The organism is Pseudomonas sp. Van50 (genome assembly GCF_055390755.1).
Window position 1 is genome coordinate 1,263,116 of the sequence record NZ_AP024343.1, and the last position, 56,468, is coordinate 1,319,583.

Here is a 56,468-nt window from a genome sequence, read left to right on the forward strand (position 1 = left end):
ATCAAGGTCAACGAGCAGGGCATCATCGAAGATGCCAAGTTCAAGACCTACGGCTGCGGTTCGGCCATCGCGTCCAGCTCCCTGGCCACCGAGTGGATGAAGGGCAAGACCCTTGATGAAGCCGAAACCATCAAGAACACCCAGCTGGCCGAAGAACTGGCCCTGCCGCCAGTGAAGATCCACTGCTCGGTACTCGCCGAAGACGCCATCAAGGCCGCCGTTCGCGATTACAAGCAGAAGAAAGGCTTGATCTGATCCGCGTACGGTAAGGAGTTTTCCATGGCTATCCAGATGACAGAAGCGGCAGCTAACCATATCCAGCGCTCACTTGCGGGGCGTGGCAAGGGTGAGGGTATCCGCCTGGGTGTACGCACCACGGGCTGTTCTGGTCTCGCCTATGTACTGGAATTCGTCGACGAAGTGGGCGAAGACGATCAGGTATTCGAAAGTCATGGTCAGAAAGTGATCATCGACCCGAAAAGCCTGACGTACCTGGACGGCACCGAACTGGATTTCGTCAAGGAAGGGTTGAACGAAGGCTTCAAGTTCAACAACCCCAACGTGCGCGGTGAATGTGGCTGCGGCGAAAGCTTCAACATCTGAGGCGGCTTGTGGGTACTCCTTGTCATTTTGCGTTGTTCCAGATGCAGCCTGCGTTCCAGCTGGATCTCGAGCAGTTGTCCGTGCGTTATCTTGAATTGGCCCGTGGCGTCCATCCCGACCGCTTTGCCGATGCCTCCGAGGCGGAGCAGCGGCGGGCGCTCGAGCAGTCGGCGAACCTCAACGAGGCTTACCAGACGCTCAAGCACCCGGCCAAGCGCGCGCGTTACCTGCTCGCCATCAGCGGCCATGAGTTGCCGCTGGAGGTCACGGTCCACGATCCCGAGTTTCTTTTGCAGCAGATGCAGTGGCGCGAAGAACTCGAGGACCTGCAGGACAGCGCCGACCTGGCCGGTGTCGCGGTATTCAAGCGGCGCTTGAAAGACGCCCAGCAAACACTGAACGAAAGCTTCGCAGCCTGCTGGAACGATGCCGCGCAACGCGAACAGGCCGAACGCCTGATGCGGCGCATGCAGTTCCTCGACAAGCTCACCTACGAAGTGCGCCAGCTAGAAGAGCGCCTCGACGATTAACCCAGTGCCGCTCCGGTCGCACGCCTGATTACAGATAAGTCCTGATTACGATGGCCCTACTGCAGATCGCCGAACCCGGCCAAAGTCCACAACCGCACCAGCGTCGCCTGGCTGTCGGGATCGACTTGGGTACTACCAATTCCCTGGTCGCTGCCTTGCGCAGCGGTCTTTCCGAGCCGCTGGCCGATGAGCAGGGGCAGGTGATCCTGCCGTCCGCCGTGCGTTATCACGCCGACCGCGTCGAAGTGGGCGAGTCCGCCAAGCTGGCCGCCGCCACCGACCCGCTGAACACCATTGTCTCGGTCAAGCGCTTGATGGGTCGTGGTCTGTCCGACGTCAAGCAATTGGGCGACCAACTGCCGTACCGCTTCGTCGGCGGCGAATCCCACATGCCGTTCATCGAAACCGTGCAGGGCCCGAAAAGCCCGGTCGAGGTTTCCGCCGACATCCTCAAGGTCCTGCGCCAGCGTGCCGAAGCGGCGTTGGGTGGTGAACTGGTGGGCGCGGTCATTACCGTCCCGGCCTATTTCGACGATGCCCAGCGCCAAGCCACCAAGGACGCCGCCAAGCTGGCCGGCCTGAACGTGCTGCGCCTGCTCAACGAGCCGACTGCCGCTGCCGTGGCGTATGGCCTGGACCAGCATGCCGAAGGCCTGGTCGCGATCTACGACCTGGGCGGCGGTACATTCGATATTTCGATCCTGCGCCTGACCGGCGGGGTTTTCGAAGTCCTGGCCACCGGTGGCGACAGCGCCCTGGGCGGCGATGACTTCGACCACGCCATCGCCGGCTGGATCATCGAGCAAGCCGGCTTGTCCGCCGACCTCGACCCGGGTGCGCAACGCCACCTGCTGCAAACCGCCTGCGCCGCCAAGGAAGCCTTGACCGACGCCGCCACCGTTGAAGTCGCTTATGGCGACTGGAAAGCCGCGCTGACCCGCGAAGCCTTCGATGCCCTGATCGAACCCATGGTTGCCCGCAGCCTCAAGGCCTGCCGCCGTGCCGTGCGCGATTCCGGTGTCGAGCTTGAAGATGTGAAAGCCGTGGTCATGGTTGGTGGTTCGACCCGCGTGCCTCGGGTTCGCGAAGCCGTTGCCGAGGCCTTTGGCCGCCAGCCGCTGACCGAAATCGACCCGGACCAGGTGGTCGCCATCGGCGCCGCGATCCAGGCCGATACCCTGGCCGGCAACAAGCGCGACGGCGGCGAACTGCTGTTGCTCGATGTGATTCCGTTGTCCCTGGGCTGGAAACCATGGGCGGCCTGATGGAGAAGGTGATTCCACGCAACACCACCATCCCGGTTGCCCGCGCCCAGGATTTCACCACCTATAAAGACGGCCAGTCGGCCATGATGGTCCACGTGCTGCAAGGCGAGCGTGAACTGATCAGCGACTGCCGTTCCCTGGCCCGCTTCGAGTTGCGCGGCATTCCGCCGATGGTGGCCGGTGCGGCGAAGATCCGCGTGACCTTCCAGGTCGATGCCGACGGTTTGCTCAACGTCTCCGCCCGCGAACTGGCTTCGGGCGTGGAAGCGAGCATCCAGGTCAAGCCGTCCTATGGCCTGACCGACGGCGAAATCGCCAAGATGCTCAAGGATTCCTTCCAGCACGCCAGCGACGACAAGGTGGCGCGTGTGCTGCGCGAGCAACAGGTCGACGCCCAGCGCCTGATCGAAGCCGTGCAAGGTGCCTTGGAAGCTGACGGCGATCGCTTGCTCGACGCTGAAGAGCGCATGGTCATCGAGCTGCAGATGCAGGAATTGTCCGAATTGATCAAAGGCACCGATGGTTATGCCATCGAGCAGCAGACCAAGCGTCTGTCGCAAGTCACCGATGCCTTTGCTGCCCGCCGCCTGGACTCGACGGTGAAAGCCGCCCTGGCGGGGCGCAACCTGAATGAAATCGAGGAATAACTGATGCCGCAGATCATTTTTCTGCCACACGCCGAGCATTGCCCGGACGGTATGGTGGTAGAGGCCGAAACCGGCAAGTCCCTGCTTGAAGTGGCCCATGACAACCACATCGAGATCGAGAGCGCCTGCGGCGGCGTTTGTGCCTGCACCACGTGCCATTGCATCATTCGCGAGGGTTTCGACTCGCTGAATGAGGCCGATGAGCTGGAAGAGGACTATCTTGATCGGGCCTGGGGCCTGGAGCCGACGTCGCGCCTGACCTGTCAGGCCAAGGTCGGCACCGAGGACCTGGTGGTCGAAATCCCGAAATATTCGCTTAACCATGCGGCCGAAGCGCCGCACTGATGGTGACACTGTCATGAGCTATGGTTGGAATGATGTTCAACGCATCGCAGAAGAACTGGCCGAAGCCAAGCCGGACGTGGATCCGCTGGCTGTGAATTTTGTCGATTTGCAGCGCTGGATCATGGAGCTACCCGATTTCGACAATACCTCTGGCCGTTGTGGCGAGAAGGTCTTGGAAGCGGTCCAGACGCTCTGGATCGAAGAAATCGACTGATCGACCTGGCAGGTTAGGCAATACCCCTGAACCCGCGTATAATTCGCGGGTTTAATTTTTCGCAAATTACCGTTTCTGGAGTTACACCATGGCTGTTCAACGTACTTTCTCCATCATCAAGCCTGACGCCGTTGCTAAAAACGTGATCGGCAAGATCGTTACCCGCTTCGAAGACGCTGGCCTGCGCGTTGTAGCTTCGAAAATGAAGCAACTGTCCAAAGCCGAAGCCGAAGGCTTCTACGCTGAGCACAGCGAGCGCGGTTTCTTCGGTGAGCTGGTTGCCTTCATGACTTCCGGTCCGGTTGTCGTTCAGGTGCTGGAAGGCGAAAACGCCATCGCTCGCAACCGTGAGCTGATGGGCGCCACCAACCCTAAAGAAGCTGCTGCCGGCACCATCCGTGCTGACTTCGCCGAGTCCATCGACGCCAACGCCGTCCACGGTTCGGACTCCGAAGCCGCTGCCGCTCGCGAAATCGCTTACTTTTTCTCCGCTACTGAAGTAACCACTCGCTAAGCCCAGGCTTTTGAGTGAAGGTGAATCCATGACTACATCGAACGGCAAAACCAACCTGTTGGGCCTGACCCAGCCGGAAATGGAGAAATTCTTCGACTCGATCGGGGAGAAGCGTTTCCGTGCCGGCCAGGTGATGAAATGGATTCACCACTTTGGCGTCGACGACTTCGACGCCATGACGAATGTCGGCAAGGCCCTGCGTGAAAAGCTCAAGGCTGTTGCCGAGATTCGCGGCCCCGAAGTGGTCAGCCAGGACATTTCCAGCGACGGCACCCGCAAGTGGGTGGTGCGCGTGGCGTCCGGCAGCTGCGTCGAGACCGTCTACATTCCCCAGGGCAAGCGCGGCACCTTGTGCGTTTCGTCCCAGGCAGGCTGTGCCCTGGATTGCAGTTTCTGCTCCACCGGCAAGCAAGGCTTCAATAGCAACCTCACCGCCGCCGAAGTGATCGGCCAGGTGTGGATTGCCAACAAATCCTTTGGCAGCGTCCCGGCGACCGTCGACCGTGCCATCACCAACGTGGTGATGATGGGCATGGGTGAGCCGCTGCTGAACTTCGACAACGTCGTTTCCGCCATGCACCTGATGATGGACGACCTGGGCTACGGCATCTCCAAGCGCCGCGTGACCCTGTCCACCTCTGGCGTGGTGCCGATGATCGATGAGCTGGCCAAGCACATCGACGTCTCCCTGGCGTTGTCGCTGCACGCACCCAATGACGCATTGCGTAACCAATTGGTGCCGATCAACAAGAAGTATCCGCTTAAGATGCTGCTCGAGTCGTGCCAGCGCTACATGTCGTCCCTGGGCGAAAAACGCGTGCTGACCATCGAGTACACGCTGCTCAAGGATGTGAACGACAAGGTCGAGCACGCGGTCGAGATGATCGAGCTGCTCAAGAACATCCCGTGCAAGATCAACCTGATCCCGTTCAACCCGTTCCCGCATTCCGGTTACGAGCGTCCGAGCAACAACGCGATTCGTCGCTTCCAGGATCAGCTTCACCACGCTGGCTTCAACGTCACCGTGCGCACCACCCGCGGCGAAGACATCGACGCCGCCTGTGGCCAATTGGTAGGACAGGTGCTGGATCGCACCCGTCGCAGCGAACGCTACATTGCCGTGCGTGAGTTGAACGCCGCGGACGATGCAGTGCAAAACGCTGCGAACAGTCACTAAGAGAGGAACTCTATGTCCCTGCGCTTCGCGCTCGTTTTGCTGTTGGCCGGCCTTTGTTCCGGTTGTGTCCTGTCGGGTGACTACAACCCGATGAAGACCAGCAAAGGGCGTGACGAGGCACGTGTGGCCTATGTGCAACTGGGCATCGGCTACCTGCAGCAGGGCATGACCGAACGGGCCAAGGTGCCGCTCAAGAAGGCCCTGGAGCTGGACGATTCCGACCCGGATGCCAACGCGGCTCTGGCCCTGGTATTCCAGGCCGAGATGGAGTCGGAACTGGCCGACCAGCATTTTCGCAAGGCGTTGGCCGGCCGGCCCCAGGATGCACGGATCCTGAACAACTACGGCAGCTTTCTTTTCGAGCAGAAACGCTACAAGGAAGCCTACGAGCGCTTCGAGCAGGCTGCCGCCGATACCCTTTACCCTGAGCGTTCGCGGGTTTTCGAGAACCTCGGCATGACGGCCGCGCAGTTGGGCCAGCGTGACCTGGCCCGCCAGCAGCTCGAAAAGGCGCTGCGGCTCAACCGCCAGCAACCGCGGGCGCTGCTGGAAATGGCTGAGTTGTCTTACGAAGACAGGCATTATGTGCCCGCCCGTGACTACTACGAGCGTTTTAGCCTGCTGAGCGAGCAAAATGCACGTAGTCTATTGCTCGGCGTTCGGCTGGCACATGTGTTTGAAGATCGCGACAAAGCTGCGAGTTACGGCTTGCAACTCAAAAGACTCTATCCCGGTACGCCGGAATATCAGCAATACCTGTCGGAGCAATGATGAAAGCGGCGCATCCCGAAGTTGTAGCAGCGACTCGCGTAAATCCCGGTGAGACCCTGCGTCAAGCCCGCGAAAGCAATGGTTGGTCGCTGGCCGAAGTGGCCCTCAAGCTCAATCTTACCGTGGCTTCCCTCGGCAATCTGGAAGCGGGCGCGTTCGACAAGCTGCCCGGGCACACCTTCGCCCGGGGCTACATCCGCGCCTATGCCAAGTTGCTCGGCATGGACCAGACCGTGCTGGTCCAGCAATTCGATCAATACACCGGTTCCGATGCCCAGGGCAGCAACGTGCACAGCCTGGGGCGCATCGAGGAACCGGTTCGCGTTTCCCATACCATTTTGCGAATTGTCAGCCTGTTGCTGCTGATCGCGGTGATCGGTGGCGGTTTTGTCTGGTGGCAGGACCAGGCGTCCTTGCGCAACAAGGAGCCCGTCGCCATGAACCCCGAGCACGTCGAGGTCGAGGGCGCTGACGGCACCACCCAGATCCATCCGCTGGACGAGCCGGAAGACCAGGCTGTCATCGAAGGCCAGACCGAAGGCGAAACCGCCCTGGCGTTGCCACAAAGCCAGGACGACGCCGATGCCCAGGCCGGTGCCGAGCCGGCTGTTCCAGCACCGACCACGCCGACTGCACCGGCTGCCCCGAACACCGGCAGCGCACCGATTGCCACGGCCCCGGCCGCGCCGAGTACGCCAGCACCGACCGCGGCTGCGCCTGCGACCCACGCCGCGCCTACCGCTCCAGTCGCCCCGGCAGCTCCAGCGGCCCCGACCCCGGCGCCAGTCGCGGGTGAAGGCCAGGTGCAGATCCAGTTTGTCGCCGACTGCTGGACGCAGATCACCGACGGCAACGGCAAGGTGCTGTTCAGTGGCCTCAAGCGCAAGGGCGACAGCACTGCCGTCAATGGCAAGCCGCCGTTTGCCGTACGCCTGGGTTATGCCCGTGGCGCACAGGTCAGCTATAACGGCCAGCCGGTCGACATCGCTCCGTTCACCAGTGGCGAGACCGCTCGCCTGAAGTTGGGTCAATAAGTCATGCACGGCGAATCTCCAATCAAGCGTCGCGAATCCCGAAAGATCTGGGTCGGTAACGTGCCCGTGGGCGGCGATGCGCCTATCGCTGTGCAGAGCATGACCAACAGCGACACCAATGACGTGGCCGCCACGGTCGCGCAGATCAACCGCCTGGAAGCCGCCGGTGTCGACATCGTGCGCGTTTCCGTGCCGGACATGGACGCCGCCGAGGCGTTCGGCAAGATCAAGCAACTGGTCAAGGTGCCTTTGGTCGCCGACATTCACTTCGACTACCGCATCGCCCTGCGCGTGGCCGAGTTGGGCGTCGATTGCCTGCGTATCAACCCGGGCAACATCGGTCGCGAAGACCGTGTACGTGCCGTGGTGGATGCGGCCCGCGACCGGGGCATCCCGATCCGTATCGGTGTGAACGCCGGTTCCCTGGAAAAAGACCTGCAAAAGAAATACGGCGAACCGACCCCAGCGGCGCTGGTGGAATCCGCCCTGCGCCATGTCGAGCACCTTGAGCGCCTGAACTTCCAGGACTTCAAGGTCAGCGTGAAGGCGTCCGACGTGTTCATGGCCGTCGAAGCCTACCGCCTGCTGGCCAAGGAAATCGTCCAGCCGCTGCACCTGGGCATCACCGAAGCCGGTGGGTTGCGTTCGGGCACGGTGAAATCCGCCGTCGGCCTCGGTATGCTGCTCGCCGAAGGGATTGGCGATACTATCCGCATCTCGTTGGCGGCTGACCCGGTCGAGGAAGTGAAAGTCGGCTACGACATTCTCAAGTCCCTGCACCTGCGTTCCCGTGGCATCAACTTCATCGCCTGCCCGAGCTGCTCGCGGCAGAACTTCGATGTGGTCAAGACCATGAACGAACTGGAAGGGCGCCTCGAAGACCTGCTGGTGCCACTGGATGTCGCGGTGATCGGTTGCGTGGTCAACGGGCCGGGCGAAGCCAAGGAGGCCCATATCGGCCTGACTGGCGGTACACCGAACCTGATTTACATCGACGGCAAGCCGTCGCAGAAACTGACGAATGACAATCTGGTGGATGAGCTGGAACGGCTGATTCGCCAGAAAGCGGCCGAAAAGGTCGAAGCCGACGCTGCAGTGATTGCGCGTGGTTGAGTCGAACGAATTTAAGGATTACCTGTGAGCAAGTCTCTGCAAGCCATTCGTGGCATGAACGACATCCTGCCCGAGCAGACGCCCCTGTGGCGCTATTTCGAGGGCACCGTGGCGCGCCTGCTGGATAACTACGGTTACCGGCAGATCCGCATGCCGATCGTCGAGTTCACCGAGCTGTTCAAGCGCTCCATCGGTGAAGTGACCGACATCGTCGAAAAAGAGATGTACACCTTCGACGACCGCAACGGCGATTCCCTGACCCTGCGCCCCGAAGGCACTGCGGCCTGCGTACGTGCGGTGCTCGAACATGGCATCACCGGCGGCGGCCAGGTGCAGAAGCTCTGGTACGTCGGCCCGATGTTCCGTCACGAGCGTCCGCAGAAAGGCCGTTATCGCCAGTTCCACCAGATTGGCCTGGAAGTGTTCAACCTCGAAGGTCCGGACATCGATGCCGAGCTGATCGTCATGACCTGGCGCCTGTGGGGCGAGCTGGGGCTGCGTGACGCGGTCAAGCTCGAGCTCAACAGTCTGGGCACCAGTGAGTCCCGTGGCCGCTACCGTGAAGCGTTGGTGGAGTTTCTTTCCGCGCACCTGGACAAGCTCGATGAAGACAGCCAGCGCCGTCTGAAGACCAATCCACTGCGCGTGCTCGACACCAAGAATGCCGACACCCAGGCGGTCCTGGTCGACGCGCCGAAAATGGCCGACTACCTCGACGACGAATCCCGTGCGCACTTCGAAGGGCTGAAGGCGCGCCTGGACGCCGTGGGCATTCCCTACGTGATCAACCCCAAGTTGGTTCGCGGCCTGGATTACTACAGCAAGACGGTCTTCGAGTGGGTCACCGACAAACTCGGCGCCCAAGGCACCGTATGTGCCGGCGGCCGCTACGACGGGCTGGTGGAGCAGATGGGCGGCAAGCCGACCCCGGGCGTGGGCTTTGCCATGGGCATCGAGCGCCTGGTGCTGATGCTGGAAGCCTTGGACAAGGTGCCTGAAGAACTGTCCCGTCAGGTCGACGTCTACCTGTGCGCCTTTGGCGAGGCCGCCGAACTGGCCGCCTTGTCGTTGAGCGAGCGGATCCGCGACCAGTTGCCCAACCTGCGCTTGCAGATCAACGCCGGCGCCGGCAGCTTCAAGAGCCAATTCAAGAAGGCCGACAAGAGCGGTGCGCTGTATGCACTGATCCTCGGTGACGACGAACTGGCCCAACAAGTGGTAGGTTTCAAACCCCTGCGTGGCCAGGGCGAACAACAAAGCATTGCCTGGGATGCGCTTGCTGCACACCTGGCCACCTGCGTCGTGCAGGGTTGAAGCTGTCAAACAGCCGATTTAGCGATTAAGGAGTATTGGGGTGTCGAGTACCGAAGATGAACAGCTGGCGGATTTGAAGGACTGGTGGACGCGCAACGGCAAGCCGCTGGTCACTGGCGGCCTGTTGGCGCTGGTCATCGTGTTCGGCTGGCAGGCCTACCAAAAATACCAGAGCAACCAGTCGCAAGGCGCCTCGGTGCTCTACCAGCAATTGCTGGAAACCACCCTGACCCCGGACGGCAAGCCTGACGCGGCCCGCGTGGCGGACCTGGCCGGCAAGCTGGACAAGGAATTCGGCGGCACTGCCTACGCGCAGTACGGTCGCCTGTTCGTGGCCAAGGTAGCGGTGGACAGCGGCAAGTTGGACGACGCGGCCACCGAGCTCAAAGGTATCGTCGACAAACCGGCCAACCCGACCCTGGGCGAAGTGGCGCGTCAGCGCCTGGCGCAGGTGCTGGCGGCCCAGAACAAGGCCGAAGACGCCTTGAAGCTGCTCGACGGCGATGCCGACAAGGCGTTCCTGGCGACCCGCGAAGAACTCAAGGGCGACCTGCTGGTACAGCTGGGCCGTGCCGATGAGGCCCATGCGGCCTACCAAAAAGCCAAGGCTGCGCTGTCGGATGAAGCCGCAGTCGGTGGCCTGCAAATCAAGCTGGACGACCTGGCCAAAGGGGATGCGTGACGTGATCCAGTGGAAACATGCAGCATTGCTGGCCCTGGCCATTCTGGCCGCGGGTTGCAGCAGCAACAGCAAGAAAGAACTGCCGCCAGCCGAACTGACCGACTTCAAAGAAGAAGTCGTGCTGCAGAAGCAGTGGAGCCGCTCCATCGGCGATGGCCAGGGTGAAACCTACAACATGCTGGTGCCGGCCATCGATGGCGACACCATCTATGCCGGCGACGTCACGGGCGTGGTCATGGCCATGGACCGCAGCAATGGCGACGTCAAATGGGAGAAAGATCTTGAACTGCCCGTTTCCGGCGCCGTTGGCGTGGGTTACGGCCTGGTCATGATCGGCACGCTCAAGGGCGAGATCGTCGCCCTGGACGCGAGCAGCGGTGAAGAGAAATGGCGCGCCCGCGTGACCAGCGAAGTGCTCGCACCGCCAGCCACCAACGGTGACGTGGTGGTGATCCAGACCCAGGACGACCGCCTGATCGGCCTGGATGCCGCCACCGGCAACCAGCGCTGGTTGTATGACAGCACCCCGGCGGTACTGACCCTGCGCGGCACCAGCGCGCCGATCGTCACCAACCGCCTGGCGGTGGCTGGCTTGTCGACCGGTAAAGTGGTGGCCCTGGATGTTTCCAACGGCGTGCCGGTCTGGGAGCAGCGCGTGGCGATCCCGCAAGGTCGTTCGGAACTGGAGCGCGTGGTCGACATCGACGGCGGCTTGCTGCTGTCCGGCGGTACGCTGTACGTCGCCAGCTACCAGGGCCGCGTGGCGGCACTGGACCTGGAAAGCGGTCGTCCGTTGTGGCAGCGCGATGCGTCCAGCTACGCCGGTGTCGCCCAGGGCTTTGGCAGCGTCTACGTGAGCCTGTCCTCGGGCACCGTCGAAGGCGTTGACGAGCGTTCCACCACCGCCTTGTGGAGCAACGACTCCCTGGCCCGTCGTCAACTGTCGGCCCCGGAAGTGTTCTCCAGCTACGTCGCAGTGGGTGACCTGGAAGGTTACCTGCACCTGCTCAGCCAGGTGGACGGTCGTTTCGTCGGCCGTGAGCGCATCGACAGCGACGGCCTGCGTGCCCGTCCGCTGGTGGTGGGCAACATGATCTATGTGTATGGCAACAGCGGCAAACTGGAAGCCCTGACCATCAAGTAAGACTATGCTTGGGGCTAGATCTCAAGCGGCCCGTCCTTTGTGGGAGCGGGCTTGCTCGCGAATACGGTGTATCAGAAGAAAATTTGTTAACTGACACACCGCTTTCGCGAGCAAGCCCGCTCCTACAGGACTGCCTCCGAGCACCAGCCGCTGCCTCGCAGCGGCTTTTGTATTTTCTGAAATAACGAAGTGGAGAGCCGCATGGTTCCCGTAATCGCCCTGGTGGGCCGACCGAACGTCGGCAAGTCCACCTTGTTCAACCGCCTGACCAGGACTCGCGACGCCATTGTCGGCGACTTGTCCGGTCTGACCCGTGATCGCCAATACGGTGAGGCCAAGTGGCAAGGGCGTACCTATATTCTGGTCGACACCGGCGGCATCTCCGGTGATGAACACGGCATGGACGAAAAAATGGCCGAGCAGTCGCTGCTCGCCATTGAAGAAGCCGATGTGGTGCTGTTCCTGGTAGACGCCAAGGCTGGTTTTACCGCCGCCGACCAGATGATCGCCGAGCATTTGCGCAAGCGTAACAAGCGTTCCTACGTGGTCGCCAACAAGGTCGACAACATCGACCCGGACATGGCCCGCGCCGAGTTCGCACCGTTGGGCATGGGCCAGGCGATCCCGATCGCCGGCGCCCACGGTCGTGGCATCACCCAGATGCTGGAAATCGCCCTGGAGAGTTTCCCCAAGGACGACGCGGAAGAGCCGGAAGAGGGCGAGGAAGAGATCGTTGCCGAGGGCGAGGAAGCCAAGCGCATTCCGGGCCCGAGCGAAAAAGACGGGATCAAGATCGCGATCATCGGCCGTCCCAACGTGGGCAAGTCGACGCTGGTCAACCGCATGCTCGGTGAAGACCGGGTCATCGTCTACGACCAGCCTGGCACCACCCGTGACAGCATCTACATTCCCTTCGAGCGTAACGAAGAGAAGTACACGCTGATCGACACCGCCGGTGTGCGCAAGCGCGGCAAGATCCACGAAGAAGTTGAAAAATTCTCCGTGGTCAAGACCTTGCAGGCGATCAAAGACGCCAACGTGGTGATCTTCGTGATGGACGCCCGCGAAGGCGTGGTCGATCACGACCTGAACCTGCTGGGCTTCGCCCTGGAAGCCGGGCGTGCGCTGGTCATCGCGATCAACAAGTGGGACGGCATGACGCCGAGCGAGCGGGATTTCGTCAAGGTCGAATTGCAGCGCCGGCTGTTCTTCGTCGACTTCGCCGACATCCACTTCATCTCGGCCCTGCACGGCACGGGCGTGGGCAACCTCTACGCTTCGGTGCAGAACTCGTTCAAGTCGGCGGTCACCCGCTGGCCGACCAACCGCCTGACCCAGATCCTCGAAGATGCGGTAGGCGAGCACGCGCCACCGATGGTCAACAACCGTCGGATCAAGCTGCGCTATGCCCACTTGGGTGGTGCCAACCCGCCGATTATCGTGATCCACGGTAACCAGATCGAGAAGGTGCCCAAGTCGTACGTCCGTTACCTGGAAAACACCTATCGCCGCGTCCTGAAGCTGGTCGGCACGCCGATCCGCATCGAGTTCAAGGGCGGTGAGAACCCGTACGAAGGCAACAAGAACACGCTCACCGACCGCCAGGTCAACAAGAAGCGCCGCTTGATGTCGCACCACAAGAAGGCCGACAAGAAGCGCCGCGACAAGCGTTGATCGATAGTCACCGCAGATCCACTGTGGGAGCGAGCTTGCTCGCGATAGCGGCAGTACATCAACAGGGATGCAGGCTGATCCACCGCCATCGCGAGCAAGCTCGCTCCCACAGGGTATGAGTTGTTTCAGTGTGAGAAGGGTGCCCTTTGTGGCACCCTTTTTCATGCCCGGCGATTGGGCTATCCTCGAGCTCTCCCGCGCCGTACCAGAGCCGGGTGCAGAGCAGGGACCCTCCATGATCACCAGCAAGTTGCCGAACGTCGGCATCACGATTTTCACCCAGATGTCCCAGCTCGCCGCGCAGACGGGTGCGCTGAACCTGTCCCAGGGCTTTCCCGATTTCGATGGCCCGCAGGCCCTGCGCGATGCGGTTGGCCGGCATATTGCTCAAGGCCATAACCAGTACTCACCGATGACCGGCCTGCCGGCGCTGCGCCAGCAGATCGCGGCGAAGATCGCCCGCAGCTACGGCGCCAACGTCGATGCCGATCAAGAGGTCACCGTGACCCCTGGCGCGACCCAGGCGATTTTCTGTGCCATCGCGGCGGTGGTCCACAGCGGTGACGAAGTGATCGTTTTCGACCCTAGCTATGACAGCTACGAGCCTTCCGTTCTATTGGCCGGTGGGCGCTGCATACACGTGCCATTGGGCCTGGATGACTTCGCCATCGACTTCGAGAAGCTCGGCGAAGCCCTGAGCCCGCGCACGCGCATGATCATCCTCAACTCGCCGCACAACCCCAGCGGCGCCCTGATCAGCCGCGCCGAACTCGATCAATTGGCGACGCTGATTCGCGACCGTGACATCTACCTGGTCAGCGATGAGGTCTACGAACACCTGGTGTTCGACGGCGTCGCCCACGCCAGTGTCCTGGCCCACGAAGAACTGTACCGCCGCGCCTTCGTGGTCAGCTCGTTCGGCAAGACCTACCACGTCACTGGCTGGAAAACCGGCTACGTGGTGGCCCCAGCGGCCCTGACGGCAGAGCTGCGCAAGGTGCACCAGTACGTCAGTTTCTGCGGCGTGACGCCGTTGCAGTACGCCCTGGCCGACTACATGGCCGAACATCCGGAACACGTCGACGAACTGCCGGACTTCTACCAGGCCAAGCGCGACCTGTTCTGCGATCTGCTGGCCCCGTCACGGTTCAGCTTCAAGCGCGTGACCGGCACTTATTTCCAGTTGGTGGATTATTCGCGGATTCGCCCGGATCTGAATGACGTCGACATGGCGGTGTGGATGACCCGCGAGCATGGCGTGGCGACGATTCCGATCTCGGTGTTCTACCAGGACCCACCCCAAGGCCAGCGCCTGGTGCGCCTGTGCTTTGCCAAACGCGAGGAGACGCTGCGCGAAGCGGCGGAAAAACTATGCGTGATTTGAGCGCGTTGCCAGACCTCGACATTGCCCTGGTCCAGACCACCCTGGCCTGGCACGACCGCGAGGCCAACCTGGAGCATTTCGAAGCGCTGCTCGAGCAGGCGCGCGGGGCTGACCTGATCATCCTTCCGGAAATGTTCACCACGGGTTTTTCCATGGAGTCCGAGACCCTGGCGGAGCCGGAAAACGGCCCCACCCGCCGTTGGCTCAAGGACCAGGCGAAGAAACTGGATGCTGTCATCACCGGGAGCGTGATCGTCCAGGCCGGCGACGGCAGCCATCGCAATCGCCTGCTGTGGGCGCGACCGGACGGTGAAGTGCTGCATTACGACAAGCGCCATCTGTTTCGCATGGCCGGCGAGCACAACCACTACACGCCGGGCGAGCGACAGGTGCTGTTCGAACTCAAGGGCTGGCGGATTCGCCCGTTGATTTGCTACGACCTGCGCTTTCCGGTGTGGAGCCGCGACGCCGAGGACACCGACCTTTTGCTGTACACCGCCAACTGGCCCGGAGCGCGGCGTATGCACTGGAATCGGCTGCTGCCGGCCCGGGCGATCGAGAACCTGTGCTACGTGGCGGCGGTCAACCGCGTTGGCACCGACGGCAAGGGCTTCGCCTACACCGGTGACAGCCAGGTGCTGGATTTCCAGGGTGAAACCTTGCTCAGCGCCGGCGACGCGGATGGCGTGTTCACCGTGTGTTTGAATGCGGCGGACCTGGCGGCGTATCGCACGCGGTTCCCGGCGAATCTGGATGCCGATCGCTTCGAATTCACGAATTGAAACGATTCAGCCTCAAGGAACGGTGTTGCGTGCCGATAACCGGTCAGCCAAGGAGAAGTCCCTATGACCAGCATCAGCGCAACCACCGTAAACCCTTATCCGTTGTCAGCCCCTAAAGTCTCCATCCGCGGGACTGAAGAAGAGAAAGCGGTCAGTCCAGTGACATCGACTGACGCCGACGACAAGGACAAGACCCTGCAGGTCGATACCCGCGGCGCGAATGTCGCCGGCGCTCCCGCCAGCGGCGGTGTGGGCATCATTGAGCAACTGAAAAAGCAGATCGAGCAGGCCGAAAAACTGCTGGCTCAGCAGCAAGCTCAGTTGGCCCGCGTGCAGAAGAGCCAGGCCAACGAAGAGCAGAAGGCCCAGCAGGCCATGGCCATCCAGACCCAGATCATGGGTACCCAGGCAATGCTGCAAACCTTGCGGGCGTCGTTGTTGCAGGCCATGACCGTTTCTGTCGATACCCATGCCTGACAGTTTGGTTGTCTGACAGGCCGTCATCGCGAGCAAGCTCGCTCCCACAGTGGATCTGTGGCTACCATAAATCCACTGTGGGAGCGAGCTTGCTCGCGATGAGGCCAGTACAGTCAGCACCCAACCATCAGCCAAACAAAAAGGCCCCAAGGTTCACACCCCGGGGCCTTTTTGCATTTCAGCCCAGGAATCAGGCTGCCTTGGCTTCCGGCTGGCTCAGCGACCGGTTCAGCGCACTGAACAGCGCCTTGAAGCTCGCCGTGGTGATGTTCTCATCGATACCCACGCCGTGCACCGCACGCTCGCCGTTGACTCGCAGTTCGATGTAGGCCGCCGCCTTGGCATTGGTGCCGGCGCCGATGGCGTGTTCGTTGTAGTCCATGATCTCCACCGGAATCGGCAGGCCGGCCACCAGCGCTTCCAGGGCGCCGTTGCCCTTGCCGCGCCAGTGCAGGTTGGTCTCGCCCTGGCCCTTGCTCGCCACTTCCACCTCTACGGCGCTGTTGCCGTTCTCTTCCTGCAGGCGATGGCTGACCAGCGCGTACGGGGTGTTGGCTTGCAGGTATTCACGCTGCAGCAGGCCGTGGATCTGCTGGGCGGTCATTTCCAGGCCCAGGCGATCGGTTTCGCGCTGTACCACCTGGCTGAACTCGATCTGCATGCGACGCGGCAGGCTGATGCCGTATTCCTGTTCCAGCAGGTAAGCGATACCGCCTTTGCCCGACTGGCTGTTGACGCGAATCACCGCCTCGTAGCTGCGACCGATGTCGGCCGGGTCGATCGGCAGGTACGGCACTTCCCACAGGGTGTCCGGTTTCTGCTGGGCGAAGCCCTTGCGGATGGCGTCCTGGTGCGAGCCGGAGAACGCGGTGTGGACCAGGTCGCCGACGTACGGATGACGCGGGTGCACCGGGATCTGGTTGCATTCCTCGACCACTTTGCGCACGCCGTCGATGTCGGAGAAGTCCAGCTCCGGGTTGATGCCCTGGGTGTAGAGGTTCAGCGCCACGGTCACCAGGTCGACGTTACCGGTGCGTTCGCCGTTACCGAACAGGCAGCCTTCGACACGGTCGGCGCCGGCCATCAGGCCCAGCTCGGTGGCGGCCACGCCGGTGCCACGGTCGTTGTGGGTGTGCAGGCTGATGAGCACGCTGTCACGCCGGGTGATGTTGCGGTGGAACCACTCGATCTGGTCGGCGTAGATGTTCGGGGTGGCGACTTCCACGGTAGCGGGCAGGTTGAGGATCACCTTGCGCTCGGGCGTCGGGTTCCAGACTTCGATCACCGCGTCGCAGACTTCCTTGGCGAACTCCAGCTCAGTGGCGCTGAAGGTTTCTGGCGAGTATTCGAACTGCCATTGGGTTTCCGGCTGCTGGGCGGCGTATTTGACGAACAGCTTGGCCGCGTTCACCGCGATTTCCTTCACGCCTTCCTTGTCCTGGTTGAACACGATGCGGCGGAACGACGGGCAGGTGGCGTTGTACAGGTGGACGATGGCTTTTTTCGCACCGCGCAGGGATTCGAACGTACGGGCGATCAAGTCTTCACGGGCCTGGGTCAGCACCTGGATGGTGGTGTCGTCCGGGATGTGGCCTTCTTCGATGAGGGTGCGCACGAAGTCGAAGTCGGTCTGGGAAGCGGCCGGGAACGATGCCTCGATTTCCTTCACGCCCACCGCGACCAGGGTTTTCCAGAAGCGCAGCTTCTTGACCGCGTCCATCGGCTCGATCAGCGACTGGTTGCCGTCGCGCAGGTCGGAGCTGCACCAGATCGGCGCGGCGGTGATGGTCTTCGACGGCCAAGTGCGATCCGGCAGGTTGATGGTCGGGAAGGCGCGGTATTTGGAAGACGGGTCTTTGAGCATGCTCATGGGGAAATCCTTATTGTCGTGGCCGGAAAAAGGCGGCCTGCCGGTGGTTCGAATGGGGTGGCTTGAAGCCTGGACGAGGTGCCGCGATTCAGCCCGGCAGTCGTGCGCTGACGAGGCACAGGCTGCGGTGCTGGCGAAGCTGGATGAGGGTGTGAGAGGTTTTCATGCTCCAACCCTAACCGCGTGAACGGCGGATCGCAAGCAGTCGGAAAAAATTGAGAGAAGTTTTGCTTTGGGGAGGTTTAGCGAGATTTAATCGCGAGTTCTTCGGAAATTTGTAGTTTTATTGCGTCGATGTTTGTGGCTCGGCAATTCAGGGAGAGACGGTGCTGCTGCTGGCCCCATCGCGAGCAAGCTCGGCTCCCACAGGGTAGCTCGGTACTTCTGAAATAGTGCTGAACCTGTGGAAGTAGGTACTTTTAAGAACAGCGTCGTCCCTGTGGGAGCCGAGCTTGCTCGCGATGAGGCCAGTCGCCTCAGCACACATCTCAGGGCTGGAACGCCCCGATGAAAATCGCCGGATCCACCCGCGCATCGTTCAGGCTGATATTCCAGTGCATATGCGGCCCGGTCGCGCGGCCGGTGGCGCCGACCTTGCCCACCACGGTGCCTCGGGCCAATTGCTGGCCGACCTTCACGTCGATCTTCGACATGTGGCAGAACATGCTGATGAAACCCTGGCCGTGGTCGACGAACACCGTATTGCCATTGAAGAAGTAATTGCCGGTGAGGATCACCTTGCCCGCGGCCGGGGTCTTGATCGGTGTACCGGCGGGCACGGCGAAGTCCAGGCCGGCGTGGGGGTTGCGCTCTTCGCCGTTGAAGAAACGACGCACGCCGAACTTGCTCGACAGCGGGCCGTTGACCGGTTTGTCCAGCAACAGGTTGCTGGGGATGTTCGGACTGAAGCTGCGGTAGGCCTTCAGTTGCACCGCCAGCTCGGCGTCGATGCGCTTGAGGTCCGCCGGGTTCGGGTTGACCTGGCGTTTATTCTTCAGGGTGATGTGTTGCTCGGGGTACTTTTTGTAGCCGACCACAAACGGCTGGGTGCCGCCGCCACTGCTGATCTGTTGGGTGCCGGGTTGGACCGTCAGCGGGATGCCGACAATCGCCAGCCAGTTGTCCTGTTCCTTGACCACCAGCACCGGCTTGCCCTGGTAAGTGGCTTTGGGGGCCTGGGCCGCGCTGCCCAGGTCCACCACAGCCACGCCGCCGGGCACTGGCTTGTTCAACAAGCGAGTGATGTAACTGTCGGCGTGGGCGTTGAAGGTCAGGCACAGCAAGAACAATGGGGCGAGATATCGCGGCATGAATCAGTCCAGTAAAGAAAGGGTGACTGGCGTCAGGTGATTGTCTTCGACCCGCACCAGCAGTTCACCTTCGCCGAGCTTGGCGGTCAGGCGCTGGCCGGTCTGGGTTTGCCCGGCGCTGCGGATCGCATGGCCGCGTTCGTCGAGCAAGATGCTGTAGCCGCGGCCGAGGGTCGCCAGGGGGCTGACGATGTGCAGCGTCTGCATCTGGTTGTGCAATTGCACGCGGCGCGCCTTGAGGCCTTCACGCATGGCCCGGGGCAGGCGTTCGGCCAGGCTGTCCAGGCGCTGGCGCAACATGGCCAACTGTCGGCCCGGGTGTTGCCCGGCGAGGCGGGTTTCCAGGCGGATCAGCCGCTCGCGGCGGGTATTGAGGTTGCGTTCGAAGGCCCGGCGCAGGCGCATGTCCAGGTCGTCGAGGCGCTGGGCTTGCTGGCGCAGGCGCTCACCGGGATGACGCAGGCGCCGGGTGAGGCCTTCGAGGCGCAATTGATCGCGCATCAGCCGGTCGCGCATGCGCATCACCAGCCGGCGATGCAGGCTTTCGACCCGGCGCACCAGGTCGCCGGCATCCGGCGCCAGCAGTTCGGCGGCGGCGGACGGGGTCGGGGCGCGAACGTCGGCGACGAAATCGCTGATGGACACGTCGGTTTCATGGCCGACGGCGCTGACGATTGGCGTGACGCAGGCATCCACCGCCCGGGCCACGGCTTCTTCGTTGAAGCACCATAGGTCTTCCAGCGAGCCGCCGCCCCGGGCCAGGATCAGCGCATCGAAGCCACGGGCGTCCGCCAGTTTCAGGGCACGGACGATTTGCCCGGTGGCTTCGCGGCCTTGCACGGCGGTGGGAATCAGGGTCAGGGATATCTGCGGCGCCCGGCGGCGGAACACGCTGATGATGTCGCGGATCACCGCACCCGTGGGCGAACTGATGATGCCGATGCGTTGCGGATGGGCCGGCAACGGCACCTTGCGCTCGGCGCTGAACAGGCCCTCGGCGCTGAGTTTTTCCTTCAGGGCATCGAAGGCCAGGCGCAAGGCGCCATCGCCGGCCGGCTCCACGGTGTCGAGGATCAACTGATAATCGCCACGGCCTTCGAACAGCGAAACCTTGCCGCGGACCTTCACCGCCAGCCCGTCCTTCAAGGCCTGGCGCACCCGCGCGGCATTCTGCCGGAACAGCGCGCAACGTACCTGGGCACCGCTGTCCTTGAGGGTGAAGTACACATGGCCGGAGGCCGGACGGGCAAGGTTGGAAATCTCGCCCTCGACCCAGATGTTGCTGAACACGTCTTCGAGCAACACCCGCGCACGGCCGTTGAGCTGGCTGACAGTCAGGACCTCACGGTCCAGGCCCAGTCGGGCAAAGGGATCTTTAATCATGGGCGGCATGATAAGGGCATTCGCTGGTGAATCTCCATGTGTGGAAACAAATCGGACCGAGTTGTCTTCATCGCGAGCAAGCTCGCTCCCACAGGGATCTTGGGTGGTCGCAAGCTTTGTGAGCACCAGGGATCCATTTGTGGGAGCGAGCTTGCTCGCGATAGTGGTGGAGCTGTCACCACAAATGCTGGATATGCCCCGACACATCTGGCTAAAGTCGCCGCTTCGTCATCAAGGAAGTGCCGGATGAATCTTCTGTCGTGGTTGGGCCAGTGGGCATTTGCCCCCCTGGAATGGCTGGCGATCGGCTCGGCCATCGCCCTGGCCTACATCGTGTTCGGCATCGCCGGGTTCGGCACGGCGCTGGTGGCCGCGCCCATCCTGCTGCTGTTCATGCCCTTGTCGAAGATCATCCCGCTGCTGGTCCTGCTGGATTTTGTCGCGGCCTTCGGCAACCTGTTGCCATCGCGTCGGGACGTGTCCCGGCCGGAGCTGCTGCGGTTGCTGCCGTGCATGGCACTAGGGTGCACCCTGGGGGTGATTTTCCTGCTCAATCTCAAGTCCGACCTGTTGTTGCTGTTGATGGGGCTGTTTATCAGCAGCTATGCCATCTATAGCCTGTTGATAAAAACCCGGCCGACGCAGCTGTCATCGCGGTGGGCGTTTCCGATGGGCACGGTGGGCGGGATGTTCGGGGCGTTGTTTGGCAGTGGCGGCTTTTTATATGCCATCTACTTGAATAGCCGCCTGCCCAAGGACCCGGCCCGGGCCACGCAAAGTGCCTTGATCAGTTGCAGCACGGTGGTGCGCTTGAGCCTGTTTATCGTCGCCGGTGTGTATGCCGAGCTACCCTTGTTGGTACTGGCGTTGTGTTTGTTGCCGGCCATGGCGCTGGGGCTGTGGGTGGGTCGTCGCCTGACCATGAGGTTGTCGCGCGAGGCGTTCGTGCGCTTGGTGACCTGGCTGGTGCTCGCCAGCGGCATTGCCTTGATCGGGCGTTACCTGAGTGCTTGACCTGGCTCGGCCAGGGATTAAGCTGCCGGCCTTTATTCGCCCCCATGGGAACCTCCAGGCCTCGTCATGAATTCGCAAAGCATCATCGTCCCGAAAATTTCCACCCTGCCGGTCCACGAGCCCCGGGCCCGGGCGATCGTGCGCTGGCTGGTGCGCAAAAATATCGTCGAAGAACAACTGACCACCTGCGGGCGCACCGGCAATCGCATGGCCCACGCCATCGCCCCCGGCGCACGGGCGGTGGTCCTGCACCCCGATGCCTTGCCGTTCGGCGAAGCGATCAATGGCCTGGAGATCATCACCAAGCGCTGCATCTATACGCCAGCCAAGGGCTTTCTCGAAGAAGCCGGTTGCGCCGAGTGCCGCAAGGAAGTCGGCGAAGCGTTGTTCGAAAGCCTGGAAGACTGGATGCCAGCGCGCACCGACAACTTCACCTGCCCCGAATGCGGTCATGAAGATGACATCAATGGTTTTCTGTTCCTGCAGCCGTGCGGCTTTTCCAACCTGGGGTTCATTTTCAACAACTGGCTGGAGGCGGGGTTCAAGCAGGACTTTCTCGATGAGTTCGCCGATTGGCTCGATCAGCCGGTGAGTTGGGTGAGGGTGGAGTTGTAGGTGAGGAGGCATGCGGTCCCGTGGCGAGGGAGCTTGCTCCCGCTCGGTTGCGCAGCAACCGCCAAAAGCCGGGGCCGCTTCGCAGCCCAGCGGGAGCAAGCTCCCTCGCCACAGGGGTTCTGTGTTGTATGAGAGTGTGGTGGTTTTGCCCCGTCAATCAGCCCGCCAATAATAGACAGAGTTTTACATTGAGCCAGACGGGGTCCATGAGTATAATGGCGCGCTTCCATTTTCCCGCTCGGGAGCCCCCGCGATGCTGCGTATCAGCCAAGAAGCTCTGACCTTCGACGACATTCTCCTAGTGCCCGGTTATTCCGAAGTACTGCCTAACGAAGTCAGTCTCAAAACCCGTCTCACCCGTGGCATCGAACTGAATATCCCCCTGGTTTCCGCCGCCATGGACACCGTGACCGAAGCCCGTCTGGCCATTGCCATGGCCCAGGAAGGCGGTATCGGTATCATCCACAAGAACATGACCATCGAACAGCAGGCCGCCGAAGTGCGCAAGGTCAAGCGGTTCGAGGCTGGCGTGGTCAAGGATCCGATCACCATCGAGGCTGACGCCACGGTCCGGGATCTGTTCGAACTGACCCGCATGCACAACATCTCCGGCGTTCCGGTACTGCACGATGGCGACCTGGTCGGCATCGTCACCTCCCGTGACGTACGTTTCGAGAACCGTCTCGATGCTTCCGTCCGCCAAGTGATGACGCCTAAAGAGCGCCTGGTCACGGTCAAGGAAGGCACCAACAAGGACGAAGTCCGCGAGTTGCTGCACAAGCACCGTATCGAGCGCGTGCTGATCGTCGACGACAAATTCGCCCTCAAGGGCATGATGACCGTCAACGACATCGAAAAAGCCAAGGCCTACCCGCTGGCGAGCAAGGACGACCAGGGTCGTCTGCGTGTCGGCGCTGCGGTCGGCACCGGCAAGGACACCGGCGACCGCGTCGCTGCCCTGGTCAATGCCGGCGTTGACGTGGTGGTGGTCGACACTGCCCACGGTCACTCCAAAGGCGTGATCGACCGCGTTCGCTGGGTCAAGCAGAACTTCCCTGACGTGCAGGTGATCGGCGGCAACATCGCCACCGGCGAAGCCGCCAAGGCCCTGGCCGAAGCCGGCGCCGACGCGGTCAAGGTCGGTATCGGCCCAGGCTCGATCTGCACCACCCGTATCGTCGCCGGTGTCGGCGTGCCGCAGATCAGCGCCATCGCCAACGTCGCCGCCGCCCTTGAAGGCACGGGCGTGCCGTTGATCGCCGACGGCGGTATCCGCTTCTCCGGTGACCTGTCCAAGGCCATCGTCGCCGGTGCCTACTGCGTGATGATGGGTTCGATGTTCGCCGGCACCGAAGAGGCACCGGGCGAGATCGAACTGTTCCAGGGCCGTAGCTACAAGGCTTATCGCGGCATGGGTTCGCTGGGCGCCATGTCCCAGGCCCAGGGCTCTTCCGACCGTTACTTCCAGGACTCCTCCGCGGGTGCCGAGAAGCTGGTGCCGGAAGGCATCGAAGGTCGCGTGCCGTATAAAGGCACCCTGAGCGCCATCATCCATCAACTGATGGGCGGCCTGCGTTCCTCAATGGGCTACACCGGCAGCGCCGACATCGAAGAGATGCGTACCAAGCCGGAATTCGTGCGCATCACCGGCGCCGGCATGGCCGAGTCCCATGTCCACGATGTGCAGATCACCAAGGAAGCGCCGAACTACCGCGTAGGTTAAGGCTTCCAGCAAAACGTTAATCACCGGGGCTGTTCATTCAGCCCCGAGTTGTTTCTGATTCACTACATGAGAATGAGTCATGGCCCTCGACATTCACGCTCACCGCATCCTGATCCTCGACTTCGGTTCCCAGTACACCCAGCTGATCGCCCGCCGCGTGCGTGAAATCGGCGTGTACTGCGAACTGCATCCGTTCGACATGGATGACGAAGCGATTCGCGAATTCGCTCCGAAAGGCGTCATCCTCGCCGGCGGCCCCGAGTCCGTGCACGAAGCCGATAGCCCGCGCTGCCCGCAAGCCGTGTTCGACCTGGGCGTGCCGGTCTTCGGTATCTGCTACGGCATGCAGACCATGGCGGAACAGCTGGGCGGCAAGGTCGAAGGTTCGGACCTGCGTGAGTTCGGTTATGCCCGCGTCGACGTGGTCGGCAAGAGCCGTCTGCTGGACGGTATCGAAGACCACGTCGACGCCGACGGCCTGTTCGGCCTGGACGTGTGGATGAGCCACGGTGACAAGGTCACCAAGATGCCGGAAGACTTCCACATCCTGGCCAGCACCCCGAGCTGCCCGATCGCCGGCATGTTCAACGATGATCGCCGTTACTACGGCGTGCAGTTCCACCCTGAAGTGACCCACACCAAGCAGGGCGGCCGCATCCTGTCGCGTTTCATCCTCGACATCTGCGGGTGCGAAGCCCTGTGGACTCCGTCGAAAATCGCTGAAGACGCCATCGCCCAGGTCCGTGCCCAGGTCGGCACCGACAACGTGCTGCTGGGCCTGTCCGGCGGTGTCGACTCCTCGGTGGTTGCCGCATTGCTGCACAAGGCCATCGGCGACCAGTTGACCTGCGTCTTCGTCGACAACGGCCTGCTGCGTCTTCACGAAGGCGAGCAAGTGATGGCCATGTTCGCCGAGAACATGGGCGTCAAGGTGATCCGCGCCAACGCCGAAGAGCAGTTCCTGAACAACCTGGCCGGCGAGTCCGACCCGGAGAAGAAACGCAAGATCATCGGCCGCACCTTCATCGACGTGTTCGATGCCGAATCCTGCAAGCTGGACAACATCAAGTACCTGGCCCAGGGCACCATCTACCCCGACGTGATCGAGTCGGCTGGCGCCAAGAGCGGCAAGGCCCACGTGATCAAGTCCCACCACAACGTCGGCGGCCTGCCAGAGGAAATGAACCTCAAGCTGGTCGAGCCGCTGCGCGAATTGTTCAAGGACGAAGTGCGTCGCCTCGGTCTTGAACTGGGCCTGCCCTACGACATGGTCTACCGCCACCCCTTCCCGGGCCCGGGCCTGGGCGTGCGGATTCTCGGTGAAGTGAAGAAGGAATACGCCGACCTGCTGCGTCGCGCCGACCACATCTTCATCGAAGAACTGCGCAAGGCCGACTGGTACCACAAGGTCAGCCAGGCGTTCGTGGTGTTCCAACCGGTGAAATCGGTGGGCGTGGTTGGCGATGGCCGTCGTTACGCCTGGGTCGTGGCCCTGCGTGCCGTGGAAACCATCGATTTCATGACCGCTCGCTGGGCACACCTGCCGTATGAGCTGCTGGAAACCGTTTCCGGGCGCATCATCAACGAAATCGAAGGCATCTCCCGCGTCACGTATGACGTGTCGAGCAAGCCGCCGGCGACGATTGAGTGGGAATGATGGGACGTCCGGCATTGTCCGGCACCCATTAGCAAAAAATGCCCTGAAGCCCGCGTAATTGCGGGCTTTTGGCTTTTTGGGGCATTGGCTGAGTCAAATGCCCTGCCGGGTGCTCGATACCCTGTCGCCTCGGCAGGGAAGGCCCTGGGATCAAATCTCTTGATCAGCCCGGTTTCATTGGGTTCTCTCGTGATGCATGAGTGCTTTTCCGGGTACGGTTTTATTTTTCGTGCGCGGCGATGAACATGGCGACGGCCGCCCGGCAATAGGATTCGATTTCGTTGTCGTCCTCTGCCCAGGCCTCATCGAAGCGCGCGATTATCAGGAGATCGGATCCTTTGAACAGCGCGGCAAACAAGCGGGCGGACTGGAGAGGATCGGGCACGTTCAGAACCGCCTTCGCGTGCAACTGACCCAACAGGGCCTCGATCTGGGCAATGACATAGGCGGGGCCGGCTTCGTAATGGCGCTTGCTTAACGATTTTTGATTCGTCTTGTCGGCCATGATCATGGCTTCGACACTGCGCACGTCGGTGCTCAACAACGTGCGAAGCAGGGATGTTCCCACCGCCATGAGCTGATCTGCCGCCGAACCGCCGACGCCTTCAATAAGGGCCTGCGGTGCAAACTGTTGGCAGTGGGCCGCAATGGCCGCACTGAACAGCGCCTCCTTGTTCTCGAAGTGCCGATAGATACTGAGCTTGGATATCTTTGCCCGCTGGGCGACCTTGTCCATTGTCGTCGCTTGAAAACCCAATTCCACAAAAAGTTCGCCCGCGGCGTCGATGATCGTCTGGCCTAGCGCATCGTTGGCGGGCCGGCCGCGTCGGGCCTGACTGTGTTCGGTCATAAAATTCCAGTACTTGACAGTATCTAAATTGGTGAATTATGGTACTTCCTAGTTTCTTAATTGTGCAAGCGATCTCCCTTCATCCACAGCGCGGAGCCCATCACCATGAATGACGTCATCATCATCGGCGGCAGTTTTGCCGGTCTTGCCGCCGCCCTGCAACTCGGCCGTGCCCGCCGCAAGGTCACCGTTCTCGATACCGGCCTGCCGCGCAATCGTTTCGCCGACCACTCCCATGGCCTGCTCGGCCACGACCACAAGCCACCGCTGGAGATCCTGGCCGAGGCGCGGCAGCAGCTGGCACGCTATCCCACGATCCAGCTGGTCACTGCCCGGGCCGAGAGCGTCTCCGGCGCCATCGACGATTTCTCCGTCCTCACGGGCGAGGGCGAAACCCTCAGGGCGCGCCGCCTGATCCTGAGCTATGGCGTCGCCGACCAGATGCCTGAACTTCCCGGCTTTGCCGAAGGCTGGGGCACCTCCATCGTGCCTTGCCCCTATTGCGACGGCTTTGAAGTTGCCGGCCGGCACTGGGGCCTCGTCTGGTCCGGCCCAATGTCGCACAACTACGTCAGGCTGTACCACGATTGGACTGACACGTTGACGGTCTTTGCCAATGGTCACGACATTCCACCCGACATCCGGGCCGATCTGGCGCGCCGTGGCATCCCTGTCGTCGATGGCCGGGTCACCGAAATCGACCATGACGAGAGCCATAACGCCACCGTCAGGCTCGACGCCGGCCCCTCTGTCGCGGTCGACATCCTGTTCGCGCATCCGCGCAACAAGCCGTCCGCACGCCTGCATGAATCGTTGGGTCTCGCCACGGTCGATACGCCCCAGGGCATCGTCCTCAAGGTCGACGAGCGCCGCGAAACCAGCGTGCCCGGCATCTACGCCGCCGGCGACCTCGCCAGCCTCGGAATGCCCTCGGTCACCACGGCATCATGGCAAGGCGCGACGGCGGGTATCTCCGCCCAGCAGTCGATGCTGGTTTGAGATCAAGCAGCATCGATCACGCCAATTCCAATTTCACAACAGACGCGAGTGCCACCATGGAAGTCCTGAAGAAATTCAAGCCGCTAGACGATAAATTCCCGCTTGAGCGCCAACTCGGCATCTCGGCCGCGCCAATCGTACTCATCAACATATTCACGGTCGGTTCCGCCGACGAAGCGGGCTTCCTGGACGCCTTCAAGGCGGCAGGCGAAACCCTGAAGCAGCAGCCGGGTTTCATCTCCACCCAATTGCACCGAGCGATCGGTGATAGCCCGACGTTCCTGAACTATGTGGTGTGGGAGTCCACCGAGACGCTCCGCGATGCCTTCGCTCGTCCCGAATTCGTCGCGAAGGTTTCGGCCTATCCGTCATCCGTCGTAGCCACCCCGCACTTGTTCCAGAAGGTTGCCGTCCCCGGTTTTTGCACGGCCTGACTCCAGAAATATGGCAAGGCGCGATGGCGGGTACCTTCGCCCAGCAGTCGATGCCGGCTTGAGAGCACAGATTGGAGATGAGCATGGAGGCGCACATGTCCAAGAGCAGAAAAACCGAAGCCAGCATCAGCATTCTCGCCCGACCACTCTTGAAAAAAGGCTGACACACATGGAGTTCGAACACGTCACTTTCGACCTGCCACACGGCACCTTTCATGCGTTGAAGGGGGGTGATCCCGATGGTCAACCGACGATCGTCTTGCACGGTTTCCCGGATCATCCGCCGACCGCGAAGCCCTTCCTTGCCGAGCTCGGCCGCCGTGGCCGTCACGTCATCGCACCCTGGCTTCGCGGTTACTCACCGTCCCCGACCGCGGGCCCGTTCGACTTCGCAGCCCTCACCAGCGACGTGCTCGCGCTGATCGACCGCTGGTCTCCGGGGCGAGCCGTGGAGTTGATTGGCCACGACTGGGGCGCCCTGATCACCTATGACGCCTGCGTCACCGCGCCGGAGCGGATCGAACGCGCGGTCGCGCTCGCAATCCCTCACCCGCTCACGTTCATGAGCCGGCTGACGCACCCCGCTCAACTGCGCCGGAGCTCGTACATGGGGCTCTTTCAACTGCCTGGAAGCGGCTGGATCGCCACCGCCCGCGATCTCGCCTTCATCGACCGCCTCTGGCGTCAGTGGTCGCCCGGCTTCTCGCTCGATCCCGCTCTCAAGGCAGAGCTACACGAGCATCTGCGCAAGAGCATGCCCGCGCCCCTAAAGTATTACCGGGCGATGCTGCGCCCCGGCATGATTGGTGCGACGCGCCGCATGTCTCAGCCGATCACGGTGCCCCTGTTGCAGCTTCACGGTGCCAACGACGGCTGCATCCTCCCCGCGCAGGTCGACGACCGACATCGGTTCGCCGCCCCGCACGCGATGGAGGTCGTCCCCGGCGTCGGTCACTTCCTGCACATCGAGGCCCCTGAGGCGATCGCGGAACGGATCGCGGCATGGGCCAAGTAGCGTCCTTTCCTCCTTGCCTCGATCAAAGGGGCGCTGGTCAAGAACGAATCAAAACGAGGAGATGTCATGACAGAGCAAAAAGCCCCTCAGGTCGCCGACTGGAATGGCCAAAGCGGTGAGTACTGGGCCGCCAACCAGGCCCGGCTCGACGCCATGTTTGCGGTGTTCGGCCAGGCCGCGATCGAAGCCGCCGCGCCCGCCACGGGCGAACGCGTGCTGGACGTCGGCTGCGGCGCGGGCGCATCGAGTCTGGATCTGGCTGGCCGCGTCGGCGCGGGCGGCCATGTGCTGGGCGTGGACATATCCGAACCGCTGATCGGCCGAGCGCACGCACGGGCACCCCAGGATACGCCGGCCCGGTTCCGGGTAGCCGACGCCAGCCGCGCCGAGCTACCCGAGGGCGCGTTCGACATCCTGTTCTCGCGCTTCGGAGTGATGTTCTTCGACGATCCGACAGGGGCCTTCACCCATATGCGACGCGCGCTTCGGCCGGGCGGGCGGGTCGCTTTCGTCTGCTGGCGCGGCGTGGCCGAGAACGATTGGGTGCGCCTGCCGATGGGCGCGATCAAGGGCATCGTCCCACTGACCGCACCACCCGATCCCGAAGCGCCCGGCCCATTCTCGTTCGGTGACCGGGGGCGGGTGACACGCATCCTGACGGCGGCCGGCTTCACCGATATCGCGATCGCGCCCTTCGATGCTTCCATCCCGTTCGGCGAGGGCGGGACGCGGGACGAAGCGATCGACGACGGGGTGAAGATGGCGTTCGAGGGCGGCCCGCTGTCGCTTGTGCTCGCTGACCAGCCCGACGACATCCGCGCCCGCGCCTGGGCCGCGGTTCGTGCCGCCTTCGCGGGCCTCCCCGGCGAGCGGTCGGTGATGATCGACGGCGCGGCGTGGATCGTCACGGCACGCAATCCGGCAAGCTGACAGGGAGTAACAGGGAGGACGCCCCCGCTCGGTGGCGCGGGGTGTCTTTGGCCGGTCGGATTGCTGCCCCTTCTGGCTTGGAAGCCGTCGTTTACAGCGTTTTCATGACACTCGAAAACGTTACCGGCGGCCTTCGCACACCGATGATTCGCCGATGCGGCCTTCCTTGCACAGGTCGAGATTGTCCCTGCGCGAGAACCCTGCGTCTTTCATGCAGTAGAACCGGGTCAGCACAACATCAATCGGCGAGGTGTCTCCCGCGCCATCAAGATTGGTATACCCGCAAGCACGCATGGCGTTGTCGACGCCCGATTGGGACACCCCCTTTTTGTACCATTGTGTGAAGTCCCCAGGCGGCGGTTGAAAGCCCCTTCCCGTGCAGCCAACCAGTAACACTGCGCACAAACTCAGCAACAGGCTCCTCGTGCACATGGCGTTATTCCTTATGGTTTGACTCGGATCAAGTGTGAGACGCCGTCGGGTGAGTCTCTCCAGTGGTGTAGGATCAGCGTGGCGCCGGCAGACGGGGCAATTCCACAGCAGCACCGACAGCGTACAGGGAACTTCCACTCTGCAAATGCTTCTATACAGTCCTTTTTAAACTGTTCAGGGATCGAATGAAAACTTCTTTGGCGTTTCCATTAGCAATCACTTTCGCCCTTGTCATGACCGGCTGCAGCAGCCGTCAGGCGGGTGATCTTACTTCAGGGCCGGTCGTTCCACTGGCCATGAATGACCATCAAGCCAGCGTGACTTTCCGTACCATAGGCGGCGAGGGTGATCGTCCTGTCAGTTACCTGTACGGGTATGCCAATACTGGATTCATGAGCGCGGGTGAGCGGGTTTACGACTCTGCTTACTTCAAGCGTATACCGGCTTATCTGAAGAAAATCGCCGGTGGGACTGACAACATCAGTCAACTGGTCGAATCGGACAAAACGGTGTACGTAAAAGGGGAGGTCAAGGACAAACCGTTTACCTTTAACGGTATTCCCATGCCCACGCCGTTCGACAAGGAACAGCCTGTTGCGCAGCAATTCACGCCGCAAGCCAAGAAGAATTACCTGGTTGAAACCGTGATCGCCGACACTTGGGTCATGAGCGTGTACGAAGTCTCCGCAACGGGTGAACGCAAAACCATTGGCGTTCCAAAAAAGGATGCCGACGCAAACTGACCATGCAGGGATAGTCTTTTCATGACGATAAGAACTTTCCAATAAGGCATTCGGCAACCTATCAGTGTGGCGAGGAAGCTTGCTCCCTCGCCACAGGGGATAGGCGTTTCCAAGGTGTCTGTGCCCAGCGGCTGCGCAAAGTCGTGTTTGAAGTTGTGCTTAAATGCCAACTTCCCCCATCGTTGCTCTTGGCTTGTCCACGTTTGTCGCTCTCTGCAAGTGAATGCGCAAAGCTGTCGGTCGCTCACAAGAAGACTGCAAACTTCCATCCCAAGAACACCGTGCCGACAAACTCAGAAACGGTGTCATTGCCCTTATGTTCAAACGCATCCTGTCCGCCCTGGGCGGTAAGAAGTCCCGCACTTCGACACCTGTTTCTTCTGCGCACCCTGAGGCGACACCGTCCCAGCCGGTCGACAATGAACTTATCACGGTCTACGACAGCTACGGTCGTGAGATGAAGATCACCCGCAACGAGTGGCGCGACCAAGTCTTCCTGCCAAACCTGCAGGAGAAATGGCGTTCTGCCGACGAACTCTACAGCCTGATTATCTCGGGGTTGAATGATGGCTTTGTCGCTGACTTGATCCCGGCCGCTGCGCAACTTGTCGAGATCGACAGCAATCCCGAGCGCAGCCATGTCATCCAGGGCATTGTGCTGATGGAGAACGGCCAGCTCGATGCCGCCGAAAACACGCTGCGCACGGGGATGGCGAAAGTGGGCGCGACGGGGACCTTGCTGACCAACCTGGCCAAGGTCTTCAGCGAGCGAGGCGAGCCGGTGCTTGCCGATGAAACGCTTTGGCGCGCGATCCAGGCCGACCCTAACCTGGAGAACGGCCTGTTGTGGTGGGCAGCCATGCAGCGGGAAAGGGCCGGCGAGGCGGGCTATCTCGAGGCGCTGCGTTCCGTGGCGGCGTTACCCGGCAGTTGGCGTGCGCCATTGTGGTTGGCGCGTCATTGCCTGGAACAGAACGACGTCGAGTCGGCACGCAGGTTTTACGCGCAGGTGCTGACGGCGGGTACCTTCGACGGCAATGCGCTGATGATGATCTCGGGCGACTTGGGTAACAACGGCCAGATCCCACTGATCGTTGAGTTGGTCGGGCCTGTCTACGATGAACGCAAACACGACCCCATGGCCGGTATCAACTTGCTGCGCGCCTATCAGGCACTCGGGAATGCGGTCGAAGGCGAGGCGCTGCTCGCCCGCCTGTATGCCCTGGGTTTTGCACCGATCAAAAGCCAACTCGATCAGTTTGCCCAAGCCTTCCTGCAAATGCACAAGCAGGACGACCAAGGCGTGCCGGTTGATCCTGAAAGCCTGAGGTTCGCGACGTTGGCATTGAGCCAGCCGATCTGGCACTACGGTTTGCGCAACGCCGACTGGTTCTTTGCGCAGAAACCGGAAGGGGCATCGGAAATCGGCTTCTTCGCGTTATCCAAAAGCACAGACGGATCAGAGCGCGCCGAATCGCAACGGGAGGATGAACTGGGGCGCTTCGCGCGCGCGATTCCTCTTTACCTGTCTGAAGCCGTGCACTACTGGAGCGACCATGTAGGCACTTGTTACATCCAAATCGTGGAAGGCGGCGGCCCGGTGCTATCGGGGTGTGAAGCCGACGGCCACGCGCTTTTCGATATCGTGCCGCCGACGATGAAGTCCTTCGTTACCGGCGAGATCGGCTGTTCGGGTGAAGGTGATCAAGCCCAATGGCAGATTTCCCTGAAGCTCTGGGACTGCGCGACCCGCACCCAGCAGGCCGCGGAAAGCGGCAGCGCGGTGACAGCAGACATCGGTGCGCTGGTACTCGATCTTGAGACGCGCTTGCTGGCCGGCATTGGACTGAGGCGCGAGACACCACTGGATTCGTTCTACCTGCATCCCACGGCCGAAGTTCTGCCGGTGTACCTGACCGAGCTGGGCCAGGCCTTCACGTTGACGCTGCTGGCGAACGGGCATATGCCCAAGTCCGCAATGTGGGGTGAGCGCGCCATGCTCGACTGGCCGCTCAACATGGCCCTCCACTGGCCGACGGTTGAAGTCGCAAAATTGATGTACATCTCCGGGTTGGGCAAAGCCTTCGATTACCAGTCGGACGTACTCGCCGAATACAAAGAACGCAGCCTGCAATTGCTGCGTGAGTTGGAACAGGCGCGCAGCCCTGTATTGCGCTTGGCTCCGCTGATATGGAGGGTGTTCGGTATGCAGGCAGAGTTACACGCCCACATTCGGGACTTGCCCGCTGATACACGGCCTGAACATAAGGCCTGGCTGGCGCGAATCAGCGAATAACGGGGCTCTCGACCACCGTCAGGGCGACTGACGGTGCGGGTTCAAGGGGCATGTCCGAGGAGAGTCCTATACTCAAGGGCGTCCAGTTACGGCGACAGACACGCCGGAATAAGGAGCCTGCCATGAATGACACCCAACGACTCGCCGCGTTACGTATCGTTTTAATCGTTGTGGGGCTGATCGCCGTGTTCGCGATCTGGCCACTGATGATCCTGTGGCCGTCCGGTTGGACTTGGCACAGCGGCCATTCCGACTATCCGCTGATGATTGTCGGTCTCTACGCCACCCTGGGCGTATTCCTGCTGAGGGCTTCCCGTGATCCGATGAGGCACTTGAGCCTGATCTGGTTCACCGTATGGTCGAGCGTCGTGCACGGCGCGATCATGGCCGTGCAGTCCTTTGGTGTCGGTATGGACGGGATGAGCCATTACGGCCATCTGCTCGGCGACGTACCCGCGCTGTTCGTCGTCGCGGCGGCGCTGGCGTTCTTCACGCCTCGGGGTGAGAAGGCGCGTTTATTGGCGGGCTGATCCTTGCGTTGCGGCGTGCCTGAAAGCCCTGTGGATGATCTCTTCAGGGCTTTTCCATTTGGGTGGTCATCCCGATTTTTCTCAGCGGTGCCCTGGGAGTTGTCGCTTAAAGCCGCTCGGTGTCGTCACCTTTCGCTACGATTCTGCCCTCATCGAGTTTGCCGAGAAGTGCTTATCATCCAAGGGAGGAGTTTGGTTGTCATTTGACAACCTTGCAGGTCATGCGAATACTGGAGACCACTGATGATTCGTCCCTCGCATCCGAAAAAGGAAGTCGAAGAAGCGTTGAGACATGCCGAAGCGTTGGGGTGGCGCGTAGAAGTCGGCGGCAGCCACGCCTGGGGGCGGACTTATTGTCCATACAACGACGAGGAGTGCCGCTGTGGTGAGTTCTGCATCACATCGATATGGAGCACACCGAAGAACCCTGGCAATCATGCGCGAGCATTGCGACGCGTCGTGGACAATTGCACCACGCATCGCAATAGGTGTGGCGCTGATGACGCTGCTGAGGAATAGAACGATGGAATATACCTTTACCTTGAAATATCAGCTTGCTGACGATGACTGTGCCTCGGATGAGCTGGTCGAGCGGCTGGGTGAAGCTGGCTGTGACGATGCCCTGGTCGGCATTGGGCAGCCGGGGCGGCTGGCGCTTGAGTTCACTCGCGAGGCTCCCGATGCGGTCAAGGCCGTGTTTAGCGCTCTGAGCGACGTCCGCCGCGCGGTGCCGTCGGCCAAACTGATCGAGGTTGCCCCTGACCTGGTGGGCCTGACCGACGTAGCTGAGATCGTAGGTGTCTCTCGGCAGAACATGCGCAAGCTGATGTTGGCTCATCCGAGCAGCTTCCCGACGCCGGTGCACGAGGGAAGTGCGTCTATCTGGCACTTGGCGGACGTTCTGACCTGGCTGCAGGCAAAGGGCAGCTATTCGCTTACCAAGAGCGTGCTGGACGTGGCCCTGGTGGCCTCCCAGGTCAACGTTGCGAAAGAGGGCCGACGGTTACCGAGCCTGGCTGCCAAAGAGTTGGAAGCTTTGGTTGGGTAAGGATTCCGACAACATGGACGTGTCCAGGCTTTGAACAAGCCTGAGTAAGGGATTATATGGTTTTTATCAACGTGCGCGGTGAAGACAAGACTCGGCAGATCAGCGACTGGACAATCAAGAGTGACAGGAACGGTAGACTTTTGTTGATTTGCCACTTTCCTTCCGGCAAGAGCTTCCCAAGTCCGCTTGAAGACTGTGAGGTCGTTCCAACCCGAGTAGTGAGTGACAAGCTTCTGCGTAAGAAGGGCAGCGCGGTGCTCAGTCCAATTGAGAAGGCCGTGATCTACGGTGAGAAATATGCCGTCGTTCAGTATTCCGGGAAGACGACAAATTACGTGTTCAAGCTGGATGCTATCGAGCTTGTCGCACCGACGAAGATGAAGGAAGAGTCGCTCTTTCATTATTTCCTTTCCGTGGCCAGTGCCCGAGTCGATCATGCCACGAAACCAGTGGATAAGCTGATCGCCGAGAATGTGCTGCGCCAGTTGAACTCAATACTTCCGTGTGCAGACACGGCATTGCACGCTTACTGCATCGGGAAGAATGAACGGCAGGTACAAGCGGGGAATTTCGTCTTTCCTTTCGGCATCAATGAAAGTCAGCTTCATGCCGTCGAGCAGGCCTTCACCTCACAGATCAGTTTGATCGAAGGGCCGCCCGGCACTGGCAAGACCCAGACCATTCTGAACATCCTCGCCAATATCCTGTTACGTGAGAGTACGGTGGCGGTGGTGTCCAATAACAATTCAGCTGTGGCGAATGTCTGCGAAAAACTGCGCAAGTCCGGGCTCGATTACCTAGTTGCCGAATTGGGCAGCACCGAAAATCGCGAGGCATTTTTCGCCAATCCACGTCCCCGTCCCTCGGTGACTCCCGAAGCCGCGCCTTCGATGGAGCGGATCCAGATTGTTCTGCAACAGCTCAAGGGCTATCTGGGTACCCGCAATGCGGTGGCGCAGTTGCAGCTCGAAATCAATGAGCTGGAAGTGGAGCGCCGCTATCTGCAGCAATGGCAACAGGATAACGGCGTACAGATTCCGCCCTTGGACAGGTACAAGCTGACCCCGCAGAAGTCTGCGGACCTGATGGCCTATCTGACCCACCTGGGAGGCAGTCGCGTCAGGGTCAAGGACAGAATCGAACTGCTGTTCAACTTCAGGATTCTGCGTACCCGGCCGTTCGATAACTGGGAAAAGCGCCAGTCAATGTTCTATGGCCTACAACTCCATTTTTACGACAAGGCGCTGCAGGAAAAGAATGCACTGTTGGAAACTCATCAGCAGGCGTTGCGACTCGGCAATTACCAGGCACTGCTGGATGAGTTGACCAGCGCTTCGATGAAATACCTCAAGCAGCATCTGCACCAACAGGTGCCGCCACCCGCACCCTTCGAAGCCAAGACCTACAAGCGTAGATTCGATGAGTTCGTGACGCGCTATCCGATCATTTCCAGCAGTACACATTCGATCATCAACTCGCTTCCAGCCGGGACGATGCTCGACTATGTGATCATCGATGAGGCCTCGCAGCAGGACATCGTTCCGGGAATATTGGCGTTAGGCTGCGCGAAGCAACTGATCATCGTTGGCGACAGGAAACAGTTGGCGCATATCCCGGCACGGCTGGGGCTGGCCGCGCCCCAGGACAGGGAGCACTACGATTGCGAGACATTCAGCCTGCTCGATTCGTGTATCCGTGTATTCAACGGCTCCATTCCGACGACGCTACTCAAGGAACACTATCGCTGCCACCCGCAAATCATTCAGTTTTGTAACCAGCAGTTCTATGACGACCAGTTGGTCCCGATGACGAAGGACAGAGGCGAAAAGCCTCTGTCGTTGCTGGTGACAGCCAAGGGAAATCACACGCGAAAGACCACGAACCTGCGGGAGCTGGATTCATTGCTGGCGACGCTTGCCGGTGAAGGCGAAAGTGCCTGGACAGGCAAGGATGGGAGGGGATTCATCGCGCCTTTCCGGGCACAGGCCACACTTTCCGGGACGCTTTTACCGGGCGATTTCATCAATGACACCGTGCATAAGTTCCAAGGCCGCGAGTGCGACGAAATTGTCTTCTCCACGGTATTGGACAAAAAGAGCATCACCCCGAAGTTCCTGGCGTTCGTTGATGATCCGCGCATGGTCAATGTGGCAGTGTCTCGGGCCAAGAACGGCTTTACGTTGGTCACGGGAGATGATGTCTTCACAGCGAACAATGGGCATATTGCGGCGCTGGTGCGCTATATCGAGTATTACGCGGAGGACAGGCAGGTGCATCGCGCGCCAGTGATCTCGGCCTTCGATCTGCTGTACGCGGAGTACGATCAATCGCTCGAACGCCTCGATAAACGGCTGCGGCGGGAAGATTCCGATTACAAGTCAGAGCGGATCGTGGCGCAGATCCTGCGTGAGACGCTGGAGCAGGAAGTCTGCCGAGGGCTCATGTTCCACTCGCAGATACCGCTGAAGCAAGTGGCCCCGAGCACCAATGCGAGACTGGTCCCGCGGGAGCTGGACTTCATGAACAACGGCTCCAGTTGTGATTTCGTACTCTATTTCAAGGTTGGGAAAACACCGCTGGGGGTGATAGAGGTCGACGGAGGCAGTCATGACACGCCGGAACAGGCGAAGCTCGATGCCTTGAAAGACAGTATTTTGGGCAAGTGCGGTATCCCTTTGCTGCGCTTGCGAACCGTTGAAAGTCGTATTGAAGAGCGGGTGGCGGCATTTGTGACGCAGTGGGCAACCGGTGTCCTAAAGGACACAGCGGGATAAATCGAGCTGCCGGGCGCTTGAGGCCCTCCTTGCCTCCACGACAACGGCGAGTGCCGCGACAATCCTTCACTTAATATTTCTCAATTGCGGGTGTATCGTATTCGCCTTTTGCGGGCCCAACGGTTCGCGCGGATTCAATAGGTGGTTGCGTTCATGTCCTTTACCCGTCGCCAAATACTCGGTGGCCTGGCCGGTCTTGTTGTCGTTGGTGTGGGTGCAGGCGGTGCGTCGCGGTACTGGCTGGGCAAGCGAGCCGACGCCGAGGCCGGTCACGACTATGAACTGATCGCGGCGCCCCTGGACGTGGAACTGGTGGCCGGGCACAAGACCCAGGCCTGGGCGTTCGGCCCTTCGGCGCCGGGCACCGAGCTGCGGGTGCGCCAGGGCGAATGGTTGCGGGTGCGCTTCATCAACCACCTGCCGGTCGCCACCACCATTCACTGGCACGGTATCCGTTTGCCGCTGGAGATGGACGGCGTGCCGTATGTCTCGCAACTGCCGGTGCTGCCGGGCGAATATTTCGACTACAAATTCCGCGTGCCGGACGCCGGCAGTTACTGGTACCACCCCCACGTCAACAGCAGCGAAGAACTGGGACGTGGGCTGGTGGGACCGTTGATCGTCGAGGAACGTGAGCCGACCGGATTCAAGTATGAACAGACCCTGAGCCTCAAGAGCTGGCATGTGGACGAGCAAGGCCAGTTCGTGGCGTTCAGCATTCCCCGTGAGGCGGCGCGTGGTGGCACGGCCGGGCGGCTGGCGACCATCAACGGTGTGCCGCAGGCGGTGATCGATCTGCCGGCCGGGCAGATCACCCGGGTGCGTTTGCTCAACCTCGACAATACCCTGACTTACCGTATCAACATCCCAGGCGTTGAAGCGCAGATCTATGCGCTGGACGGCAACCCCATCGAACCGCGCCCGCTGGGCAAGGAATACTGGCTGGGCCCGGGCATGCGCATTTGCCTGGCGATCAAGGCGCCGCCGGCCGGTGAAGAATTGTCGTTGCGCAATGGTCCGGTGCGCCTGGGCACCTTGCGTTCGGTGCCCAACAGTGACGCACCGACCCAGTGGCCGCCGGCACTGCCAGCCAACCCGGTGTCCGAGCCGGACCTGGCCAATGCGCAGAAACTCAACTTCAATTTCGAATGGGTCGGCTCGGTGTCGGTCAATGTCGACAACGGCAAGCCGCCAAGCCTGTGGCAGATCAACGGCAAGGCCTGGGACATCACCGACAAGACTTGCGCCGACCGGCCGATCGCCACGCTGAAGAAAGGCCAGAGCTACATTTTCGAATTGAAGAACATGACCCAGTACCAGCACCCGATCCATTTGCACGGCATGAGCTTCAAGGTGATCGCGTCGAACCGGCACAAGGTCGTGCCGTACTTCACTGACACTTACTTGCTCGGCAAGAACGAACGGGCGCAGGTGGCGCTGGTGGCGGATAATCCAGGGGTGTGGATGTTCCACTGCCATGTGATCGACCACATGGAAACCGGCCTGATGGCCGCCATCGAGGTGGCGTGATGCGCCAGATTCGCCCCGCCAGAATCATCGACCGCAGTCGTGACCAGGACTTCATGCGCGAAGCCTTGGCCCTCGCCGCCCAAGGCGCCGCCTTGGGGGAAGTGCCGGTGGGCGCGGTGCTGGTGCAGGACGGCGAGATCATCGGGCGCGGCTTCAACTGCCCGATCAGCGGCCACGATCCCAGCGCCCATGCGGAAATGGTCGCCATCCGCGCCGCTGCCCAGGCGGTGAGCAATTATCGCCTGCCCGGCAGCACCCTGTATGTGACGCTGGAGCCGTGCAGCATGTGCGCCGGCCTCATCGTCCACTCGCGCATCGCCCGGGTCGTCTACGGCGCCCTGGAGCCCAAGGCCGGCATCGTGCAGAGCCAGGGGCAGTTTTTCAGCCAGGGTTTCCTGAACCATCGGGTGATGTTCGAGGGCGGGGTGTTGGCCGAGGAGTGCAGTACGGTGCTGAGTGAGTTCTTCAAGGCCCGAAGAGCCAAAGCCCCGGACTAAACACCGAGCCCTTGTGGGAGCGAGCCTTTGTGGGAGCAAGGCTTGCCCGCGATGACGGCACCGCGGTCTATAGCAAGGCCGCGTTATCGTTCATCGCGGGCAAGCCTTGCTCCCACAGGTTCACTCCCACAGAAGCTCTCACACAGGCGGCTTGGGCGTTTTATTTACGCGCCACAATCACCGCCCGCATCGGCGCCGGCAGCCCTTCGATGGTCTTGCTGTGGTCGGCGGGGTCGAGGAAATCACTCAATGACTGATACTTCATCCACTCGGTGCTGCGCTGTTCTTCCACGGTCGTCAGGCTCACGTCCACGCAACGCACGTCGCTGAACCCGGCGCGGCGCAGCCAGCGTTCCAGGGCCGGGACCGACGGCAGGAACCACACGTTGCGCATCTGCGCGTAGCGGTCCTCGGGCACCAGCACCTGGTGTTCGTCGCCTTCGATCACCAGGGTTTCCAGCACCAGTTCGCCGCCCTTGACCAGGCAATCCTTCAGGGCGAGCAAGTGTTCGATCGGCGAGCGGCGATGGTAGAACACGCCCATGGAAAACACCGTGTCGAAGCCTTCCAGTTCCGCTGGCAGGGCCTCGAACGGGAACGGCAAATGCCAGACGTTGGGCTGCGACAGGTAGCGCTGCACCGCCTGGAACTGGCAGAAGAACAGCCAGTTGGGGTCGACGCCGATCACCGTGTCCGCCCCGGCACCGAGCATGCGCCACATGTAATAACCGTTGCCGCAGCCCACATCGAGGATGCGCTTGCCCGCAAGATCCAGGTGCGGAGCCACCCGCGACCACTTCCAGTCCGAGCGCCATTCGGTGTCCACGTGCACGCCGAACAGGTCGAAAGGCCCTTTGCGCCATGGTGACAGGCCCATCAACGCGGTACGCATTTGCCCACGGGTTTCGTCGGAACAATCGGTGTCGAGGGTCAGGCCATTCAGCAGGTCGACGGTGGTGGGTTGCAAAATCGGCAGCGCATCGAGGGCGCTTTGCCAACGCTCCAGGTCGCCGTGGCCCTTTTCCATCTTGCTGTCGAGTTGCGTCTGCAGCGTCGCGGCCCAATCGGCCAGGGGCGTGCCGGCCAGATGGCGGGCGAGGGGGACAGATCGATCATGGCAGGGCAATCAACGAGGCGAAGTTAAGACACTGGAACCATGGCACGACTTTCGAGAAGCCGGCCGCCAAGAGGCGCTCGCGGTGCTCTTCGAGGCTGTCGGGCTTCATGACGTTTTCGATGGCGCTGCGTTTCTGGGCAATCTCCAGCTCGCTGTAGCCGTTGGCGCGCTTGAACGCCACGTGCAGGTCGGTGAGCAGGGCGTGTTCCTCTGCATCGTTGAAACGCAATTTTTCCGACAGGATCAGGGCGCCACCCGGCAGCAGGGACTGGCGGATGCGGCTCAACAGTGCGGTGCGCTGGTCCGGCGCGATGAATTGCAGGGTGAAATTCAGTGCCACCACCGAGGCTGGCTGGAACGTCAGGGCGAGGATGTCGCCTTCGACCACTTCCACCGGCAGCAGCTCCTGGAACATCGAGTCCTGGCCATTGAGGTATTCACGGCAGCGCTCGACCATGGCCGCCGAGTTATCCACCGCGATCACCCGGCAACCGTCGGTGCGCACATGACGGCGCAGGGCCTGGGTCACCGCACCCAGGGACGAGCCGAGGTCGTAGAGCACGCTGCCCGGCTGGGCGAATTGCGCGGCGAGCACGCCGAGGTTTTCGACGATGGTCGGGTAACCCGGCACCGAACGCTTGATCATGTCCGGAAACACCCGCACCACGTCCTCGTTGAAGGCGAAGTCCGGCACTTGGGCCAGGGGCTGGGCGAATAGGCGATCGGGGTCTTTGCTCACGGCGGTTCCAGCGGCATGGGTGGTGAAAAGGCCGGCATTTTAACCAAAAAACCAGTGGGAGCGAGCTTTGTGGGAGCAAGGCTTGCCCGCGATAAAGGCACCGCGGTCTATAGCAAGACCGAATTATCGTTCATCGCGGGCAAGCCTTGCTCCCACAGAGCCGTGCCCCACAGAACCTTTGCTCCCATATTGAGCTTTGTTTAGTGTGGCTTTCGGGCGAACGCCGACGCTGTAATGCCCCATTGGCCCAGCCAATAACTGACGATGATCAGGTAAGGCGCGGCATGGAAGGGGTGCACGAACCGGTTGATGCCGATGAGGCTGTCGGAAAACACAAACGCCAGCGCCCCGGTGGCGGCCAGCCACGCCGAACGCTTGGGCACGTCGGTGCCCAGTCGTGCCAACGCCCGCCAGAGCATGGCGCTGATGACCAGGCCGTAGATCACCACCGGCACCAGCAACGGCCCGAGACCGCTCGACACCAGGATTGCCAGGAGCACCGCGCCGATGCCCAAGGCCAGGGCCAAGGGCAGCAGCGCCGGTCGGCGGCAGTCGCTGAGGTAGGCTTTCAGGTAGGCCAGGTGCGCCAGCAGAAACGCCCCAAGGCCGAACACGAACAGGTCCCCCGGCCAGGCCAGCAACACATCGCCCACCAGCGAGAAAATCAGCCCGAGGCTGATCCAGCGCCGATATTCGCTGGGCGGCGCATCGTGCAGCCAGCCGAGCAGGGCCAGCACCGGCATGGGCTTGACCAGCAGGCACAGCAGCGTGGCATGCATGGCCAGGCCGTACAGGTAGGTGGCCGCACCCATCAGTGCGAGGATCAGCCAACCCACAGTCAGTTCACCGCGATAGCGCAGTCAAAGGTTTCCACGGGCGGCACTTCCGGCGCCCAAGGCTGTTGATAAGTCAGGCGCAAGCGCCCGGTGCCGGCGTTGAACGCCTGGAAGCGCCAGGTCGAAACACCTGCGGCGCCAACGATGCCGGCGTCTTCCGGGTTGCGATAAACCTCCGGCCCCAAACCCTTCAATACACCACCGGCCGAATCCTGGATCGCCCAGCGATAACCGGTGCTGGGGTTGCTGGGCAGGCTCAGGATCAGGTTCTGTCCGTTATTGAGCCTTACGGGGCACTGGCTCAGTTTTTCCACGGTCACGTTGTTGCTGGTTTGCGTGGCGCAGGCGCTCAGCAGGGCGAGGCTGAGGGGGACGAACAGGCGAGTGAGGGACATAAGGGCAACGGCTCCGGCATTCACGACGAACGGCGAGCATAACCGAAGATGCTACTGGGTGTGTCAGGTGGGGATGTGTTGTTGCGGATGACGCCATCGCGAGCAAGCTCGCTCCCACAGGGGATTTGTGGTGTTCACAGCATTTGTGATCCACACCAAACCTTGTGGGAGCGAGCTTGCTCGCGATGAGGCCGGTACAGCGGCTATAAAAAACCTCAGAACAACACCTTCGCCACATCCGCAAACCGCTTGGCAAAGTGCACGGTCACACCTTCCTTGAGGTAGTCCGGCAATTCTTCGAAGTTGCCCCGGTTGGCTTCCGGCAGGATCAGTTCGTTGATCTTCTGTCGGCGCGCGGCGATGACCTTCTCGCGCACGCCGCCAATCGGCAGGACGTGCCCGGTGAGGGTCAGTTCGCCGGTCATGGCCACGCCTTTTTTCGGCGGCTGGTTGCGGGCCAGGGACAGCAAGGCACTGGCCATGGTCACGCCGGCGCTCGGGCCGTCCTTGGGTGTGGCGCCTTCCGGTACGTGCAGGTGAACGAACGCCTCGTCAAAGAACTTCGGATCGCCGCCAAATTGCTTCAGGTGCGAACTGACGTAGCTGTGGGCGATCTCCGCCGACTCCTTCATCACCTCACCCAGTTGCCCGGTCAGCTTGAAACCACGATTGAGGGTGTGGATGCGCGTCGCTTCGATCGGCAAGGTCGCGCCGCCCATGCTGGTCCAGGCCAGGCCGGTAATCACGCCGATGCCGGACAACACCTGCTCGTTGCGGAACACGGGCTTGCCCAAGGAAGCCTCGAGGTCCTTCGGCCCGAGCTTGATCACCGCTTTCGGGTCGTCGATCAGCTTCATCACTGCCTTGCGCACCAGTTTGCCCAGCTGTTTCTCCAACTGTCGCACCCCGGCCTCACGGGCGTAACCGTCGATCAGGGCCTTGAGGGCGCTGTCGTTGATGCTCAGGCTGCCCTTGGACACACCGGCCTTGGCCAGTTGCTTGGGCCACAGGTGCCGTTTGGCGATGGCGACTTTTTCTTCGGTGATGTAGCCCGACAGGCGGATCACTTCCATCCGGTCCAGCAGCGGGCCGGGGATCGAGTCCAGGGTGTTGGCGGTGCACACGAAGAGCACTTTCGACAGATCCAGGCGCAGGTCCAGATAGTGGTCGAGGAATTCGACGTTCTGTTCCGGATCAAGGGTCTCCAGCAACGCCGAGGCCGGGTCGCCCTGGTAGCTCTGGCCCATCTTGTCGATTTCGTCGAGCATGATCACCGGGTTCATCACTTCGACATCCTTGAGCGCCTGCACCAGCTTGCCCGGCTGGGCACCGATGTAGGTGCGTCGATGGCCCTTGATCTCGGCTTCATCGCGCATGCCGCCGACGCTGAAGCGATAGAACGGCCGGCCCAGGGATTCGGCGATGGACTTGCCGACGCTGGTCTTGCCCACGCCCGGCGGGCCCACCAGCAGCACGATGGAACCGTTGATCTCACCTTTGTAGGCGCCGACGGCGAGGAATTCGAGGATGCGGTCCTTGATGTCGCCCAGGCCGGCGTGGTGCTGGTCGAGCACCTTGCGCGCATGCTTGAGGTCGAGTTTGTCCTGGCCATACACGCCCCATGGCACGGAGGTCGCCCAATCCAGGTAATTGCGGGTGACGGCGTATTCCGGCGAGCCGGTTTCCAGGATGGAGAGTTTGTTCATCTCCTCTTCGATACGCTTCTGCGCCTGGGCTGACAGGACTTTGCCTGCCAGCCGCTGCTCGAATTGTTCGAGGTCGGCGCTGCGGTCGTCCTTGGTCAGCCCCAGTTCCTGCTGGATGACCTTAAGCTGTTCCTTGAGGAAGAACTGGCGCTGGTGTTCGCCGATCTTGTTGTTGACCTCGGCGGAAATCTCTTTCTGCAACCGCGCCACTTCGACTTCCTTGCGCAGCATCGGCAGCACTTTTTCCATGCGCTTGAGCATAGGCACGCAGTCGAGCACTTCCTGCAGCTCATTGCCGGTGGCGGAGGTGAGCGCGGCGGCGAAGTCGGTCAGCGGCGAAGGGTCGTTGGGGCTGAAGCGGTTGAGGTAGTTCTTCAGCTCTTCGCTGTACAGCGGATTGAGCGGCAGCAGTTCCTTGATCGCGTTGATCAGCGCCATGCCGTAGGCCTTGACCTCGTCGGTTGGCTCGCTTGGCTGATGCGGGTACTCGACTTCCACCAGGTACGGGGGGCGATGGTGCTTGAGCCAGGTGCGGATGCGCACGCGGGTCAGGCCCTGGGCGACGAATTGCAGCTTGCCGCCTTCCCGGCTGGCGTGATGGACCTTCACCAGCGTGCCGTACAGCGGCAGTTTCGAGGTGTCGAAATGGCGCGGGTCTTCCTGGGGCGTGTCCATGAAGAACAGCGCCAGGGAGTGATGATCGGACTTGGCCACCAGTTCCAGGGTCTCGGCCCACGGTTCTTCGTTGACGATGACCGGCAACACCTGGGCCGGGAAGAAGGGGCGATTGTGGATGGGGATGATGTAGACCTTGTCCGGCAGGTTCTGGCCGGGCAGCGCCAGGCCGGTGCCGGAGGAAGTGTGTTCGATGTGTTCGGAGTCAGCGTAGTCGTTAGTGGCTTCAGTAGAGTGCTGGTCGCTCATGGGGCACCTGCGCAATGGGGTATGGGTCTTAGATGGGGCAGGTGGGGGGTGGTTTCAATGGTGGGCGATTGTTAACGGTTATTTCATTGGTGGCCGTTCAGGCTGGCGACAGGTTTGCGTGGCGAGGCGCGGAGCCTCGCCACGGGCCCGGCCTAGGCGACCCGGTTCAGGTCGTTGTGGCGCGTTTCCTTCAGGCACAGCACGGCGATGACGCTGAGCAGCGCGGCCGCTGAAACATAGCCTCCGACATAGCTCAAGCCGCCCATCGCCACCAGTTTCTGGGCGAAGAACGGTGCGGCCGAGGCGCCGACGATACCGCCGAGGTTGTAGGCCGCCGAGGCGCCGGTATAGCGCACGTGGGTCGGAAACAGTTCCGGCAGCAAGGCGCCCATGGGAGCGAAGGTCACCCCCATCAGGAACAGCTCGATGCACAGGAACAGCGCCACGCCGCCGGTCGAGCCGTGGGTCAGCAACGGTTCCATGAGGAAACCCGAGGCAATCGCCAGCAGGCCACCGATGATCAATATCGGTTTGCGGCCGTAGCGGTCGCTTGCCCAGGCGGACAACGGCGTAGCGGCGGCCATGAACAGTACGGCAAAGCACAGCAGGCCCAGGAATGTCTCGCGGCTGTAGCCGAGGGTGGATACGCCGTAGCTCAGGGAAAATACCGTCGAGATGTAGAACAGCGCGTAACACACCACCATCGCCGCGGCGCCCAGCAAGGTCGGCGCCCAGTATTGGCTGAACAGCTCGACCAGCGGCACCTTGACCCGCTCCTGGCGGGCCATGGCATTGGCGAACACCGGGGTTTCATGGAGCTTGAGCCGCACGTAGAGGCCGACGATCACCAGCACGGCACTGAGCAGGAACGGAATCCGCCAGCCCCAGTCACGAAATTGCTCGTCGTCCAGGCTCATGGCCAGGGTCAGGAACAGTCCGTTGGCCGCCAGGAAGCCGATGGAGGGCCCCAATTGGGGGAACATGCCGAACCAGGCGCGCTTGCCCTTGGGCGCGTTCTCGGTGGCCAGCAGTGCCGCTCCGCCCCATTCACCCCCCAACCCCAGGCCCTGGCCGAAACGCAGCAGGCACAGCAGGATCGGCGCCCAGGCGCCAATGCTGGCGTAGCCGGGCAGCACGCCAATGAGCGTGGTGCACACGCCCATCAGCAGCAGGGAGGCCACCAGCGTCGACTTGCGCCCGATCCGGTCGCCGAAATGGCCGAACAGCGCAGAACCCAGCGGACGGGCGAGGAAAGCGATGCCGAACGTCAGGAAAGACGACAGCATCTGTGCCGTGCCTGAGGTTTGTGGGAAGAACACCGGCCCGATCACCAGGGCCGCCGCCGTGGCATAGACGTAGAAGTCGTAGAACTCGATGGCAGTGCCGATGAAACTCGCGGTCGCCACGCGAGTGGCCGAGTTGGTCGGCTGGGCAGGCACAGCTTCGTTGCAGGTAGCGGTCGTCATGCGGTTATCCCTGACAGTCATGTGCTCCGTTGGAGCGATTATTATGGTCGAACGCCCAGGGATGCGGACGGGTATCCCGTCGCTGTTTCGGGTAGGAACAGTCCCAGGGTTGATGCGGATTTTGCCGATGGTCTGGCCGGAACCGACCGGGCGCGGGGTAGGCACGGGGTTCGGGCGGAGCTGGGTAAGCGGGTTGAGTATAGGAAGGGGGCTAACGAATCAACAAGAGAGTCCGCACACATTGCGCAGAACCCCGTGGCGAGGGAGCTTGCTCCCGCTGGGTTGCGAAGCAACCCCAAAGCAGCGACCCCAGCCCGACTAATACACCGCGCTGCCTGGTTCGGCGCCGCTTCGCAGCCTAGCGGGAGCAAGCTCCCTCGCCACAAAGGGGTTTAGAGCGCCGTGGGCACCGAACTGTTATGCCACGCCAGCACCTGGCTGACGCGGTTGTCCACGGTCTCGATGATTTCCAGGCGATAACGCCCGATCTTCAGGCAGACCGGGCTTTCGGGGATGGTTTCCAGGGCTTCGGTCACCAGCCCGTTGAGGGTCTTGGGGCCGTCGCAAGGCAGATGCCAGCCCAGGGTCCTGTTCAATTCGCGGATCGACGCCGCGCCATCGATCATCAGGCGGCCATCGGGCTGAGGATGGACGTGGGGGTTGTCGAGGCTGTGCTGACTCTCGAATTCGCCGACGATCTCTTCGAGGATGTCTTCCAGGGTGACGATGCCCAGTACTTCACCGTATTCGTCCACCACCATGCCCAGGCGCCGCTGCTGCTTGTGGAAATTCAGCAGTTGTAGCTGCAACGGTGTGCTTTCGGGCACGAAGTAGGGTTCATGGGAGGCGGCCAGCAGCGCTTCCTTGGTCAGGCTCGCGTCCGCCAGCAGGTGACGGATCTGGCGAGTGTTGAGCACCGCTTCGACCTGGTTGATATCGCTGTGGAACACCGGCAGGCGCGTCCGTCGGTTCAGGCGCAACTGTTCGATGATCTCGCCGATGGGGTCGTCGAGGTTGATCCCATCGACCTCGCTGCGGGGCACGAGGATATCGTTGACGGTGATGTTGTCCAGGGCGTGGATGCCGGAAATCGGATGCAGCCGGCCACTGCCTTGCTCTGACTCCTGCTCGCTGCGCGGTGGTGCGGGCATTTCGTCGTCGCTCTGCTGCACCATGCCGGGCTTGCGGGCAAATGGACGCAGCAACAACTGGCTGGCGCCATTCAACAGCCAGGCAAATGGATAGAGGATCTTCAACGGTATGCCCAGCAAGGTGTTACCCAGTGCCAGCACTGCGTCGGGCTGGCGGGTGGCCAGGGTGCGCGGCAGGTAGTCGGCGAACACCAGCAGGGCGGCGCTGGTGCCGAGCCAGGCGACCCAGGGGCCGCTTTCCAGCCAGGTAAAAATCGCCAGCAAGGTGCCGATGACCACGGCCAGGGCGCGACAGAGGGTATTGCACAGGATCAGGCTGGGCAGCGGGAAGGTCAGTGTCGCCAGTGGTTTGTCACTGGCGCGCGAAGCCGTGCGCTGGGCCAGCAGGTGTTGCTGGGCGGCTTCGATGGCCGTGAACAGGGCCGACCAGAGGATCAGCACCACCAGCACGGCGAACAACGGCGCTACGGGCAACGTATCCATCAGGTCCGTCCGTCAGATATGCAGGATGTATTCACGGACCAGCTTGCTGCCGAAGTACGCCAGCATCAGCAGGCAGAAACCGGCCAGGGTCCAGCGAATCGCTTTGTGCCCACGCCAGCCGAGGCGGTTGCGGCCCCACAGCAGCACGCTGAAGACCACCCACGCCAGGCAGGCCAGCAGGGTCTTGTGCACCAGGTGCTGGGCGAACAGGTTCTCGACGAACAACCAGCCGGAGATCAATGACAGCGACAGCAGGCTCCAGCCGGCCCAGAGGAAACCGAACAACAGGCTTTCCATGGTTTGCAGCGGCGGGAAGTTGCGGATCAGTCCGGAGGGGTGCTTGTTCTTGAGCTGGTGGTCCTGTACCAGCAGCAACAGGGCCTGGAACACGGCGATGGTGAACAGGCCGTAGGCGAGGATCGACAGCAGGATGTGGGCGAGGATGCCCGGCTCTTCGTCGATGATCTGCACGGTGCCCGACGGCGCGAACTGCGCCAGCAACACCGTGGCCAGCCCCAGTGGGAACAGCAGCACCAGCAGGTTTTCCACCGGGATGCGCGAGCAGGCCAGCAACGTCAGGGCGATCACGGCGACGGCGATCAGGCTGGCGGCGTTGAAAAAGTCCAGGCCCAGGCCGATCGGCGTCATCAGGTGGGTATAAAGGCTGGCCGCGTGGCCGAGCACCGCCAGCACGCCAAGCGTGACCAGCAGGCGTTTGTTCGCCTTGGCGCCGGTGGCCAGGCGGGTGCCTTGATAGAGGGTCGCAGCGGCATAAAGGCAAGCGGCGGCGAGGGTGGCAAGCAAGCTGGGTGACAAGGGGAGCATAAATCCTGTTAGGCAAGCCCGAAAGGCGCTGAGTTTGGCATAGAACCCCCTCCACACGAAAGACCACAGCAGGTGTACGCCGCACGCTTCTTCGCTATAATCCGCGACCTGCCCACGCCGCAGGCTCGCCGAGCACATTTTTCACGGTCTGGGCCGCCATTATCCCGGTCTCATCTGGGCCTGAAAGGATCGCGCATGTTTGAAAACCTAACCGACCGTCTCTCGCAGACGCTGCGCCATGTCACTGGCAAGGCGAAACTGACCGAGGACAACATCAAAGACACCCTGCGCGAAGTGCGCATGGCGTTGCTCGAAGCCGACGTCGCCCTGCCGGTGGTCAAGGACTTCGTCAATTCGGTCAAGGAACGCGCCGTCGGCACCGAAGTGTCGCGCAGCCTGACGCCGGGCCAGGCGTTCGTGAAGATCGTCCAGGCCGAGCTCGAAAGCCTGATGGGCGCCGCCAACGAGGACCTGAACCTCGCCGCCGTACCGCCAGCGGTGGTGCTGATGGCCGGTCTGCAGGGCGCGGGCAAGACCACGACCGCCGGCAAGCTGGCGCGCTTCCTTAAAGAGCGCAAGAAGAAGTCGGTGATGGTGGTGTCGGCGGACATCTACCGTCCGGCGGCGATCAAGCAGCTGGAAACCCTGGCCAACGACATCGGCGTGACGTTTTTCCCGTCCGACCTGAGCCAGAAGCCGGTGGACATCGCCCAGGCGGCTATTAAGGAAGCGAAGCTCAAGTTCATCGACGTGGTCATCGTCGATACCGCCGGTCGCCTGCACATCGATGAAGAGATGATGGGCGAGATCAAGGCGCTGCATGCCGCGATCAACCCGGTGGAAACCCTGTTCGTGGTCGACGCCATGACCGGCCAGGACGCGGCCAACACGGCCAAGGCGTTCGGTGATGCACTGCCGCTGACCGGCGTGATCCTGACCAAGGTCGACGGTGACGCCCGTGGCGGTGCCGCGCTGTCGGTACGGGCCATCACTGGCAAGCCGATCAAGTTCATCGGCATGGGCGAGAAGAGCGAAGCGCTCGAGCCGTTCCACCCCGAGCGTATCGCTTCGCGCATCCTCGGCATGGGCGACGTGCTCAGCCTGATCGAGCAGGCCGAGCAGACCCTCGACAAGGACAAGGCCGACAAACTGGCCAAGAAGCTGAAGAAGGGCAAGGGCTTCGACCTCGAAGACTTCCGTGACCAGCTGCAACAAATGAAGAACATGGGCGGCCTTGGCGGCCTCATGGACAAACTGCCGAACATCGGTGGCGTGAACCTGGCGCAGATGGGCAATGCCCAGGGCGCGGCTGAAAAGCAGTTCAAGCAGATGGAAGCCATCATCAACTCCATGACCCCGGCCGAGCGCCGCGACCCTGAGCTGATCAGCGGTTCGCGCAAGCGCCGCATCGCCATGGGTTCCGGCACCCAGGTGCAGGACATCGGTCGCTTGATCAAGCAACACAAGCAGATGCAGAAGATGATGAAGAAATTCTCCGCCAAGGGCGGGATGGCCAAGATGATGCGCGGCATGGGCGGTATGTTGCCCGGCGGCGGCATGCCGAAAATGTAAAGAATCTGCGCCGGCTGTCATGCCGGCGTTGCCCCGCACGGATGCGGGGATCTCCAGCAAACCCGTGCTATGCGGGAGCTGACCTGCCGTTTTTCATGACGGCTCTATGGCAAATCTTGATCGCATGGCGCATGGCGCCGGAAAAAGACATTTGCAAAAGTCCGGATATTCCTTAGAATATGCGGCCTTTCGGGCACCTATGCCCGCTGTGCATTTAGATTTGCAGCACCGACTACAGGAACGATGTTCACATGCTAACAATCCGTCTTGCCCTTGGCGGCTCCAAAAAGCGCCCGTTTTACCACCTGACCGTAACCGACAGCCGCAACCCGCGTGACGGTTCCCACAAGGAGCAGGTTGGTTTCTTCAACCCTGTTGCCCGTGGTCAGGAAGTTCGTCTGTCCGTGAACCAAGAGCGCGTAGCCTACTGGCTGAGCGTTGGTGCACAACCTTCTGAGCGCGTTGCTCAGTTGTTGAAGGAATCGGCTAAGGCTGCGGCCTGAGCAATATGAACGCGACGCCAAAAGATGCTGATGATTTGATCGTTGTCGGCAAGATCTATTCTGTACATGGCGTTCGCGGCGAAGTGAAGGTGTATTCCTTTACTGATCCGATCAAGAACCTGTTGGACTACAAAACCTGGACGCTCAAGCGCGAAGGTAGCGTGAAACAGGTGGAGCTGGTCAGCGGACGCGGGAACGACAAGTTCCTGGTCGCAAAGCTCAAGGGTCTCGATGATCGTGAAGAAGCTCGTCTTCTGGCCGGTTATGAGATCTGCGTGCCGCGCAACCTGTTCCCTGAACTGACCGACGGCGAGTACTACTGGTACCAGCTGGTGGGTCTGAAGGTCATCGACCACCTCGGGCAATTGCTCGGGAAAATCGATCACCTGCTCGAGACCGGTTCGAACGATGTCATGGTGGTCAAGCCTTGCGTCGGCAGCCTGGATGATCGCGAACGCCTGTTGCCCTATACCGAGCAATGCGTGTTGGCCGTCGACCTTGCCGCAGGCGAGATGAAGGTGGAATGGGATGCGGATTTCTAAACGTGGCTAATTTGCGCGTTGAAGTCATCACATTGTTTCCCGAGATGTTTTCCGCCATCAGCGAGTACGGCATAACCAGCCGCGCGGTGAAACAGGAGCTGTTGCAGCTCACCTGTTGGAATCCGCGGGACTACACCACGGATCGGCATCACACTGTGGACGATCGCCCGTTTGGCGGTGGTCCGGGCATGGTGATGAAGATCAAGCCCCTGGAAGATGCGCTGGTTCAGGCCAGGACGGCAGCCGGGGAGGGTGCGAAGGTGATCTACCTGTCGCCCCAAGGCCGCCAGCTGACTCAGTCGGCGGTACGCGAGCTGGCGAATTCGGATGCATTGATCCTGATTGCCGGCCGTTATGAAGGCATTGACGAGCGTTTCATTGAAGCTCATGTCGATGAAGAGTGGTCGATTGGCGACTATGTACTGTCTGGCGGCGAGCTGCCGGCGATGGTCCTGATCGATGCGGTTACACGACTGCTGCCTGGAGCTTTAGGGCATGCGGATTCCGCTGAGGAAGATTCCTTTACGGATGGTCTGCTGGATTGCCCGCACTACACCCGACCGGAGGTGTATGCGGATCAGCGTGTTCCCGACGTGTTGCTAAGTGGCAACCACGCGCACATCCGGCGTTGGCGTTTGCAGCAGTCCCTTGGTCGGACCTACGAACGACGCGCCGATCTTCTGGAAAGCCGCTCGCTTTCTGGAGAAGAGAAGAAGCTGCTCGAGGAATACATCCGCGAGCGGGACGATAGTTAACAACGTATCGATGGTGAGTCCGACGACTCGCCTTAGGAGCACAGCATGACTAACAAAATCATCCTTGCACTCGAAGCAGAGCAGATGACCAAAGAAATCCCTACCTTTGCCCCAGGCGACACCATTGTCGTCCAGGTGAAAGTGAAGGAAGGCGACCGTTCCCGTCTGCAAGCGTTCGAAGGCGTCGTTATCGCCAAGCGTAACCGTGGCGTGAACAGTGCGTTCACCGTTCGTAAAATCTCCAACGGTGTTGGCGTAGAGCGTACTTTCCAGACCTACAGCCCGCAAATCGACAGCATGGCTGTCAAGCGTCGCGGTGACGTACGTAAAGCCAAGCTGTACTACCTGCGTGACCTGTCGGGTAAAGCAGCTCGCATCAAGGAAAAACTGGCTTAAGTCCAGCTTCCGATGCAAAAAAAGCAGCCTGCGGGCTGCTTTTTTGTTGCCTGCGATTTGCGCTTTGAGCACCCTGCATAGCTTCATTTTCCATTTCGATGCCGTGTGTGCCCGCATCCTTCAAGAGTTCTTATGCCAGCCATCGATCATCCGCTGATAGACCAGTTTCTCGACGCCCTGTGGCTGGAGAAGGGCCTGTCCGATAACACCCGCGATGCCTACCGCAGCGACCTGGCGTTGTTCAACGGCTGGTTGCAGGAAAATCACCTGGAACTGGTCAATGCCGGTCGCGAGTTGATCCTCGATCACTTGGCGTGGCGCCTGGAGCAGAACTACAAACCCCGCTCGACCGCGCGGTTTCTCTCCGGTCTGCGTGGGTTTTATCGCTATTTGCTGCGGGAAAAGCTGATCGCGGTAGACCCGACCTTGCGTGTGGAAATGCCGCAACTGGGGCGTCCGCTGCCCAAGTCCCTGTCGGAGGCCGATGTCGAAGCGCTGCTGGCGGCACCTGATCTCAGCGAGGCCATCGGTCAGCGCGACCGGGCCATGTTGGAAGTCCTGTATGCCTGTGGCTTGCGCGTCACCGAGTTGATCAGCTTGACGCTGGAGCAGGTCAACCTGCGCCAGGGCGTGCTGCGAGTGATGGGCAAGGGCAGCAAGGAGCGCCTGGTGCCGATGGGCGAGGAAGCGATTGTCTGGGTCGAGCGTTACATGCGCGATGCCCGTCATGAATTGCTGGGCGGGCGTCCCAGCGATGTGCTGTTCCCCAGTCTGCGTGGCGAGCAGATGACTCGCCAGACGTTCTGGCACCGCATCAAGCACCAGGCCAAGGTGGCCGGGATCGGCAAGTCCCTCTCGCCCCACACCTTGCGCCATGCCTTCGCCACGCACCTGCTCAATCACGGTGCCGACTTGCGGGTGGTGCAGATGCTGCTCGGCCATAGCGACTTGTCCACCACCCAGATCTACACCCATGTGGCCCGAGCGCGGTTGCAGGACTTGCATGCCAAGCATCATCCACGGGGCTGAATGAAATCCCTGTGGGAGCAAGGCTTGCCCGCGATGGCCGCGCCGCGGTGTAACAACTGAACCGCGTTATCGTTCATCGCGGGCAAGCCTTGCTCCCACAAGCCCTCTCCCACAGAAAGCCTCCACCCATGTCGTGCGTCAGCGGCATTCGGCCACGCCAGCCTTATGTGGTAGGCTTTGCCGGTTTGCACAGTGGGCGGTTGGAACCCGAATCTGCGGGTCGGCGTTTCCCGTCTCATTTGTTCGCCTCAGGAGTCCCCATGCGTTTGATCCAGATGTTCACCGCCGCCGCCATTGCGTTGGCCAGTACCTTTGCCATCGCCGATGACGCGGCCGACAAGGCTATCCGCAAGAGCCTGGAAAACCTTCAGCTTGAAGTGCCGATCGAAGCCATCTCGGCCAGCCCCATGGCCGGCCTGTATGAAGTCAAGCTCAAGGGCAGCCGCGTGCTGTACGCCAGCGCCGACGGCCAGTACATCGTCCAGGGCAACCTGTTCGAGCTCAAGGACGGCAAGCCGGTCAACCTCACGGAGATGACCGAGCGCCAGGGCATTTCCAAGTTGATCAACGGCATTCCGGTCGCTGAAACGGTGGTTTATCCGGCGATCGGCGAAACCAAGTCCCACATCACCGTGTTCACCGACACTACCTGCCCGTATTGCCACAAGCTGCACGCCGAAGTGCCGGAACTGAACAAGCGCGGCATCGAAGTGCGCTATGTGGCGTTCCCGCGCCAGGGCCTGGGTTCGCCGGGCGATGAGCAGTTGCAGGCGGTCTGGTGCTCCAAGGACAAGAAAGCGGCCATGGACAAGATGGTCGACGGCAAGGAAATCAAGGCCGCCAAGTGCGATAACCCGGTTTCCAAGCAGTTTGCGCTCGGACAGTCAATAGGTGTGAACGGTACGCCGGCGATTGTTTTGGCCGATGGTCAGGTAATTCCGGGCTACCAGCCGGCGCCACAAGTGGCCAAACTGGCCCTGGGCGCGAAATGATCATGTGCGGTGCGCTTTTGAAGATCACGGCTCGACGAACACATTCGTCGGGCCGTTAAACACAGAGTCGCGTAGCTTCGCGGCTGTATTTCACGGCCGACCTTGCGTCGGCCGTTTCATGGGGAGTCAAGAGTGAATCCGGTCAAAGTAGGCATCTGTGGGTTAGGTACCGTCGGTGGCGGCACCTTCAACGTACTTCAGCGCAACGCCGAGGAAATTTCTCGTCGTGCCGGGCGTGGGATCGAAGTGGCACAAATTGCCATGCGCACGCCAAAGCCTCAGTTCCAGACGACCGGTATTGCGATTACCAACGATGTCTTCGAAGTGGCCACGAACCCTGAGATCGACATCGTCATAGAGCTGGTGGGCGGCTATACCGTTGCCCGCGAGTTGGTACTCAAGGCCATCGAGAATGGCAAGCATGTGGTCACCGCGAACAAGGCGCTTATCGCTGTTCACGGTAATGAGATTTTCGCCAAGGCCCGCGAGAAGGGCGTGATCGTGGCATTCGAAGCCGCCGTGGCCGGTGGTATCCCGGTGATCAAGGCGATCCGCGAAGGCCTGTCGGCCAACCGCATCAACTGGGTCGCGGGGATCATCAACGGCACCGGCAACTTCATCCTCACCGAGATGCGCGAGAAGGGTCGCACCTTCGAAGACGTGCTGGCCGAAGCCCAGGCCCTGGGCTACGCCGAGGCCGATCCGACGTTCGACGTGGAAGGCATCGACGCAGCGCACAAGCTGACGATCCTGGCGTCCATTGCGTTTGGCATTCCGTTGCAGTTCGACAAGGCCTACACCGAAGGCATCACCCAGCTGACCACCGCTGACGTGAACTACGCCGAAGCCTTGGGCTACCGCATCAAGCACCTGGGCGTGGCGCGCAGCACCGCCAGCGGCATCGAGCTGCGCGTGCACCCGACGCTGATCCCGGCCGACCGCCTGATCGCCAACGTCAACGGCGTGATGAACGCGGTGATGGTCAACGGCGATGCCTCGGGCTCGACGTTGTTCTACGGCGCCGGCGCGGGCATGGAACCGACGGCCTCTTCGGTCATTGCCGACCTGGTGGACGTGGTTCGCGCCATGACCTCGGACCCGGAAAACCGTGTACCGCACCTGGCCTTCCAGCCGGATTCGCTGTCGGCGCACCCGATTCTCCCGATCGAGGCGTGCGAAAGCTCCTACTACCTGCGTATCCAGGCCAAGGACCATCCAGGCGTGCTGGCCCAAGTGGCAAGTATCCTTTCGGAACGCGGCATCAACATCGAGTCGATCATGCAGAAGGAAGTCGAGGAACACGACGGCCTGGTGCCGATGATCCTGCTGACCCACCGGGTGGTCGAGCAGAGCATCAACGACGCGATTGCGGCGCTGGAAGCGCTCCAGGGTGTCGTTGGGCCGGTGGTCCGTATCCGCGTCGAACATTTGAATTAATTTAGCGGCAAGTTATAAGCTGCAAGCCGCAAGTAGAAGCCGAGCCGCTTTGACTTGTCGCTTGCCGCTTGACCTTGAAGCTCAAACCGAAGGTTTGCCAAAAAATGCGCTATATCAGCACCCGCGGCCAGGCACCGGCCCTGAATTTCGAAGATGTCCTCCTGGCCGGCCTGGCCACGGATGGCGGTCTCTACGTGCCGGAAAACCTGCCGCGCTTCACCCAGGAGGAAATCGCTTCCTGGGCCGGCCTGCCGTATCACGAGCTGGCGTTCCGGGTCAT

54 protein-coding genes and 2 pseudogenes (2 of these 56 running past the window's edge) are annotated in these 56,468 nt (G+C 61.4%); 43 read left to right on the plus strand and 13 right to left on the minus strand.

The window, feature by feature from the left end:
- The 18 genes and pseudogenes from iscU to ACZ5M5_RS05495 form a co-directional block, all read left to right on the plus strand.
- Positions 1-255, plus strand: the 3' portion of a protein-coding gene (iscU, locus tag ACZ5M5_RS05410; RefSeq protein WP_003185157.1) for a Fe-S cluster assembly scaffold IscU. 132 nt of this gene lie to the left of the window's left edge; 255 of the gene's 387 nt are visible here — the last part of the coding sequence; its start codon lies beyond the left edge, outside the window; its stop codon occupies positions 253-255.
- A gap of 24 nt (positions 256-279) precedes the next feature.
- The gene (iscA, locus tag ACZ5M5_RS05415; protein ID WP_003185155.1) at positions 280-603 is read left to right on the plus strand and encodes an iron-sulfur cluster assembly protein IscA; all 324 of its coding nucleotides are present in this window, start codon (positions 280-282) and stop codon (positions 601-603) included.
- An 8-nt stretch (positions 604-611) separates the two neighbouring features.
- Complete coding sequence (gene hscB, locus ACZ5M5_RS05420) at positions 612-1,133, plus strand: co-chaperone HscB (RefSeq protein ID WP_464738746.1); 522 nt, start codon at positions 612-614, stop codon at positions 1,131-1,133.
- A gap of 50 nt (positions 1,134-1,183) precedes the next feature.
- Positions 1,184-3,045: pseudogene (hscA, locus tag ACZ5M5_RS05425) on the plus strand (Fe-S protein assembly chaperone HscA).
- Between the two features lie 3 nt (positions 3,046-3,048).
- Positions 3,049-3,390, plus strand: coding sequence for an ISC system 2Fe-2S type ferredoxin (fdx, locus tag ACZ5M5_RS05430; RefSeq protein WP_042727996.1), 342 nt, complete (start codon positions 3,049-3,051; stop codon positions 3,388-3,390).
- Between the two features lie 13 nt (positions 3,391-3,403).
- On the plus strand, positions 3,404-3,604 hold the full coding sequence (iscX, locus tag ACZ5M5_RS05435) for a Fe-S cluster assembly protein IscX (RefSeq protein WP_060739091.1): 201 nt from the start codon (positions 3,404-3,406) through the stop codon (positions 3,602-3,604).
- Between the two features lie 88 nt (positions 3,605-3,692).
- Positions 3,693-4,118 carry a nucleoside-diphosphate kinase gene (gene ndk / locus ACZ5M5_RS05440; RefSeq protein ID WP_042727994.1) on the plus strand — a complete coding sequence of 142 codons (426 nt, stop codon included), beginning with the start codon at positions 3,693-3,695 and terminating at the stop codon, positions 4,116-4,118.
- A 28-nt stretch (positions 4,119-4,146) separates the two neighbouring features.
- Positions 4,147-5,295 (plus strand): dual-specificity RNA methyltransferase RlmN, encoded by a 1,149-nt coding sequence (rlmN, locus tag ACZ5M5_RS05445; RefSeq protein WP_053118626.1) that lies wholly within the window; start codon positions 4,147-4,149, stop codon positions 5,293-5,295.
- A 12-nt stretch (positions 5,296-5,307) separates the two neighbouring features.
- Positions 5,308-6,066: a type IV pilus biogenesis/stability protein PilW gene (gene pilW / locus ACZ5M5_RS05450; RefSeq protein WP_060739090.1), complete on the plus strand. Its 759-nt coding sequence runs from the start codon at positions 5,308-5,310 to the stop codon at positions 6,064-6,066.
- Positions 6,066-7,100: a RodZ domain-containing protein gene (locus tag ACZ5M5_RS05455; RefSeq protein ID WP_103309424.1), complete on the plus strand. Its 1,035-nt coding sequence runs from the start codon at positions 6,066-6,068 to the stop codon at positions 7,098-7,100. The genes pilW and ACZ5M5_RS05455 overlap by 1 nt, the downstream gene beginning before the upstream one ends.
- A gap of 3 nt (positions 7,101-7,103) precedes the next feature.
- A complete protein-coding gene (gene ispG / locus ACZ5M5_RS05460) occupies positions 7,104-8,213 on the plus strand; it encodes a flavodoxin-dependent (E)-4-hydroxy-3-methylbut-2-enyl-diphosphate synthase (protein ID WP_003185136.1) in 1,110 nt (369 codons plus the stop codon).
- 24 nt (positions 8,214-8,237) lie between these two features.
- Positions 8,238-9,527, plus strand: coding sequence for a histidine--tRNA ligase (gene hisS / locus ACZ5M5_RS05465; RefSeq protein ID WP_025212010.1), 1,290 nt, complete (start codon positions 8,238-8,240; stop codon positions 9,525-9,527).
- Positions 9,528-9,567: 40 nt separating this feature from the next.
- The gene (locus ACZ5M5_RS05470) at positions 9,568-10,209 is read left to right on the plus strand and encodes a YfgM family protein (RefSeq protein WP_003198017.1); all 642 of its coding nucleotides are present in this window, start codon (positions 9,568-9,570) and stop codon (positions 10,207-10,209) included.
- Entirely contained in the window at positions 10,202-11,353 is a 1,152-nt protein-coding gene (bamB, locus tag ACZ5M5_RS05475; protein ID WP_060739088.1) for an outer membrane protein assembly factor BamB, read from the plus strand. The genes ACZ5M5_RS05470 and bamB overlap by 8 nt, the downstream gene beginning before the upstream one ends.
- Before the next feature lie 201 nt (positions 11,354-11,554).
- A complete protein-coding gene (gene der, locus ACZ5M5_RS05480) occupies positions 11,555-13,027 on the plus strand; it encodes a ribosome biogenesis GTPase Der (RefSeq protein WP_053118638.1) in 1,473 nt (490 codons plus the stop codon).
- Between the two features lie 235 nt (positions 13,028-13,262).
- On the plus strand, positions 13,263-14,411 hold the full coding sequence (locus ACZ5M5_RS05485; RefSeq protein ID WP_103307927.1) for a pyridoxal phosphate-dependent aminotransferase: 1,149 nt from the start codon (positions 13,263-13,265) through the stop codon (positions 14,409-14,411).
- Positions 14,399-15,193 (plus strand): amidohydrolase, encoded by a 795-nt coding sequence (locus ACZ5M5_RS05490; protein ID WP_464738747.1) that lies wholly within the window; start codon positions 14,399-14,401, stop codon positions 15,191-15,193. Before ACZ5M5_RS05485 ends, ACZ5M5_RS05490 begins: the two co-directional genes overlap by 13 nt.
- Positions 15,194-15,256: 63 nt before the next feature.
- Entirely contained in the window at positions 15,257-15,670 is a 414-nt protein-coding gene (locus tag ACZ5M5_RS05495; RefSeq protein ID WP_464738748.1) for a hypothetical protein, read from the plus strand.
- 190 nt (positions 15,671-15,860) lie between these two features.
- On the opposite strand, the gene leuA is transcribed toward ACZ5M5_RS05495, so the two are convergent.
- From leuA to xseA, 3 genes are all read right to left on the minus strand, one after another.
- Positions 15,861-17,540: a 2-isopropylmalate synthase gene (gene leuA, locus ACZ5M5_RS05500; RefSeq protein ID WP_060739084.1), complete on the minus strand. Its 1,680-nt coding sequence runs from the start codon at positions 17,538-17,540 to the stop codon at positions 15,861-15,863.
- Positions 17,541-18,028: 488 nt separating this feature from the next.
- Positions 18,029-18,850: a peptidoglycan DD-metalloendopeptidase family protein gene (locus tag ACZ5M5_RS05505; protein ID WP_060739083.1), complete on the minus strand. Its 822-nt coding sequence runs from the start codon at positions 18,848-18,850 to the stop codon at positions 18,029-18,031.
- A gap of 3 nt (positions 18,851-18,853) precedes the next feature.
- Entirely contained in the window at positions 18,854-20,233 is a 1,380-nt protein-coding gene (gene xseA / locus ACZ5M5_RS05510) for an exodeoxyribonuclease VII large subunit (RefSeq protein ID WP_060739082.1), read from the minus strand.
- Positions 20,234-20,479: 246 nt separating this feature from the next.
- On the opposite strand from xseA, the gene ACZ5M5_RS05515 reads away from it, so the two are divergent.
- The 4 genes from ACZ5M5_RS05515 to guaA all read left to right on the plus strand — a co-directional run bounded on the left by ACZ5M5_RS05515 (position 20,480) and on the right by guaA (position 25,242).
- The gene (locus tag ACZ5M5_RS05515; RefSeq protein ID WP_060739081.1) at positions 20,480-21,247 is read left to right on the plus strand and encodes a sulfite exporter TauE/SafE family protein; all 768 of its coding nucleotides are present in this window, start codon (positions 20,480-20,482) and stop codon (positions 21,245-21,247) included.
- 66 nt (positions 21,248-21,313) lie between these two features.
- A complete protein-coding gene (locus tag ACZ5M5_RS05520) occupies positions 21,314-21,862 on the plus strand; it encodes a sugar ABC transporter ATPase (protein ID WP_103307923.1) in 549 nt (182 codons plus the stop codon).
- Positions 21,863-22,115: 253 nt separating this feature from the next.
- The gene (guaB, locus tag ACZ5M5_RS05525) at positions 22,116-23,585 is read left to right on the plus strand and encodes an IMP dehydrogenase (RefSeq protein WP_060739079.1); all 1,470 of its coding nucleotides are present in this window, start codon (positions 22,116-22,118) and stop codon (positions 23,583-23,585) included.
- 79 nt (positions 23,586-23,664) lie between these two features.
- Entirely contained in the window at positions 23,665-25,242 is a 1,578-nt protein-coding gene (gene guaA, locus ACZ5M5_RS05530; protein WP_045155136.1) for a glutamine-hydrolyzing GMP synthase, read from the plus strand.
- 220 nt (positions 25,243-25,462) lie between these two features.
- Here guaA and ACZ5M5_RS05535 read toward each other — a convergent pair whose 3' ends face one another.
- Positions 25,463-26,092 carry a TetR/AcrR family transcriptional regulator gene (locus ACZ5M5_RS05535; RefSeq protein WP_103307922.1) on the minus strand — a complete coding sequence of 210 codons (630 nt, stop codon included), beginning with the start codon at positions 26,090-26,092 and terminating at the stop codon, positions 25,463-25,465.
- 105 nt (positions 26,093-26,197) lie between these two features.
- Between ACZ5M5_RS05535 and ACZ5M5_RS05540 the strand changes: the two genes are divergently transcribed.
- The 4 genes from ACZ5M5_RS05540 (at position 26,198) to ACZ5M5_RS05555 (ending at position 29,470) form a co-directional block, all read left to right on the plus strand.
- Positions 26,198-27,091 carry an NAD(P)/FAD-dependent oxidoreductase gene (locus ACZ5M5_RS05540; RefSeq protein WP_060739076.1) on the plus strand — a complete coding sequence of 298 codons (894 nt, stop codon included), beginning with the start codon at positions 26,198-26,200 and terminating at the stop codon, positions 27,089-27,091.
- Positions 27,092-27,147: 56 nt separating this feature from the next.
- A complete protein-coding gene (locus ACZ5M5_RS05545; RefSeq protein WP_072408112.1) occupies positions 27,148-27,525 on the plus strand; it encodes an antibiotic biosynthesis monooxygenase family protein in 378 nt (125 codons plus the stop codon).
- Between the two features lie 169 nt (positions 27,526-27,694).
- Positions 27,695-28,540, plus strand: coding sequence for an alpha/beta fold hydrolase (locus ACZ5M5_RS05550; RefSeq protein WP_063321978.1), 846 nt, complete (start codon positions 27,695-27,697; stop codon positions 28,538-28,540).
- A 66-nt stretch (positions 28,541-28,606) separates the two neighbouring features.
- Complete coding sequence (locus ACZ5M5_RS05555) at positions 28,607-29,470, plus strand: class I SAM-dependent methyltransferase (RefSeq protein ID WP_103307920.1); 864 nt, start codon at positions 28,607-28,609, stop codon at positions 29,468-29,470.
- A gap of 120 nt (positions 29,471-29,590) precedes the next feature.
- Here the strand turns inward: ACZ5M5_RS05555 and ACZ5M5_RS05560 are convergent, their stop codons facing one another.
- Entirely contained in the window at positions 29,591-29,902 is a 312-nt protein-coding gene (locus ACZ5M5_RS05560) for a hypothetical protein (RefSeq protein WP_060739073.1), read from the minus strand.
- A gap of 185 nt (positions 29,903-30,087) precedes the next feature.
- Here ACZ5M5_RS05560 and ACZ5M5_RS05565 point away from each other — a divergent pair, with 185 nt between their 5' ends.
- From ACZ5M5_RS05565 to tadA, 8 genes are all read left to right on the plus strand, one after another.
- Positions 30,088-30,645 carry a hypothetical protein gene (locus ACZ5M5_RS05565; RefSeq protein ID WP_464738749.1) on the plus strand — a complete coding sequence of 186 codons (558 nt, stop codon included), beginning with the start codon at positions 30,088-30,090 and terminating at the stop codon, positions 30,643-30,645.
- A 316-nt stretch (positions 30,646-30,961) separates the two neighbouring features.
- On the plus strand, positions 30,962-32,941 hold the full coding sequence (locus ACZ5M5_RS05570) for a tetratricopeptide repeat protein (protein WP_464738750.1): 1,980 nt from the start codon (positions 30,962-30,964) through the stop codon (positions 32,939-32,941).
- Positions 32,942-33,063: 122 nt separating this feature from the next.
- Positions 33,064-33,471 (plus strand): DUF6632 domain-containing protein, encoded by a 408-nt coding sequence (locus ACZ5M5_RS05575; protein WP_060739070.1) that lies wholly within the window; start codon positions 33,064-33,066, stop codon positions 33,469-33,471.
- A gap of 243 nt (positions 33,472-33,714) precedes the next feature.
- Positions 33,715-33,990 (plus strand): hypothetical protein, encoded by a 276-nt coding sequence (locus ACZ5M5_RS05580; protein ID WP_103307916.1) that lies wholly within the window; start codon positions 33,715-33,717, stop codon positions 33,988-33,990.
- 4 nt (positions 33,991-33,994) lie between these two features.
- Positions 33,995-34,519, plus strand: coding sequence for a helix-turn-helix transcriptional regulator (locus ACZ5M5_RS05585; protein ID WP_103307915.1), 525 nt, complete (start codon positions 33,995-33,997; stop codon positions 34,517-34,519).
- A 56-nt stretch (positions 34,520-34,575) separates the two neighbouring features.
- Positions 34,576-37,293 (plus strand): AAA domain-containing protein, encoded by a 2,718-nt coding sequence (locus ACZ5M5_RS05590; protein ID WP_464738751.1) that lies wholly within the window; start codon positions 34,576-34,578, stop codon positions 37,291-37,293.
- A 153-nt stretch (positions 37,294-37,446) separates the two neighbouring features.
- Positions 37,447-38,823 carry a multicopper oxidase family protein gene (locus ACZ5M5_RS05595; protein ID WP_060739068.1) on the plus strand — a complete coding sequence of 459 codons (1,377 nt, stop codon included), beginning with the start codon at positions 37,447-37,449 and terminating at the stop codon, positions 38,821-38,823.
- Positions 38,823-39,320 (plus strand): tRNA adenosine(34) deaminase TadA, encoded by a 498-nt coding sequence (gene tadA, locus ACZ5M5_RS05600; protein WP_464738752.1) that lies wholly within the window; start codon positions 38,823-38,825, stop codon positions 39,318-39,320. The genes ACZ5M5_RS05595 and tadA overlap by 1 nt, the downstream gene beginning before the upstream one ends.
- 160 nt (positions 39,321-39,480) lie before the next feature.
- Here the strand turns inward: tadA and cmoB are convergent.
- The 8 genes and pseudogenes from cmoB to ACZ5M5_RS05640 form a co-directional block, all read right to left on the minus strand.
- Positions 39,481-40,436: pseudogene (cmoB, locus tag ACZ5M5_RS05605) on the minus strand (tRNA 5-methoxyuridine(34)/uridine 5-oxyacetic acid(34) synthase CmoB).
- The gene (cmoA, locus tag ACZ5M5_RS05610) at positions 40,433-41,176 is read right to left on the minus strand and encodes a carboxy-S-adenosyl-L-methionine synthase CmoA (RefSeq protein WP_060739065.1); all 744 of its coding nucleotides are present in this window, start codon (positions 41,174-41,176) and stop codon (positions 40,433-40,435) included. Before cmoA ends, cmoB begins: the two are co-directional and overlap by 4 nt.
- A 200-nt stretch (positions 41,177-41,376) precedes the next feature.
- Positions 41,377-42,012, minus strand: coding sequence for a lysoplasmalogenase (locus ACZ5M5_RS05615; RefSeq protein WP_060739064.1), 636 nt, complete (start codon positions 42,010-42,012; stop codon positions 41,377-41,379).
- Positions 42,013-42,014: 2 nt separating this feature from the next.
- Positions 42,015-42,407 (minus strand): protease inhibitor I42 family protein, encoded by a 393-nt coding sequence (locus ACZ5M5_RS05620; RefSeq protein ID WP_060739063.1) that lies wholly within the window; start codon positions 42,405-42,407, stop codon positions 42,015-42,017.
- Between the two features lie 215 nt (positions 42,408-42,622).
- Entirely contained in the window at positions 42,623-45,037 is a 2,415-nt protein-coding gene (lon, locus tag ACZ5M5_RS05625; protein WP_060739062.1) for an endopeptidase La, read from the minus strand.
- A gap of 152 nt (positions 45,038-45,189) precedes the next feature.
- Positions 45,190-46,503, minus strand: coding sequence for an MFS transporter (locus ACZ5M5_RS05630; protein WP_060739061.1), 1,314 nt, complete (start codon positions 46,501-46,503; stop codon positions 45,190-45,192).
- Positions 46,504-46,895: 392 nt separating this feature from the next.
- Positions 46,896-48,137, minus strand: a complete 1,242-nt coding sequence (locus ACZ5M5_RS05635) for an HlyC/CorC family transporter (RefSeq protein ID WP_464738753.1) — start codon at positions 48,135-48,137, stop codon at positions 46,896-46,898.
- A gap of 12 nt (positions 48,138-48,149) precedes the next feature.
- Complete coding sequence (locus ACZ5M5_RS05640) at positions 48,150-48,962, minus strand: cytochrome C assembly family protein (protein WP_060739059.1); 813 nt, start codon at positions 48,960-48,962, stop codon at positions 48,150-48,152.
- 195 nt (positions 48,963-49,157) lie between these two features.
- Here ACZ5M5_RS05640 and ffh point away from each other — a divergent pair, with 195 nt between their 5' ends.
- From ffh to thrC, 9 genes are all read left to right on the plus strand, one after another.
- Positions 49,158-50,534 carry a signal recognition particle protein gene (gene ffh, locus ACZ5M5_RS05645; RefSeq protein WP_060739058.1) on the plus strand — a complete coding sequence of 459 codons (1,377 nt, stop codon included), beginning with the start codon at positions 49,158-49,160 and terminating at the stop codon, positions 50,532-50,534.
- A gap of 251 nt (positions 50,535-50,785) precedes the next feature.
- Positions 50,786-51,037 (plus strand): 30S ribosomal protein S16, encoded by a 252-nt coding sequence (gene rpsP / locus ACZ5M5_RS05650; protein ID WP_003198088.1) that lies wholly within the window; start codon positions 50,786-50,788, stop codon positions 51,035-51,037.
- A gap of 5 nt (positions 51,038-51,042) precedes the next feature.
- Positions 51,043-51,579, plus strand: a complete 537-nt coding sequence (rimM, locus tag ACZ5M5_RS05655) for a ribosome maturation factor RimM (protein ID WP_058544503.1) — start codon at positions 51,043-51,045, stop codon at positions 51,577-51,579.
- On the plus strand, positions 51,561-52,334 hold the full coding sequence (gene trmD, locus ACZ5M5_RS05660; protein ID WP_170845966.1) for a tRNA (guanosine(37)-N1)-methyltransferase TrmD: 774 nt from the start codon (positions 51,561-51,563) through the stop codon (positions 52,332-52,334). Before rimM ends, trmD begins: the two co-directional genes overlap by 19 nt.
- 45 nt (positions 52,335-52,379) lie before the next feature.
- Positions 52,380-52,730 (plus strand): 50S ribosomal protein L19, encoded by a 351-nt coding sequence (gene rplS, locus ACZ5M5_RS05665; RefSeq protein ID WP_003175895.1) that lies wholly within the window; start codon positions 52,380-52,382, stop codon positions 52,728-52,730.
- 132 nt (positions 52,731-52,862) lie between these two features.
- Complete coding sequence (gene xerD / locus ACZ5M5_RS05670) at positions 52,863-53,759, plus strand: site-specific tyrosine recombinase XerD (protein ID WP_103307910.1); 897 nt, start codon at positions 52,863-52,865, stop codon at positions 53,757-53,759.
- A 260-nt stretch (positions 53,760-54,019) separates the two neighbouring features.
- The gene (dsbC, locus tag ACZ5M5_RS05675; RefSeq protein ID WP_060739056.1) at positions 54,020-54,751 is read left to right on the plus strand and encodes a bifunctional protein-disulfide isomerase/oxidoreductase DsbC; all 732 of its coding nucleotides are present in this window, start codon (positions 54,020-54,022) and stop codon (positions 54,749-54,751) included.
- Positions 54,752-54,883: 132 nt separating this feature from the next.
- Positions 54,884-56,188: a homoserine dehydrogenase gene (locus ACZ5M5_RS05680; protein ID WP_060739055.1), complete on the plus strand. Its 1,305-nt coding sequence runs from the start codon at positions 54,884-54,886 to the stop codon at positions 56,186-56,188.
- A gap of 104 nt (positions 56,189-56,292) precedes the next feature.
- Positions 56,293-56,468, plus strand: the beginning of a protein-coding gene (thrC, locus tag ACZ5M5_RS05685) for a threonine synthase (RefSeq protein WP_060739054.1). Its footprint extends 1,234 nt past the window's final position; only the first 176 of its 1,410 coding nucleotides appear in the window; the start codon lies at positions 56,293-56,295; the stop codon falls past the right edge of the window.

What these genes read in the sequence shown, in the direction of transcription:
- iscA (WP_003185155.1), top strand. Translation starts at nt 280, where the DNA reads ATGGCTATCCAGATGACAGAAGCGGCAGCTAACCATATCCAGCGCTCA.
- fdx (WP_042727996.1), top strand. Translation starts at nt 3,049, where the DNA reads ATGCCGCAGATCATTTTTCTGCCACACGCCGAGCATTGCCCGGACGGT.
- iscX (WP_060739091.1), top strand. Translation starts at nt 3,404, where the DNA reads ATGAGCTATGGTTGGAATGATGTTCAACGCATCGCAGAAGAACTGGCC.
- ndk (WP_042727994.1), top strand. Translation starts at nt 3,693, where the DNA reads ATGGCTGTTCAACGTACTTTCTCCATCATCAAGCCTGACGCCGTTGCT.
- rlmN (WP_053118626.1), top strand. Translation starts at nt 4,147, where the DNA reads ATGACTACATCGAACGGCAAAACCAACCTGTTGGGCCTGACCCAGCCG.
- pilW (WP_060739090.1), top strand. Translation starts at nt 5,308, where the DNA reads ATGTCCCTGCGCTTCGCGCTCGTTTTGCTGTTGGCCGGCCTTTGTTCC.
- ACZ5M5_RS05455 (WP_103309424.1), top strand. Translation starts at nt 6,066, where the DNA reads ATGAAAGCGGCGCATCCCGAAGTTGTAGCAGCGACTCGCGTAAATCCC.
- ispG (WP_003185136.1), top strand. Translation starts at nt 7,104, where the DNA reads ATGCACGGCGAATCTCCAATCAAGCGTCGCGAATCCCGAAAGATCTGG.
- bamB (WP_060739088.1), top strand. Translation starts at nt 10,202, where the DNA reads ATGCGTGACGTGATCCAGTGGAAACATGCAGCATTGCTGGCCCTGGCC.
- der (WP_053118638.1), top strand. Translation starts at nt 11,555, where the DNA reads ATGGTTCCCGTAATCGCCCTGGTGGGCCGACCGAACGTCGGCAAGTCC.
- ACZ5M5_RS05485 (WP_103307927.1), top strand. Translation starts at nt 13,263, where the DNA reads ATGATCACCAGCAAGTTGCCGAACGTCGGCATCACGATTTTCACCCAG.
- ACZ5M5_RS05490 (WP_464738747.1), top strand. Translation starts at nt 14,399, where the DNA reads ATGCGTGATTTGAGCGCGTTGCCAGACCTCGACATTGCCCTGGTCCAG.
- ACZ5M5_RS05495 (WP_464738748.1), top strand. Translation starts at nt 15,257, where the DNA reads ATGACCAGCATCAGCGCAACCACCGTAAACCCTTATCCGTTGTCAGCC.
- leuA (WP_060739084.1), bottom strand. Translation starts at nt 17,540, where the DNA reads ATGAGCATGCTCAAAGACCCGTCTTCCAAATACCGCGCCTTCCCGACC.
- ACZ5M5_RS05505 (WP_060739083.1), bottom strand. Translation starts at nt 18,850, where the DNA reads ATGCCGCGATATCTCGCCCCATTGTTCTTGCTGTGCCTGACCTTCAAC.
- xseA (WP_060739082.1), bottom strand. Translation starts at nt 20,233, where the DNA reads ATGATTAAAGATCCCTTTGCCCGACTGGGCCTGGACCGTGAGGTCCTG.
- ACZ5M5_RS05515 (WP_060739081.1), top strand. Translation starts at nt 20,480, where the DNA reads ATGAATCTTCTGTCGTGGTTGGGCCAGTGGGCATTTGCCCCCCTGGAA.
- ACZ5M5_RS05520 (WP_103307923.1), top strand. Translation starts at nt 21,314, where the DNA reads ATGAATTCGCAAAGCATCATCGTCCCGAAAATTTCCACCCTGCCGGTC.
- guaB (WP_060739079.1), top strand. Translation starts at nt 22,116, where the DNA reads ATGCTGCGTATCAGCCAAGAAGCTCTGACCTTCGACGACATTCTCCTA.
- guaA (WP_045155136.1), top strand. Translation starts at nt 23,665, where the DNA reads ATGGCCCTCGACATTCACGCTCACCGCATCCTGATCCTCGACTTCGGT.
- ACZ5M5_RS05535 (WP_103307922.1), bottom strand. Translation starts at nt 26,092, where the DNA reads ATGACCGAACACAGTCAGGCCCGACGCGGCCGGCCCGCCAACGATGCG.
- ACZ5M5_RS05540 (WP_060739076.1), top strand. Translation starts at nt 26,198, where the DNA reads ATGAATGACGTCATCATCATCGGCGGCAGTTTTGCCGGTCTTGCCGCC.
- ACZ5M5_RS05545 (WP_072408112.1), top strand. Translation starts at nt 27,148, where the DNA reads ATGGAAGTCCTGAAGAAATTCAAGCCGCTAGACGATAAATTCCCGCTT.
- ACZ5M5_RS05550 (WP_063321978.1), top strand. Translation starts at nt 27,695, where the DNA reads ATGGAGTTCGAACACGTCACTTTCGACCTGCCACACGGCACCTTTCAT.
- ACZ5M5_RS05555 (WP_103307920.1), top strand. Translation starts at nt 28,607, where the DNA reads ATGACAGAGCAAAAAGCCCCTCAGGTCGCCGACTGGAATGGCCAAAGC.
- ACZ5M5_RS05560 (WP_060739073.1), bottom strand. Translation starts at nt 29,902, where the DNA reads ATGTGCACGAGGAGCCTGTTGCTGAGTTTGTGCGCAGTGTTACTGGTT.
- ACZ5M5_RS05565 (WP_464738749.1), top strand. Translation starts at nt 30,088, where the DNA reads ATGAAAACTTCTTTGGCGTTTCCATTAGCAATCACTTTCGCCCTTGTC.
- ACZ5M5_RS05570 (WP_464738750.1), top strand. Translation starts at nt 30,962, where the DNA reads ATGTTCAAACGCATCCTGTCCGCCCTGGGCGGTAAGAAGTCCCGCACT.
- ACZ5M5_RS05575 (WP_060739070.1), top strand. Translation starts at nt 33,064, where the DNA reads ATGAATGACACCCAACGACTCGCCGCGTTACGTATCGTTTTAATCGTT.
- ACZ5M5_RS05580 (WP_103307916.1), top strand. Translation starts at nt 33,715, where the DNA reads ATGATTCGTCCCTCGCATCCGAAAAAGGAAGTCGAAGAAGCGTTGAGA.
- ACZ5M5_RS05585 (WP_103307915.1), top strand. Translation starts at nt 33,995, where the DNA reads ATGGAATATACCTTTACCTTGAAATATCAGCTTGCTGACGATGACTGT.
- ACZ5M5_RS05590 (WP_464738751.1), top strand. Translation starts at nt 34,576, where the DNA reads ATGGTTTTTATCAACGTGCGCGGTGAAGACAAGACTCGGCAGATCAGC.
- ACZ5M5_RS05595 (WP_060739068.1), top strand. Translation starts at nt 37,447, where the DNA reads ATGTCCTTTACCCGTCGCCAAATACTCGGTGGCCTGGCCGGTCTTGTT.
- tadA (WP_464738752.1), top strand. Translation starts at nt 38,823, where the DNA reads ATGCGCCAGATTCGCCCCGCCAGAATCATCGACCGCAGTCGTGACCAG.
- ACZ5M5_RS05620 (WP_060739063.1), bottom strand. Translation starts at nt 42,407, where the DNA reads ATGTCCCTCACTCGCCTGTTCGTCCCCCTCAGCCTCGCCCTGCTGAGC.
- lon (WP_060739062.1), bottom strand. Translation starts at nt 45,037, where the DNA reads ATGAGCGACCAGCACTCTACTGAAGCCACTAACGACTACGCTGACTCC.
- ACZ5M5_RS05630 (WP_060739061.1), bottom strand. Translation starts at nt 46,503, where the DNA reads ATGACGACCGCTACCTGCAACGAAGCTGTGCCTGCCCAGCCGACCAAC.
- ACZ5M5_RS05635 (WP_464738753.1), bottom strand. Translation starts at nt 48,137, where the DNA reads ATGGATACGTTGCCCGTAGCGCCGTTGTTCGCCGTGCTGGTGGTGCTG.
- ACZ5M5_RS05640 (WP_060739059.1), bottom strand. Translation starts at nt 48,962, where the DNA reads ATGCTCCCCTTGTCACCCAGCTTGCTTGCCACCCTCGCCGCCGCTTGC.
- ffh (WP_060739058.1), top strand. Translation starts at nt 49,158, where the DNA reads ATGTTTGAAAACCTAACCGACCGTCTCTCGCAGACGCTGCGCCATGTC.
- rpsP (WP_003198088.1), top strand. Translation starts at nt 50,786, where the DNA reads ATGCTAACAATCCGTCTTGCCCTTGGCGGCTCCAAAAAGCGCCCGTTT.
- rimM (WP_058544503.1), top strand. Translation starts at nt 51,043, where the DNA reads ATGAACGCGACGCCAAAAGATGCTGATGATTTGATCGTTGTCGGCAAG.
- trmD (WP_170845966.1), top strand. Translation starts at nt 51,561, where the DNA reads ATGGGATGCGGATTTCTAAACGTGGCTAATTTGCGCGTTGAAGTCATC.
- rplS (WP_003175895.1), top strand. Translation starts at nt 52,380, where the DNA reads ATGACTAACAAAATCATCCTTGCACTCGAAGCAGAGCAGATGACCAAA.
- xerD (WP_103307910.1), top strand. Translation starts at nt 52,863, where the DNA reads ATGCCAGCCATCGATCATCCGCTGATAGACCAGTTTCTCGACGCCCTG.
- dsbC (WP_060739056.1), top strand. Translation starts at nt 54,020, where the DNA reads ATGCGTTTGATCCAGATGTTCACCGCCGCCGCCATTGCGTTGGCCAGT.